Here is a 51,780-nt window from a genome sequence, read left to right as displayed (position 1 = left end):
AGCCCGCGCCGGGCACTCGCCTCCGCCACCGCCGCCTTCGGCACCGGCCAGATCATCGGCCCGCTGGTCGCCGGCTGGATCGCTCAAGGGAGCGGCAGTTTCGTCGCCCCGACGCTTCTTGCGGCGGCGGCCCTTGTCGTGTGCGTTCTCCTCGCACTCCCGGTTGCGCGCAGCGCTTCCTAATAATCCCGTGGTTACAATTGCGTAACAAAATGACGGGGCCATTGCCGCTCCCTTGGAACTGCCTTAGTTTCCGGCTCAACAGTCGTTTCCGACATCCCGCCGACTCGAACTCAGGAAAGCCAAAGCTCCGTGTTCCACTCCTTCTTTCCCCGGCCGAAACTGTTCGCACTTTCGGGCGTCGTTTGGGCCATTGTTACCATCCTGGCCTGGTATTTCGTCTTCGACGGTCTTGGCGCATCCTTCGGATATGTGATGCCGGAGCGGGAACCTTACGATCTTTCCTATTTCCTGGTGCCTGCTAATCTCTGGTTTTATGCGTATTTCGCGGTCTGCCTGGTGCTGTTCGGGGGCGTCTGGACCGTCGTCGCCAGGGATCATTCCTGGAAGCGCTGGTCGATCTGGGGTTCGCTGCTGATCATCGCGGTGACCTATTTCAGCGTTCAGGTTTCGGTCGTCATTAATAATTTCCGCCGCCCCTTCGGCGATCTGCTGCAGAATGCTTTAGCGGGTAAGGAAGGTATTACGGTCTGGGATTTCTACGATCTTCAGATCGTATTCGCTAAGATCGCTTTCCTGAGCATGGGTGTTGCAATTCTGACGGACTTCTTCACCAGCCACTACATCTTCCGCTGGCGTACGGCGCTGAACGACTTCTACATGTCGAAATGGGAAAAGCTGCGCCATATAGAAGGCGCCTCCCAGCGTGTCCAGGAAGACACGATGCGGTTTTCCTCCACCCTGGAGGGACTGGGCATCAACCTAATTAATTCGGTGATGACGCTGATCGTCTTCCTGCCGATTCTGTTCGGTCTGTCGAGTTATGTCTCCGAGTTGCCAGTTATCGGTGAGATACCGCATGCGCTGTTCTGGCTGGCGATTTTCTGGTCGGCCTTTGGTACCGTCCTTCTGGCAACGGTCGGCATTAAGCTTCCGGGCTTGAACTTCCGCAATCAGCGCGTCGAAGCCGCCTATCGAAAGGAACTGGTTTACGGCGAAGATCACGCCGACCGTGCTCAGCCCCTCACTGTAAGGGAGCTTTATTCCAATGTGCGGAAGAATTATTTCCGGATGTATTGGCATTATCTCTATTTCAATATTGCGCGATACTTTTATATACAGGCAGATGCGAATTTCCTTATAATTATGCTTATCCCCACCATTGTCGCTCACAAGATTACCTATGGTATATTTCAGCAGATATTGACTGCCTTCGGACAGGTAAGCAACTCTTTCCAGTATCTCGTCAGTTCCTGGACGACGATCATCGAGTTGCTGTCCATCCACAAACGTCTGAAGGCCTTCGAAGCCGCCATCGAAGACAAGCCGCTGCCGGAAATCGACCAGCACTATCTGGAGCGGGAAGCCGAAGCCGGCGAGATCGCGGCCGACCGGCCGTATTGATTTCGTCCGCAGGTTTTTAGAACAGCATTTTGGGCCGCGCCGGACGTCACTCCGGCGCGGTTTTGGTCTGGGATTGGGGCAGGCGGTATCGAGTATGTGGGAGGTAGGTGGTTTTGCCTGCCCCGGCCGGTTGCTGCAGCTTTTTGGGAGTTGTCAGTTCCCGTTCCACCACATTCGACGGCCATCACCGGAAACCGGGGTCCGAAAACCCTTGAGGAGAATGCCGGTTCGCGAACCCGGTTTCCCATCCGATGACGGGGTGATTATGGCGCGGGTTCGGGAGGCGGGGATGGACGGGGAAGTGGATCTGGGTAAGGCGTTGACGGGGTTGGGCTGATTTTTGTGGACAGGGAAAATCGTCCCCGGCAAAGACCCCTCCCGGCCTGCCGGCCACCCTCCCCACAAGGGGGAGGGACATATGCCGTGCGCTCACCGCTCCAAACGAAGCGCCTATCATTCACAGACGTGTTCATAGCAATGACTGGCGGGGAGACGGTACGCCCTGACATCCGTCATTTGGCGCCGACATCGCGGCAGATCTCCCTCCCCCTTGTGGGGAGGGTGCCCGGCAGGGCGGGAGGGGTTTTTTATGCGTGCAGGCCGGGAGGGTCCTGTATCGCCCCAGCCTCACGAACCCAGCCTGAACCCTACAGCCCCGATGCCACCCGTGGCTTCTCCCGCTCGTGGATCAGCCTGATCGCCTCCGAATAACTGACGCAGGCCACGTCTTGCTTTCCACAGACTTCCGTCACCAGCCGTTCCATCGCCCGCCAATAGGCGCCGCCGTTCATTTCGACGAAATGCAGGCCAATCTGGAGGGGGATGCGGTCGCCGTCATATTCCTTGTCGAAGGCGGCCTTGAAGGCGGAATAGGCGCGTTCCTCGAATTCGACGGTACTGCTCGGATTGTCGATGCCGCCGGAATGGCGGATGAAGAGGTTGTAGTCCATGGCGATGATCGGCCGATTGGACGGGCCTTCTGGAATGAGCGGCAGGCCGAAACGGATGAGCCCGCCCTTTTCCTCCGGCATGACCGGTCCCTTGGTGACGAGGCTGGCATCATAGCGGATGCCGGCCCGTCTTTCGGCTTCGACCAGGCCGGGGCTGGTGGAAAAATAGGGCGCGCGGAAACCATTGATCCCGGTCGCGACGAAATCCTTCCAGCCGGCCGGCTCCTCCGATCCGGCGCCGGCCGCCTTCCAGGCATTGGTCAGCACGTCGTGAAAGGTGTTGAACTCGGCGGTCCAATCTGCCGCCGTCCAGTCCTTGCCGTCGAAATGGCCGCAGGTATGGCTGGAAATGTCGTGGCCTTCGAGATGCGCCTGCCAGATGTGGCCGAGCCGTTCGTGAGCTTCTGCGGCCGTTTGGGCAAAGCCGATATTCGACTTGCCCGGCTTCTCGTTCGGCCCCTGATAGCTTTTGGCATTGGCGCGCTCGATCACCAGTGTGCAGGAGAGAAAGTAAGTGAAATGGGCATTGGCGCGCCTGGCGAGATCACGGCTGCGCTGCCAGAGGTTGTTGGCGCCGGCGCCGTCGAACGAGACCATCACCAGTTGTTTCGGCTTGCCAGCGGTATTGTCGGCGGCGCTGGCTGCGAAGGGCGCTGCGAGAAGACAGACGGCGAGGGGAAGGGCAAGCGAACGCATAAGGTACCTGAATCATGGCGAAGGGCAGCGGGCTTTGTGGCCGCAGAATAAGGCGAAGCTTTGAGCGGTCAGGTTTAAGTGTGGATTCCGCCCGAAAGGTCGCCCACGAGTGTTCCGAGCGGATGTTTTCGGGGTTGCGCTTGCCGACTTTGCAAAACCGGTGACCACTTTTGCGCGACGGGAGTTAAGGGGGGCCTTACATCTCCGGGAAAATAGGCTAGAAGGCGCTTTTCCGCATGATGGGCCGGTTGGGCCGGAGACTTTGATGGCGCAGGACGACGACAGTTTTATTCGCGAAGTGAACGAGGAGCTTCGTTCCGATCAGTTCAGGGGTGCATGGCAGCGTTACGGCAGGATTGTGATCGCGGTCGCCGTGCTGATCGTCGTCGGTACGGCTGGTTATCGTGGCTATGAATACTGGAACACGCATAATTCTTCGCAATCGGGCGACCGTTTCCTGGCGGCCCTGAAGCTTGCTTCGGAAAACAAGAACGATGAGGCACTGGCCGCCTTCGGCGCGCTCGAAAAGGACGGCAGCGGCGCCTATCCCGTGCTCGCCAAGCTGCGCGCCGGCTCGGTGCAGCAGTCCAAGGGCGACGCCACCGGGGCGATCGCCACCTTCTCGGCGGTCGGCAAGGACGCCAAGGCGCCGCAGTCCATGCGCGACCTCGCCCGGATGCGCGCCGCCTGGCTGCTGATCGACAACGGCACCTATGAACAGGTGGCCGCCGAAGTGCAGGCCATGGCCGTGCCGGCCAATCCGCTTGCCAATTCCGCCCGCGAGGCGCTTGGTCTGGCCGCCTACAAGGGCGGCAAGATCGCGCAGGCCAAGGAATGGTTCCAGCAGATCGCCAATGACGCCTCTGCGCCGCGCAATGTTGCCAACCGCGCGCAGATCATGCTCGACAACATCGCCTCTTCAGGCAAGGCGCCCTGACGGTTTTCGCCCAGGGCTTTAAGGATACAGAATGAGCTTCACCGTCGCCATCGTCGGACGCCCGAACGTCGGCAAGTCCACGCTTTTCAATCGCCTGGTTGGAAAGAAGCTGGCGCTTGTCGACGACACGCCGGGCGTCACCCGCGATCGCCGTCCGGGCGACGCGAAGCTCATCGACCTCAAATTCACGATCATCGATACCGCCGGTCTCGAAGAGGCCGGGCCGGAAACGCTCGAAGGCCGGATGCGCGCCCAGACCGAGGCTGCTGTCGACGACGCCGACCTGACGCTGTTCGTGGTCGATGCCAAGTTCGGCCTGACGCCGCTCGACAAGACCTTCGGCGAGCTGCTGCGCCGCAGTGGCAAGCCGGTGGTGCTGGTCGCCAACAAGTCGGAAGCGCGCGGTTCCGACGCCGGTTTCTACGATGCCTATACGCTGGGTCTCGGCGAGCCGGTGCCGATCTCGGCCGAGCACGGCCAGGGCATGATCGACCTGCGCGACGCGATCGTCGAGGCGCTCGGCGAGGAGCGGGCGTTTCCGGAAGACGATGACGAGGCGGAGACCAATATCGACGTCCGGGATTCCGATTTTGCGGACGAGGGCGAGGACGAGGCCGAGCCGGAATACGACGAGACCAAGCCGCTGCGCGTCGCCATCATCGGCCGCCCGAATGCCGGCAAGTCGACGCTGATCAACCGTTTCCTCGGCGAGGACCGGCTGTTGACCGGCCCGGAAGCGGGCATTACCCGCGACTCGATCTCAGTCGAATGGGAATGGCGCGACCGCACAATCAAGATGTTCGACACCGCCGGCATGCGCAAGAAGGCGCGCGTCCAGGAAAAGCTCGAGAAGCTCTCGGTTGCCGACGCGCTGCGCTCGATCCGGTTTGCCGAAACGGTGGTCATCGTCTTCGACGCGACCATTCCGTTCGAGAAGCAGGACCTGCAGCTCGTCGACCTGGTGCTGCGCGAAGGCCGGGCCGCGGTGCTTGCCTTCAACAAGTGGGACCTGGTCGAGGATACGCAGGCGGTGCTTGCGGATCTCCGCGAAAAGACCGAGCGGCTGCTGCCGCAGGCGCGGGGCTTGCGCGCCGTGCCGATTTCCGGCCAGACGGGCTACGGGCTCGACAAGCTGATGCAGAGCATCATCGACACCGACAAGGTGTGGAACAAGCGCATCTCGACCGCCAGGCTGAACCGCTGGCTCGACGGCGTGCAGACCCAGCATCCGCCACCGGCCGTCTCCGGCCGCCGCCTGAAGCTCAAGTACATGACCCAGGTCAAGGCCCGCCCGCCGGCCTTCATGGTGTCCTGCACCAGGCCGGACGCGCTGCCGGAAAGTTATATCCGCTACCTGATCAACGGCTTGCGCGCCGATTTCGATATTCCCGGCGTGCCGATCCGCATGCATTTCAAGGCGGGTGAGAATCCCTTCGAGGGACGCAGGAAGAAGCGGTGAGGGGGCTTCATTGCCCCTCATCCGGCTGCCCGCCACCTTCTCCCCGTTTTTGACGGGGAGAAGGATGCAAGCCGCAAGCTCTCAGTTCAAACCGCTCCATTGGAGTGCGGCCAACTTTTTTGCAGCGATGAGGCTGGCGAAAGCGGTGCGGCATCGTTTCCTTCTCCCCGTCAAAACGGGGAGAAGGTGCCCGGTAGGGCGGATGAGGGGCAGCCCAAAGGCGAGAGCCGCGTGAGGGCTGCGACTACACCGCCGAAGGCCGAATTCCACCCCGTGGGGCCGGCAGTTTCGGCCGCCCTTGGGCGATCAGCACATTGTTTAAAAACTGTTTCGATGCCGCTTCCCAGGTGAACTTGCGGGCGAGCTGCCTTGCATTTTCGCGCGAGCAGCCGAGTGCCGCAAGGCAGGCCAGGCGGAGATCTTCGTTGAGCGCGCCGGCGCCAGACCCGTCCTCGATGATGTCGATCGGGCCGGTGACCGGGTAGGCGGCGACCGGCACGCCGCTGGCCAGCGCCTCAAGGATCGTGTTGCCGAACGTGTCGGTCTTCGACGGGAAGACGAAGACGTCGGCCTGGGCATAGGCGCGGGCGAGATCCTCGCCGGTCTTCATGCCGGTGAACAGCACGTTCGGATACCGCTTTTGCAGATCGGCGCGCGCCGGGCCGTCGCCGACCACGACCTTGGAGCCGGGCAGATCGAGATCGAGGAAGGCCGGCAGGTTCTTTTCCACCGCGACGCGGCCGACGGTCATGAAGATCGGGCGCGGCAGGTCGAAGGGCCGATCGTCGAGATCCATCGGGTGGAACATCGTCTGGTCGATGCCGCGGCTCCAGTGCAGCAGGTTTTTGAGGCCGAGCTTGGACAACTCGCGTTCGAGGCTGGCGGTCGCCACCATGCAACCATTGCCGGCATTGTGGAACCAGCGCACGAAGCCGTGCAGCCAGCGGACCGGGATGGGGAAGCGCGCAGCCACATATTCCGGAAAACGGGTGTGATAGCTGGTCGAGAAGGGGATGTTGTTCTTGAGGCACCAGCGGCGGGCGAGCAGTCCGAGCGGACCTTCGGTGGCGATGTGAACGGCGGTCGGCATCGAGGCCTGAATGGCGCTGGCGATCTGCCAGTAGGTAGCGACCGAAAGGCGGATTTCCGGATAGGTGGGGCAGGGAACGCTGGTAAAGTCCTGCGGCGTCACCATCGTCACGTCGACGCCCATCTGGGCAAGTTCCCGATTGGTATTCTCGATCGAACGGACGACGCCGTTCACCTGAGGGTACCAGGCATCCGTCACGATGGTTATTCTTGTCATGGAAGGCCGAACCCGGTTGCCGATCCGTCCACGACTCGCGCCAACGGACACGTTTTCAGCCTTCTATCGGGAAAGTTTGTTACAGGCTGATGAAGGGGGCGTGGCGGGCACCTGGTGGCTGAATTGCCGGACAATACTCGAGGTGATATACGGCTCCCGCTAAGGAGATATCTCCATGCCTTTTTCCATTAAGAAAGAAGACTGCGCCGAGGGGCCGCTTACACTCCCATCCCCTCCTGAACGGGTAGGAGAGAAAGCGTCGGTCGAGAACCGGCTGGCGGAAGCATGTGCCATGGCCAATACACTCGGCCCCTCCAATCCGGACTTTGACCAGAAGGCGTTCCTGGACGAGCTCTGGGACGATCTCTAATATTTACCGCGAGCATCGGACAAAGGATCGCCTACAAAAAAAGGGCGGGGATTTCATTCACACCGACATGGCGTGAGAGCGGAGGATTGCTCATGATTTCATCGACCGTCGAGCTTCGCAACGTGGCTGGAACCGAGGCGGCGCTCGGTTGGGCCGGCAGCCATACGATCGTCGTCGACCGGGCGGAGGGCAAGGCTGGCGGGCGCAATCTCGGGTTCAATGGTGGACAGCTTCTGGCGCTGGCGATCGGCGGGTGTTTCTGCAACGATCTGAGATACGCGGCGCACGAGATGAATATCGATATCGAGGATATCGCGGTCAGCGTCACCCTGCAGCTCGACGGCACGCCGCTTGTCGCGGTAGGCGCCGAGCTCGACGTCATCTGCACTTCGGGCGATGGCTCCGACACCGGGGCGCTGATCGAACGCGCCAAAAGCATCTGCACGGTCGCCAATTCGGTGATGCAGGGCTTTCCGGTGTCATTCCGGATCGCCGGCTGACCTCTGGGCGAGGCAGCCGGCGCCGGGGTGGTTAGTTGGCGGCGATGGTGAATTCCTGATCGAAAGTCGAGGTCTGGTCGCCGCTCATGTCGTGGATCGTGTAGGTCAGCGTGTATTTGCCTGCCGGCGCCCCCGTCAGCGTCAGGGTGAAATCCATCGAGAATTCCATGTTGGCGTTGTGGCTCTGGAGGACATTGGTGGAGAACGCCTTCTGGTCGAGCATGACCTCGCCGTTCGCGGCCTTGATCTTCAGGTCCGATACGAAATTGAGTTCGTACATGTCGTGAGGAAGCTCTTTCCACCCAAATCCGATTGGTTCGACATAGGTGATGACCTTTTCACCCGGCTTGAAAATGCTGGACTGCTTTTCCTGGTAGATGCCGTAGCCGGTCGAGGGCGCGGTGACGAAAGTCACCAGCCGTTCCGTCAGGCCGAGCTTTCCCCATGCCTCATAGGTCTTCGTTTCGGCCTTGGTCAGGGCGTCGATCGGGGCGGAGTGTGCCGTCGGGGATAGGGCCAGGACGGTCAGGAAGGCAAGGGCGATGCGCATTTTCATTTCCTCATTGGGAGCGATCGTTTAATCGCCCCAAGCCTTTCACAGAATGACTGAAAATTGATTTATGACGCGGGCGCGGAAAACAACGGAGATCTGGCGCCGATCTCGGTCTCCGTCGTCGGTCGCTGCCGGTCATCTCCGTCGGCGTTTCAGCCCGGCAGCAGCGCCGGGCTGATCAGCGCCCCGTGGTGGCCGATGACGACGGACGCGACCGAGGCGCCGTAGGCGGCGGCCTGTGCCGGCGGGATGCCGCGGATGAGGCGGGAGAGGAAGGCGCCGTTAAAACTGTCGCCGGCGCTGGTGGTGTCGACGAGCTGGTCTGCCCTGACCGAAGGGACGTGGATGGATGCGGTGCCGGCGAAGCTCAGCGTCGCGCCATCCGCGCCGTTCTTGACCACGACGTTTTCGACGCCGAGCGCATGATAACGGGCGATGGTATCTGCGACCGTTGCATCGCCGAAATGGGTGGTCTCGTCGTCGAAGCTCGGCAGGACCAGCGAGGCCGCCCGGGCGCCTGCCTCGATCGTCTGCAGCATATAGTCCCTGTTCGGCCAGAGACGGGGGCGGATGTTGGGGTCGAAGGCGACGGTCTTGCCGGAAGCTTTGGCTCGGCGCAGTTCCGACAATAGCGTCTCGATTGCTTCGGGCGCCAGGATACCCAGTGTGATGCCAGAGAAATAGAGGATGTCGGCGGCTTCGATTGCCGCGCGCAGATGGTCGGCATCGTCGGCGAGCTTTTTGGCGGCGGCGGTGTCGCGCCAATAGCTGAAAGTGCGTTCGCCGTTCTTCAGCGTGATCAGGTAGAGGCCGGGCGTCTTGCCTTCGATGCGGCGGATGAAGCTCGTGCCGATACCGGCGTCCCGCATCATCGACAGCATTTCGGTCGACAGGGGGTCGTCGCCGACTGCGGTGAAATAATCCACCGACCATTCGGCCGGCAGGCAGGCGCGGGCATACCAGGCAGTGTTGAAGGTGTCGCCGGCAAAGCCCTTGCGCAGCAGGCCTTCGCCCGCCTGCGACAGCTCCACCATGCATTCGCCGATCGAAAGAAGCCGTCCGCCCAATTGCATTCCTCCCGTATTTTGAAACTCGCATAGGCCGAAGTTTCAGCCGTGGCAAGAGAGTGGATCCGGAACTTCGCAGAGCCTTGCTTTTGCGTTGTCTTTTAAGCCGGGGGCACTAGGTTGGCCTGGAACATTTACCGGAAGGAGAGTCCAAAGATGGCGACACAAGCGGTGAAGGCGGTCGATGCAAACTGGTGGCGCGGCGCGGTGATCTACCAGATCTATCCGCGCTCCTTTCAGGACACGACCGGCGACGGGATCGGCGACATCAAGGGTATCACCGCCCGCCTACCGCATGTCGCCTCGCTCGGTGTCGACGCGATCTGGCTTTCGCCCTTCTTCACCTCGCCGATGGCCGACATGGGCTACGACGTCTCGGACTACTGCAATGTCGATCCGATGTTCGGCACGCTTGCCGACTTCGACGAGATGATGGCGGAGGCGGAGCGCCTGGGGCTGAAGGTGATCATCGACCAGGTGATTTCCCACACGTCCGACCGGCATCCGTGGTTCGTCGAAAGCCGCTCCAGCCGCACCAATCCCAAGGCCGACTGGTATGTCTGGGCCGATCCGAAGCCGGACGGCACGGCGCCTACCAACTGGCTGTCGATCTTCGGCGGGCCGGGCTGGGAATGGGACGGGGTGCGCAAGCAATATTACATGCACAACTTCCTGATCGCCCAGCCGGACCTCAACTTCCACAATCCCGATGTCCAGAACGCCATGCTGGACACGGTGCGTTTCTGGCTCGACCGCGGGGTGCACGGGTTCCGGCTCGATACGGTCAACTACTATTTCCACGACAAGCAGCTGCGCAACAACCCGCCGATGGTCTACGACACGGACGGTGCGGGCATGGAGACGGATACCAATCCCTATTCCATGCAGAACCACCTCTACGACAAGACGCAGCCAGAAAATATCGACTTCCTGAAACGGCTGAGAGCGCTGCTCGACAGCTACGAGGGGCGCGCGACGGTGGGCGAGGTGGGAGACGGGCCGCGTTCACTTTCGACGCTGGCGCTCTACACGACCGGCAATGACAAGCTGCACATGTGCTACACCTTCGATTTCCTAGGGCCTGCCTTCGATGCGGCCTATATCCGCAAGGTGATGACGACGGTTGCCGATACCGTCAGCAATGGCTGGGTTTGCTGGGCGTTTTCCAACCATGACGTGATCCGCCACGTGACTCGTTTCGCCGAGTCCCCGGCGGAGCAGGACCGCGTCGCAAAACTGTCGATCACGCTGCTTTCGGTCCTTCGCGGTTCGATCTGCCTCTATCAGGGCGAGGAGCTGGGGCTGACCGAGGCGGAGCTTTCCTACGAAGATTTGCGCGACCCCTACGGGATCCGCTTCTGGCCGGCCTTCAAGGGCCGTGACGGATGCCGCACGCCGATGGCGTGGGAGGCAAGCGAACCGCATGCGGGCTTCACCACCGGTTCGAAGACCTGGCTGCCGGTTCCGGGCGAACATGCGCGCCGTGCCGTCGATGCGCAGGAGGCGCTGCCGGATTCGGTGCTGCACCATTACCGGGCGGCACTTACCTTCCGCAAAGCGCATCCGCCGCTTGTCGACGGCGACATGACCTTCCTCGATACCAATCAGGACCTGCTCGCCTTCGTGCGCGAGAAAGGCGGCGAAAAGCTGCTGTTCATCTTTAACCTGACCCGCGGGCCCCAGGATTTCACCCTGCCGAAACGGCTTGGCGAAATCCTGCCCGTGAACCTGCCGGGCTTCATGTCACGGCTTGAAAAGGGCGTGGTGAGGCTCGACGCCCTCGACGTGTTCTGCGCGCGGGTGTGACGGTCCTTCAAGCCGTCGGCATATTCTCGAATTTCGGCAGGGCCGGATCGAGGTGGTCCCATGCGTGGCCGGCGGCGTGCCAGGTCACGAATTGCGGCTTGTACCGGCTCGGATCGTCGAGGCTGCCGGCGCGGACGACGAAGTAATCCGGCATGGCAGGGAACGTCATGTAGACCGGCGAACCGCAGGTGGGGCAGAAGGCTCGCCTTTTGACGGTTCCACCGTCGCCGGTCGCCTCCCAATGGGTTGCATTGCCCTCGACCTTGACGGCAGCGCTTGGGAAGGTGAGGTGGGAAGCGTGGCCGGTGCCGCTTTCGCGCTGGCACTGGCGGCACTGGCAATCGACCATGACCGCCGGTTCGGCGGAGATTTCATAACGAATTGCGCCACAGGCGCATCCGCCCGTAAAAAGGGTGCTCATATCTTATCTCCATGGGTATGGCCTCATCGCGGACCTTTGGCTGAAACCTCCGCCCCGACTCTCCGGGGCGTCCCTGGACCATGGGGCGGAGGCGACAACGGTGCTTCAGGCCGGGATGCGGCGGTCGTATTCTTCCTTGAGGCGGCTCCAGCCTTCCCAGAACGGTTCAGGCTTGGCGCCGGTCGCCCGGGCGACAAGGATGTCGAGGTGCATGTGCCAGCCGGCGCCGACCATGACCATGTTGCGGCGATCGGAGATCCGCCGGTGCGTGACGGTGAGCAGGATTTCGCTGCCGGCCGGCTGAAGTTCAAAGCTGACCTCGCCGCGTGGCGGCCAGGAGAAGACGAGGCGATGCGGAGGCTCGAAGGCGATCACCTCGCTCTGAATGCTGTGTTCGGCGGGAAAACCTTCCGGTCTGCCTTCGGCCGAGCCGGCCAGTTCGTCGTTGCGCCAGGTGAGTTCGAAGGAACTACCCGCCTGTGCCGGTATGACGCCCGATGCGAGCCATTGGCGGCGAAGATCGCTGTCGGTGAGGTAGTCCCAGATCCGTTCGATGGGGCCGGGCAACCGGCGCTGGATGCTGAAGGCGAAAGGTTCGGCCACAGCGCCGTATTTGTTCAACGATGTCATGTCGCTCATTGGTCTTCTCCCGTTTCAGGTTCAGTTTCAGATTTCCGTGGGGCAGGGGATTTCAACGGATTCTTCTGGATTTCGTCCCGGGCGCTCTTTTGAGCGTCCTCCTCCCTGAGAAGGCGTTCCAGGATATCGAGCCTGTTGGTCCAGAAGCGCTCATAGAAGGTGAGCCATTCGTGGGCGGTCGCAAGCGGGCCGGGTTCGAGGCGGCAGAGATGGGTGCGGCCGTGAATCTCGCGGCGGATCAGCCCGGCGCCTTCCAGCACCTTGATGTGTTTCGAGGCCGCCGCGAGCGACATGTCGTGCGGCTCGGCCAATTGGCTGACGGTGCGCTCGCCCTGCGCCAACTCGCGGAGCATGCGGCGGCGCGTGCCGTCGCTCAGGGCGTGAAAGACCGTATCGATCGGATATGTGCTTAACTCAACCATGTGGTTGAATATGCGCGCCTGCGATTTTATTGTCAACCGATCGGTTGAATAATTTTTGAAACGAGGGAATCGAGCGGATCAGGCCTCGGCGTAACGGGCAGGTTCGCTTCTGAGCCTGGTGATATCCTGGATCGGCGGGGCGCCGAACAGGCGGCGGTATTCGCGGCTGAACTGCGAAGGGCTGTCATAGCCGACCTGATGGGCGGCGGTGGCTGCATCCATCGCCTTGCCGAGGATGAGGCGGCGGGCCTCCTGCAGGCGCAGCTGCTTCTGGTATTGCAGCGGGCTCATCGCCGTCACCTCGCGAAAATGCTGGTGCAGCGAAGACGTGCTCATGCGCGCTTCGACTGCGACCTGCTCGATCGAAAAGGGAGCGGAGAAGTTCTGGCGGATCCAGGAAATCGCCCGGTTGACCTGCTGCAGCCGGTTTTCAGGGGCGAGGATCTGGCGGATCATCTCGGCCTGATCGCCACGCAGCAGCCGGAACATCAGTTCCCGCTCGATCAGCGGTGCGAGATAGGCGATCTCATCGGGCTTATCGAGAAGCTGAGCGAGGCGGAGTGCGGCATCCAGGAATTCCGGGGTTGTGTGACTGAGGCCGATGCATTTCTTGCGTATGCTCGGCAGACCTGGCACAGCCGGCATGTCCACTAGCATCTCGCTCAGCAGCTTCAGGTCGAGATTGAGGCGCAGGCAGAGATAGGGCTTGTCCTGATTAGCCTCGATGACCTGGCCGGTGACCGGCATGTCGACCGAGACGACCAGATACTGGCCGGGGCTGTAGCGAAAGATCTCGTCGGCCAGCATGACCTGTTTCGCCCCTTGCGCGATGATACACACCGCCGGCTGATGGATGGCATGCAGCGGCTCGGTCGGCTTCGACATCCGGATCACCGACAGGCGCGGGATCGCCGTTTCGAACACGCCGTCGCCATCGGTGTTTTGTGCAATCAGCCGGGCGAGTTGATCGAGTTTTTCCATCCTGGGCCTCGTGGGGAGGTGTGAATGCTGAGAAATACGGGATGTCTGCGGTTTGGTGTGGGCATCATATGGTGGCGCCGGTGGCCATTTCAATTGAGCTTCGGAGGATCGTGCAATCATGCCGGAGGACTGGTCTACCGCTCGCCCGCTGCTTTCGACCATATTCGGCTCGTCCGATCGACCAGCCCGGATGCAAATGGAGATGGTGATGAGCAATTTTCAGCGCTTACTTGAAAGCCCCTTCCATTGGGCCGCCGATTTTGCCGGCGGTTTCCTCAAACGCTCCCGCGGCACGGAAAGACGCCGCCGCGAACGGATGCTCAGGAGGGAATATCTCAATGGCTGAACGATATTTTCGCGCGCCCCTGGCATTTGCGGCTTTCACCTTCGCCGCGACCCTCACGGCGCTTGCACACGACATCAGGCAAGAGGAGAAAACCATGACCGAACATCACTATGCCGGAATGTGGGTGACCGAGGACAACCACATCCGTCACGAACTGCTGCCGAACGGCCGTTATGTGGAAGCGCGCGGCACCCGCGAAAAGGCCTATGAGGGCCGCTACTGGGTGACCGGCGACCATATCGACTACAAGGACGACACCGGTTTCACCGCCGACGGCGATTTTCGCGACGGAGTGCTCTATCATGGGGGGATGGTGTTGCGGCGGCGGTGAGGGGAGGCGGTGCCTGCTTAAAGCGGCCTTGTCTTGCTAGCCCGGAATTCGGTCAGGACTTCCTCCGCGAGGCGATCGAATTTGCCTTCGGCATCGTCGCTCTCAATCCGCCGTTCCCAGCGTTCGGCTTGAAATTCCTCGAACCAGAGCGAAAACGCCTCGAATTCTTTCTGGCCCAAATGAGCAATTGCTTTTTTGATTTGCTCGAGTTTGCTCACGGGCGATCTCGGTAGGATTTATGCGGCAGGGCGCTTCATCGTCCTGTCGCCACGACCTTCCAGAAGGCCGGCGATGGAGATGTCTTCGTTGAGATCATCCCAGTGGATGCCGCCCGGGCTCAGTTCGAAGTTTCGGCGATCGGCTGGTTTCGCAAGGAGGAGACGGGGAAACCAGGCAAGCGGCACGCCCAGTGTGCGGCCGTCGTTAAGCGAGACCCACATGGTGTCGTCGTCGAATTTCACCTCAGTTGCCGAAATGCTCATGCCATACCCGCTTGATCAGAGAACGATTGTCGATGACGAGCCGGATAATAGCAGACAGGTCACGGCTGTTGAAGCCGTCGCTTTCCGCCACTCCTATGGTCGGCTCCAACCAGATCTTCGCATTCGCTCCGCCGCCTCGGACATGGACGTGCACAGGTTCACGCGGGTCGCCTTCGTTGGAGTAGAAGTAGAACTTAAGATTTCCAGAGCGGAAGACGGCAGGCATTTCAAATCTCCGAACGAAATAGACCTGTCGATTATTGATGATGCTAAGGCGCGTTCAGTGCGAAAGCCAATATTTTCTACGTGGGATGAGCGGGATCGCTAAGTTCCAACACCGTTCAAGCGCAGCTTACCATTTGGGTTTTCTAACAAAGCTCCTCCCATTCGCATGCTAGTGATAATTTGAGGTCGCACTCAAATGGGAACGCGTTCTTCAGAAAAAGGCACGTGCCTTTGAATCGAGAAACGTTTCATCGAAATTACGTCGGTGACCATCGATCCGGAACTACATGGTCGGAGGTGCCTCACCCGATCAGCGCAAACCTATCCACATCGACCATGCCCTTGTCGGAAATCTTCAGGTGGGGAATGACCGGCAACGGCAGGAAGGCGACCTGGAGGAAGGGTTCCTGGAGCGTGGTGCCGAGCGCGTAGGCGGCCTGGCGGAGGTGGTGGAGGGTATCGCGCACCACTTCATAGGGTTCGAGGCTCATCAAGCCCGCGATGGGCAGGGCGATCTCGCCGGTGACCTTGCCGTCCTCGACCACCACGAAGCCGCCGTGGATTTCGCCGAGCCGGTTGGCAGCCATCGCCATGTCGTCCTCGCTGACGCCGACGATGCAGATATTGTGGCTGTCATGCCCGACGGTCGAGGCGATCGCCCCCTTCTTCAATCCGAAACCCTGAACGAAACCATTGGCATGGTTGCCGTTCTTGCCATGCCGCTCGATGACCGCGACCTTGATGATGTCGCGGTCGAGATCGACGCAGGTCTGGTTGCCGTTTGCGGGCAGGCGGTAGCGGCGATGTTCGGTGATGATCTTGCCCGGCATCACGCCGATGACCGGCGTTTCGCCCTCCGTGAAGGGCACGCCGAAATGCATCGCCTGGACGGGACGCGCCTTGACGCTGTCGAGACCGACCGGGGCGACGGGTCTGCGGGTGGCAAAAAGTTCGTCGGTGACCTTGCGGCCGGCGGAGAACACCATCTCTGCCTTGCAGTTTTCGAGGCTGTCGACCACGACGAGATCAGCCCGCCAGCCGGGTGCGACGAGGCCGCGGTCGCGCAGGGCGAAGGCTTTGGCGGCTGAGATGGAGGCGGCGCGATAGACGGCGAGTGGTTCGACGCCGTGGGCGATCGCGGTGCGGATCATATAGTCGAGATGGCCCTGTTCGGCGATGTCGAGCGGGTTTCGGTCGTCGGTGCAGAGCGCCAGATAGGGTGACAGCCGCTCGGTGAGGAGCGGCATCAGCGCGTGGAGGTCTTTCGACACCGAGCCTTCGCGCACCAGGATATGCATGCCCTTGCGGATCTTTTCGAGCGCCTCCTCGGCGGTGGTGCATTCGTGTTCGGTGCGGATGCCGGCGGAGAGATAGCCGTTCAGATCATTGCCGCGCAGCAGCGGCGCGTGACCGTCGATATGGTCGCCGTAGAAGGCGTCGAGTTTGGCGAGGCAGATCGGGTCCTTATAAATGACGCCCGGGAAGTTCATGAACTCGGCAAGGCCGATGACCTTGGGGTGATCGCGGAAGGGCAGCAGCTTTTCGATCGGCAGGTCGGCGCCGGCCGTCTCTAGATGGGTCGCGGGCACGCAGGAGGAGAGCTGGACGCGGATGTCCATGATCGTTTCCAGCGAGGAATCCAGGAAGAACTGAATGCCTTCTGTGCCGAGCACGTTGGCGATCTCGTGCGGATCGCAGATCGCGGTCGTGACGCCGTAGGGCAGGACGCAGCGGTCGAATTCGTGCGGGGTGACCAGAGAGCTTTCGATGTGAAGATGGGTGTCGATGAAACCCGGTACGACGATCCTGCCGGAAACGTCGATTTCAATCTTGCCAGTATAGTTGCCGCAGGTGCCGACGATACGGTCACTGCTGATGGCGATGTCGGAGGCGACGAGTTCGCCGGTGACGAGATCGAAGAACTTTCCGCCTTTCAGCACGATATCGGCGGGTTCGCGGCCGGTGCCCTGGTCGATGAGGGTTTCGAGACGGGTGGTCATGGCAGGCTCCTCGCGCTGAATCGGTCGCCTAACCTAGCCGTTCAACGGGGAAACAGGGAGAGGCGATCGATGCAGGCGAGACGTCATGCGATATCCGTGCGGACATTGCCGCCGCAGAGGATGGTGGCGACTGTTCGGCCTTTGAGGTTCCCGCCGTTTTCCAGAAGACCTGCAATGCCGGCGGCGCCGGCTTCCTCGACGACAAGGCCGTAATGGAGGCGGCAGAATTCCCGCGCCTGGCGGATGGCCGCTTCGCTCGCTTCCCAGACCTCGTCGACGGTCGTTCTCATGCAGTCCAATGCGTAAGGAACGCATTCTCGAACCGCGATGCCATCAGCTGCGGTTGCTGCGGTTTTCGTCGAGATGAGCCGGCCGGTTTCATGAGATTGCTTCATGGCTGGCGCATTGGCGGCGACCACACCGATGACTTGGCAGTTCGGTGCCTTGGCGCGTATCCAGGCGCCGATCCCGGCCAGAAGCGCGCCATTGCCGAGCGGCACGAGGATGGCGTCGAGTTCGATGGCTTGCCGGGAGAGACGCTCGGTGATTTCCAGTGCGATCGTGCCTGCACCTTCGGCTATACTCCGCAATGCGCCGTCTTCGACAAAGGGGCAGCCATTCGCTTGCGCATAGGCACGCGCGGCGGCCTTGGCGGCGTCGAAATCACTGCCTTCCAGCCGCACGTCGGCGCCGAGCCGGCGCATAGCCTCGACCTTGCCGGGATTGGCCGTGGTGGCGGAGAAGATCACCACCCCGCGTCCGCGCGCCCGGCCGGCATAGGCGAGCCCCTGGCCGAAATTGCCCGCGGAGGCGGAGACGACGGGGTGGTCGCCAGCCGGTTCGTTCTGCATCCACCAGTCGGTGCCGCGTCCCTTGAAGGATCGGATCGGATTGAGCGTCTCCACCTTCGCAAGGAGGCGAAGGCCGAGAGCCGCATTGGCCGTCTGCTGCTCGATCAACGGGCTGTTGGTGAAGACGGGATCGATGCTTTTCGAAGCAGCGAGAATACCGTCGACGGAAGGGTGTGGCTGGTTCTGTGTCATGGCGTTAAGATGCCAACGAAAAGCCGGTAGAATTCCTGAAGTCATGCTCATAACCAGGAATATTTCCCGGAATTTGCTTTAAAGCCGGGAAGTCCTCTCATGGCACTGACGAAAGCCGATCACGAAATCCTCAAGCTCATGCAGAAGGATGCAACCATCACCTTGAACGAACTGGCCGAGCATGTGGGTCTGTCGCCGTCCTCGGCACAGCGGCGGCTGCAGAAGCTTCGGGAGGACAAGGTGATCCTGCGGGATGTTTCGATCGTCGATCCGAAAAAGGTCGGGATGGCGGTTTCCATGCTGGTCGAGGTGGAACTGGAGCGCGACCGGCCGGAGCTCATGCCGCCTTTCCTGCGCTGGGTGGCGGATACGCCGGAGGTGCAGGAGGCCTGGGGTACGTCCGGCCGGGGCGATTTCACGCTGGTAATCCTGGTCCAGTCCGTCGAGCATTTCGATGTGCTGGCGGACCGGATGATGGAGATGAACCCGAATATCCGCAAATTCACGACGAGCGTCGTGCTGAAGACGTTGAAGCGGACGCTGGCGGTGCATGTCGAGTGAGCCCAGCCGGCGTCCGAGAACGAGGCTCAAAACAAACGGGCGCCCGAAGGCGCCCGCTGGTCATGCGATTTGAAAGATGTCACTCGGCGGCGACGATCTTGCCGTCTTCCCACTTGAACAGGGAAAAACTCTGCGAGGTGAGGTCGCCTGTCTTGCCATAGGTGAGCTTGCCGATGGCGGTGGCGATCGGTTCGCCGGACTTGATGGCCGCGGCCACCGCTTCCGTATCCTCGGCGCTCTTTGCCTTTTCGATGCCGGCCTTGATCACTTCGACGGCGGCATAGGCGTTCAACGTGAAGGCTTCTGCGGGGATCTTGCGGGCGGCGAGCGCTTCGGCGGCAGCCTTGGAATCCGGGCTCTTGGTGGCGTCGGACGCGTTGGTGAACACCGTGCCGGCCGCGGCCTTGGTGCCGATGTTCCAGAACTCGCTGTTCGACAGGCCGTCACCGCCGACGATCGTCGCCTTGACGCCGAGATCGGCGAGCTGGCGGGCGAGCAGGCCGCCTTCCGGGTGGTAACCGCCGAAATAGATCACGTCGACATTCTGCGATTTCAGGCGGGTTGTCAGCGCGCTGAAATCCTTGTCGCCCGGAGTGACGGCGTCATCGAGCACTTCCTTGACACCGCCGGCATTCAGCGCCGCCTTGAAGGCATCGGCGAGGCCTTTGCCATAGGCGCCCTTGTCGTTGATGATCGCGACCTTTTTATCCTTGAAGGTCTTCAAGACGTAATTGGCGGCGACCACGGCCTGCTGGTCGTCGCGGCCGCAGGTGCGGAACACGTTGGTGAGGCCGCGCGTGGTGAGGGCCGGTGTGGTGGCGGTGGGTGTGACCATCAGCACGCCGTTTTCGGCAAGCGCATCGGAAGCCGGCATGGCGACGCCTGACGTCACCGGACCGACCACGAAACGGATGCCTTCGCCGACCAGCTGGTTGGCGGCGGAAACGCCCTGCTTGGGTTCCGCTGCGTCGTCGGCCGCCTTCAGGACAACCTTTTCGCCGAGAATGCCGCCCTTCTTGTTGATTTCCGCAATGGCGGTTTCGGCGCCGTTCTTGACCTGGTCACCGTAGGCCGCGACAGGGCCGGTGAGCGGGGCGATCAGGCCGATAACGATATCGGCATGAGCAAGCGGTGCGAAGGTCAGCGAGGCGAGTGCTGTCGCTCCCAGAAACGTCTTGAGGTTCATTTTGGTCTCCTTGGATGGGGCTCAAGCCCGCGGTGAACGCCGCATCCCTGCCTTCCGTCTTCGATGTCGCGCCGGGCGCGGTCGTGCCAAGGACGGAAAGCGATGCGGTCGATACCGTGCCGAGCCATGTTTGGCTTTCGGCGACCGGCCACCAATTCTGTATGAATTCCGCCAGATTTCCGCAAGAAGATAACAAAACGGCCGCGAATTTTGTGGTTTTCGTCAAGGATTGCCCGGAAATTGCGGATGTTTGCCGGTTTCCGTGATTCCCGATGAAACTAGTCCTTGCGCTCCAGAGCGCCGAGGAAGGTGCGGACCTGACGGTTGAAGGCCTGGAATTCCTTCGGAGTCATGCCGGAACGTTCGATCAACGTTTCGCCAAGGCATGTGCTCTTCGCGATCAGGGCACGGCCGGCGTCGGTCAACCAGACATGCACCTGGCGCTCGTCGGTCTTGCTGCGGCGGCGCTCCAGCAGTCCGGCCTGTTCGAGCCGCTTGACGGGCGGGGTGATAGTGCTCGATTCCAGGCCCAGCCTTTCCGCGATCGTGCCGATCGTCGAGCCGTCCTGTTCGCCGAGCACGCTCATGACGAGGTATTGCGGATAGGTGATGCCCATATCGTCGAGCATTGGCTTATAGACGCGATTGATGGCGATGTGGGCCGTATAGAGCGAGAAGCAGAGCTGCTCGTCGAGCGGCGGAAGGGGGGAGGCGGGCATGCTTGCTCCGGTGCTGTTCCAGGTTCTTCGCGACGTATAGCATAATTTTGATATCGCGATAAATATTTTTGTAGACAGGATCACAGAATGCCGCTACCCATATGTTTATCGCGATAACAAATATCGAGGTATGGAGATCGCGATAATCCGAAGGGTGCGGTTCAAAGGAACGACACGCAACGGTACTATGAATGTCTGGTCGGCCATTTTTACTGCCGCGCCCGCCATTCATGTCGCAGTCATTGAAAAATCAGTTTCGAAAGGACACGAGAACCATGACCAGCAATTTCATCACCACCAAGGACGGCACGCAGATATTCTACAAGGACTGGGGTTCGAAGGACGCCCAGCCGGTCGTCTTCCATCACGGCTGGCCGCTTTCGGCCGACGACTGGGACGCCCAGATGCTGTTTTTCCTGCATCAGGGTTTTCGCGTCGTCGCCCATGACCGCCGCGGGCACGGCCGTTCGAGCCAGACCGAAACCGGCAATGAAATGGACACCTATGCTGCCGATGTCGCCGAGCTTGCGGCCCATCTCGATTTGAAAAACGCCATCCATGTCGGCCATTCGACCGGAGGCGGCGAAGTTGCCCGCTACGTTGCCCAATATGGCGGCGGTGGCCGGGTGGCTAAGGCGGTTCTGATGGGCGCCGTGCCGCCGATCATGCTGAAGACGGAAAATAACCCGGGCGGCCTGCCTCTCGAAGTCTTCGACGGTTTTCGCGCAGTGCTTGCTGCCAATCGTGCTCAGTTCTTCCGCGACGTACCAGCCGGCCCGTTCTACGGCTTCAATCGTCCGGGCGCGACCGTTTCGGAAGGGGTCATCGCCAATTGGTGGCGGCAGGGCATGATGGGCGGCACCAAGGCCCATTACGATTGCATCAAGGCTTTTTCGGAAACCGACTTCACCGAGGACCTGAAGGCGATCGACGTGCCGGTTCTCGTCATGCATGGCGACGACGACCAGATCGTCCCGATCGCCGACTCGGCCCTGCTTGCGGTCAAGCTTCTCAAGAACGGTACGCTGAAGGTCTATGAAGGTTTTCCGCACGGCATGGCGACCACGCATGCCGACGTGATCAATGCGGATCTCCTGGCTTTCTTCAAGGGCTGAGCAGACCAGGTCTCATGTGAAAATGGAGAGGCGGCCGCAGGGCCGCCTCGGTTGTTTCGTAGGGGTGTCGAATCGAGGCCTGCCCCTCATCCGGCTGTCGCCACCTTCTCCCCGTTCTGACGGGGAGAAGGGATATGCCGCACCGGTCTGCCCCAATCGCAGCGGCCTGGAACGGGCACGTCCCCTCGCCCCGCGCGCGGGGAGAGGGTTAGGGTGAGGGGCAGATTCCGTCCGCTTCGACTTCGCCTCAGATATTGCTCGTCAGGATCTCGCGCAGCTTTCCAAAAATCTCGTCGATATGGTGCTTTTCGACGATCAGCGGCGGAGACATGGCAATCGTGTCGCCGGTGGTGCGGATCAGCAGGCCGTTTTCGTAGGCCTTGAGGAAGGCGGTGAAGGCCCGCTTTGTGGGTTCGCCGGCAATCGGATCGAGTTCGATGGCGCCGATCAGGCCGAGGTTTCTAATATCGATGACATTCGGCAGATCCTTCAGCGAATGCAGGCCCGCTTCCCAATAGGGGGCGATGTCGCGGGCGCGGTCGAACAGGCCTTCTTCCTTGTAGGTTTCGAGCGTCGCCAGGCCGGCAGCCGAGGCGATCGGGTTGCCGGAATAGGTATAGCCGTGCATGAACTCGATCATGTGCTCCGGACCGGTCATGAAGGCGTCGTGGATCTCGGAGGTGACGAACACGGCACCCATCGGGATCACGCCGTTGGTAAGGCCCTTGGCGGTGGTGATGATGTCCGGCTTGACGTCGAAATACTGGGCCGCGAACGGGGCGCCCAGGCGGCCGAAGCCGGTGATGACTTCGTCGAAGATCAACAGGATACCGTGCTTGGTGCAGATCTCGCGCAGCTTCTGCAGGTAACCCTTCGGCGGGATCAGCACGCCGGTGGAGCCGGCGACAGGCTCGACGATGACCGCGGCGACGGTCGAGGCGTCATGCAGGGTGACGATGCGCTCCAGTTCGGTCGCGAGGTCGCCGCCATGTTCCGGCTCACCCTTGGTGAAGGCGTTCTTGCCCGGCAGGTGGGTGTGCGGCATATGGTCGACGCCGGTCAGAAGCGTGCCGAACATCTTTCGGTTGGAGACGATGCCGCCGACCGAGATGCCGCCGAAATTGACGCCGTGATAACCGCGCTCGCGGCCGATCAGGCGGAAGCGCGAGCCGTTGCCCTTCACGCGGTGATAGGCGAGCGCCACCTTCAGCGCCGTCTCGACCGATTCCGAGCCGGAATTGGTGTAGAGAACGTGGTTCATGCCTTCTGGCGCGATATCGACCAGACGATTGGCGAGTTCGAAAGCCTTGGGGTGGCCCAGCTGGAAGGCGGGCGCATAATCCAGCTCGCCGGCCTGTTCGCGGATCGCCTCGGTGATCTTCGGGCGGCAGTGGCCGGCATTGACGCACCAGAGGCCGGCGGTGGCATCGAGCACCTGTCGGCCGTCATGGGTCGTGTAATGCATATCCTTGGCAGCGACGAAAAGGCGGGGTTCCTGCTTGAACTGGCGGTTTGCCGTAAACGGCATCCAGAACGCCCGCAGGTCGTTGGGCGTGGTATTCAGGCGGTTGGACATGACATTCTCCATGGCCATTCGGTTTCTTCGGGTGGCCATTTCCCGGTCGGCGTCATTGCACCAAGTTTTGACTGCATGGTCAAATTATCAGGGGGATCGGAGGCGTCAACCGCCTTCGAACAAAGGGCCGCTGCGAATTCCTGCGTTGGAGCGAAATCGATTCGGGCTGGCGTTGCTGGGTGGGGCGATCGGTACGGATTTCGATAAAGGCTCAAGATTTCAACGCGATTTCCACCGGTCGTGAAATTTGATTGCGTCTCTCTGGTCTTTTGGAGAAAGCTGCCAATATCGCGTGAAACTTCTATTCCGAGACCCTCATTGGCCGATCCCGATCCGAACGAACAAATCCATCTTGAGCGGCTGGAAGCGCTCGATGCCTATAATATCATGGACACCGAGCCGGAGCCGGAGTTCGACGATATCGTGCTTGTCGCTTCCACGCTCTGCGGCACGCCCGTGGCGCTCGTCAGCCTGGTCGAGAAAGACCGACAGTGGTTCAAGGCGCGCATCGGTTTCGAGGCGTGCGAGACGCCGATCGGGCAGTCGGTCTGCGCCCATGCGCTCGGCAGTTCCGACGTGCTCGTCATCCCAGACCTGCAGCTTGATCGGCGCACCCGCGCCAATACGCTGGTTACCGATGAACCGTATATCCGCTTCTATGCCGGCGCGCCGCTAATCACGCCCGACGAGGTGGTGATCGGCACGCTCTGCGTCATCGATATCGAGCCGCGGCCGCAGGGCCTGGAGGAGGGGCAGAAGGCGGCGCTGCAGGCCCTTGCCCGGCAGGTCATCGCGCTCCTCGAAATGCGGCGTATTTCCCAGCGCAAGGATGACCTGTTCCGGCGCCAGAAGTCGATCAGCGCCAATATTCGCTCCAGCGTCAATGCGAGCCTGGCGGCCCAGGAGGCAGGAAGGGTCGGCACATTCGAAATTGATATCGGGACCTCGATGATGCGGGTGTCACGGGAGTTCTGCCGCATTTTCCACCTGCCTATCGCCGATATCTATCCCACCCGAGTGGTCGAGGAGATGGTCCTGCCGCAGGACAAGGACCTGCAGTCCAGCGACGCGACCAGACGGAAGGGGAGTGCCCCGCTCGACGTCGAATACCGCATTCGCGTGCCGGGCTATGGCGTGCGCTGGATCGCCCGTAATGCCAGCTTCCGCCATGACGAGAGAGGCCGCCCGGTCAAGATGATCGGCACCGTCCGGGATGTGACCGCCGCCAAGCGGGAGGCTGCCCGCGTGCAGGCCCTGCTCGATCTTGGCGATCGGCTGCGCGACCTCAGCGACATGGAATCGATGGCGATCGCCGCCGGCGACCTGATGGCCAGGGCACTTGACGCGACGCGCGCCGGTTTCGGCATCGTCAACGCGGCGGACGAGACGGTGTCGGTGCCGCCCGAATGGTGCGCGCCGGGCGTGAAAAGCCTTGCGGGACTGCACCATTTCCGAGACTACGGGTCTTTTGTCGACGACCTGAAGCGCGGGGAGGCCGTTGTCATCGCCGACGTCGCCACCGATCCGCGCACCCGCGACCACGCGCCGGCGCTTCTTGCGCTTGGCATCCGCGTGCTCGTCAACGTGCCGATCTTCGAACTCGGGCGCTTCAGGCTGGTCGCCTTCATCCATCACGACCAGCCTTATCCCTGGATGGAGGAAGAGATTTCCTTCGTCCGCAGCTTCGGCAACCGCATCCAGATCGCGATGTCGCGGGTTCAGGCCGAGCTGGAGCAGCAGATGCTCAGCAGGGAAATGAGCCATCGGCTGAAGAACACCCTGTCGATGGTGCAGGCGATCGCCACCCAGACGCTACGGCCGGTGACCGAGCGCGACCATGTGGAGGCTTTCGAGAAGCGGCTGCATGCGCTGAGCACTGCCCATGACATCCTGTTCGAGCAGAACTGGACGAGCGCCTCGGTCTATGCCGTCGTCGACCGAACGATGAACGGGATCGGCATGCGGGACCGGATCGACGCGCAGGGTCCGAACGTTCGGTTCGGGCCGAAGGGCTCGCTTTCGCTTTCCCTGCTGCTGCACGAGTTGACGACCAACGCGGTGAAATACGGAGCGCTCTCGAACGATACGGGGAGGGTTGCGATCGACTGGCGCATTGAAGGCGCGGGAGACGGCGCGACCTTCTATCTCTCCTGGCGGGAAACCGGCGGGCCGCCCCCACGCCAGCCGGAGCGCACGGGTTTCGGCTCAAAACTTATTCGCATGGGATTGATCGGAACCGGCGGTGTTCTCGTTAGTTATGATCAACCGGGGTTCAGCGCTGAGATGACAGCTGTGCTCCTTCAGCTAGCACAGGCAGACTGACCGGATGGGACGATCCGCACCGCCAAAAAAACAGGCTGTCCTCGTTGTCGAGGACGAGCCCATCCTGCGCATGATGGCAATCGACCTCGTGGAGGATGCAGGATTCGAGGCGGTCGAGGCAGCCGACGCCGATGAGGCGGTGACGATCCTGGAAACGCGCACGGATATCCGGATCGTTTTTACCGATATCGACATGCCGGGCAGCATGAACGGCATGAAGCTGGCGGCTGCCGTGCGCGACCGCTGGCCACCGATCGAGATCATCATCGTTTCGGGACAGGTCCGCTTGAGCGAGGAAGACTTGCCCGACCGCAGCGTGTTCTTTTCCAAACCCTACGATTGGCAGAAGGTGACCGCGACGCTGCGTCGCATGGCCTCGCATTAGGCGTGGTCGCGCGGATCCGGAGCGTCATATCCGGTCGGCAGGCGGGCATGGAAATGCCCCAGCCGCCGGCGTTATGCCGGCCGCTGAGGCGGGTCAGCGTGATGCTATGTCAGCGCTGTCATTCCTACGCGGCTGCGGATTTCTTCTGCACCGGAGCGCAGTAGATTTCTTCCAGCGTTTCAAGGACCTTGAGAACCGACTCGGACGAGCTGGAGTAATAAATGGTCTGCGCATCGCGGCGGGTCTTCACCAGCTTCTGAGCCCGCAGCTTGGAGAGGTGCTGAGACAGCGCAGATTGGCTGAGGCCAACTTGCGACGCGAGCGCACCCACGGCGACTTCGCCCTTTACCAGGCAGCACAGGATCATCAACCGTTTCGGGTTGGCCATGGCCGACAGCAGGCCTGCGGCCGCGTTGGAATGCTCAGATAGTGCCATCGTATCCATACGTTTTAAATTCCCCTCGTATTCCAAAGCGGCCCCCGGCTTCAAAATCCGGCCCATCGTCCTATGGGTGAAAATTAGCAAGGAGCAAAAGGGATTGTATATCCCTAAATTTCAGGTAACCAGTTATCGTATTTTAGTGATCTCAAAAACATAATCAAGAACGGCTTCGGGAGTCTTTGCAAGAACCTCGAATTCGTGCCTGAGTTGAAAATCCCCCGCAATAAGGTCGATTCCCGCTCGATCGACGCCTCCGAAGCGCCAGAGTTTCCCGTTTTCCGTGCCGATATGGGCAGCAAATTTCTGAGCCTGCTCGGTCATATTTTTTACATTTTCCTGGAGGTCCAGCCACTCCGCCGTGATTCCCGGCTCGGGAATCACGAGGTCAGATCCAGTCAGCATGTATGCACGGCCGAATCCTCCGTTCAGGGATGCTGCCTGTGGAGTGATTCGGAAAAAGCGGAAATCACCGAAATCTGCATACAATGCCGCCTTGGGATGACGATCCAGAAAACGCTGGCGTATGCGTGCATGTTCGGGCGTATCGCGGGCGACGCCCTCGGCGAGAGATTGAACGGTGATCCGGGGATGGGCGAGCGGATCGCCCTTGCCCGGTTCGCCGGCCAGAAGCGAGCAGCGCGGGTCGGCGATGAGGCCTTTCGTATGGCCGGAGAGGCCGGAGACGAGAATGACCGGCACACCGTCGACATCGGTGCCGGTGAGGGCTCGGCTGGCGGAGGGGAAACCGGTTTCCGGATCGAGGACCGCCAGCGCCATGTGACGCGCTCCACGGACCAGCGTGCGGGCAAGCCGGCGGGCCTCGTCGTCGGTGTCACGCAGCACCTGCGGCCTGTCGGTCTTCCCGGTCTGCTGTTCGTCCGCCAACGCTTCCCTCTCCTTGTTCAGTTGCCGGGAAAGCGACCCGGCTCAGCCGTCGGCATACCATCCGGCGACACTAAACGAAAGGTGATTTTGCGGCTCAGCTTATCAGCCGTCGCGTCGGCGATGACGGGTCAGGCCGGCAATCACGTCATCGGACGAAATGGTGCCGATGATCGTGCCGTTGTCGACCACCCCGATGGCGCCCGGCTGACGCGACAGTGCATCGAGGATATCGACGAGCGGCGTTGTCGACAGCGCGGTGCCAGCGACAGTCGTGGTACCTGCCGTGGTGCTTACGCCGGCCCGCATCACGTCGCCGGCGGTCAGCATGCTGATCGGGTTGAGGTGCTGCACGAAATCGGCGACATACTGGTCGGCCGGCGCCCGGACGATCTCCTGTGGCGTGCCGCATTGGATGATGTGCCCGCCCTCCATGATGGCGATGCGATTGCCGATCCGAAAGGCTTCGTCGAGATCGTGGCTGACGAAGAGGATGGTCTTCTTCAGCCGCCGCTGGAATTCGAGAAGCTCGTCCTGCAGGCGGGTGCGGATCAGCGGATCGAGCGCCGAGAAGGGCTCGTCCATGAGCAGGATCGGCGCACCGGTCGCAAAGGCGCGGGCAAGGCCGACGCGCTGCTGCATACCGCCGGACAGTTCGCCGACCTTGCGGCCTGCCCATTTCGTCAGATTGACCAGTTCGAGCTGTTCGTTGACCTGCTTGGCACGCTCGGCATCCGCAACGCCGGCAAGCTCCAGCCCGAAGCCGACATTTTCAGCGACCGTGCGCCAGGGGAGAAGGCCGAACTGCTGGAAGACCATCGAGACCGTGTGCATGCGCAGATCCCGCAGCACTTTGGGGCTCGACTTGTAGGGATCGACCGGGCCCGAGGACGTGGCGACGCTGACATTGCCGCGCACGACCGGGGCCAGCCCGTTGACGGCGCGCAGCAGCGTTGATTTGCCCGAGCCGGACAGGCCCATCAGGACGAGGATTTCGCCCTCGTGGATGGTGAGCGACGCATTGGCGACGCCAAGGACGATGCCGGTCGCGGCACTGATCTCATCGCGGGTCTTGCCCTGGTCGACCATCGCCAGCGCCCGTTCCGGCTTGTCGCCGAAGACGATGTCGACATTGTCGAAAACGACGCAATCGGTTTTCTGGGCGGTCATTGGCCGTCTCCCGTCGATGTGCGGAACATGCGGTCGAGGATGATCGCCAGGATGACGATGCACAGGCCTGAATCGAAGCCGCGCGCGACGTTGACGGTATTCAGTGCCCGCAGCACCGGTACGCCGAGGCCGTTGGCGCCGACCAGGGCGGCGATGACGACCATGGAGAGCGAAAGCATGATCGTCTGGGTGAGGCCGGCCATGATCTGCGGCATCGCGTAGGGCAGTTCCACCTTGCGCAGGATCTGCGACGGAGTGGCGCCGAAGGCGACCGCCGCTTCCCGAAGCGAGCTTGGGGTCGAGACGATGCCGAGGCGGGTGAGGCGGATGGGCGCCGGGATCGCGAAGATGACGGTGGCGATCAGGCCCGGAACCATGCCGAGGCCGAAGAGGATCAGCGCCGGGATCAGGTAAACGAAGCTCGGCAGTGTCTGCATCAGGTCAAGGACCGGCCGCATGGCTTCGTAGAACCATTGGCGTCGGGCAGCGGCAATGCCGAGCGGCACGCCGACCACCATGCTGACGGCGGTCGATGCGAGCACCAGGGCCAGCGTTTCGGTCGTCTCTTTCCAGTAGCCCTGGTTAAAGATCAGGAGCAGGCCGAAGAAGGTGAAGGCTGCGAGCACGAGGGAACGGCGCAGCCACCAGGAAAGCCCGGTCATGGCGGCCATGACGAACAGCGGATGCGGTGTCGCAAGACACCACAAAAGCCCGTCGATCACGGCCAAGAGAACGGAGGAAAGCCAGTCGAAAAACCAGTCGGCATTCGCCGTCAACCAGTCAACGACCGCCTTCGCCCAGGAACCTATAGGTATTCGATGGTCTGCGATCCAATCCACGAGAAAACTGCCGTCCATAGGGAGAGAAAGGGCGGGCTCCGGGGCAGGCGGTGCGCCGCCCCGGAAACATTTTCGGGACTGTTAGAGGCCGAGCGCCTTCTTGACAGCGGCAAGGCCGTCCTTGCCGTCATAGGTGGTGACGCCGGCAACCCACGGCTCGATGACCTTCGGATTGGCTTTCAGCCAAGTCTTGGCCGCGGCGTTGGCATCCTCGCTGTCGTTGAGGATCTTGCCCATGATGGTGTTTTCCATGTCGAGCGAGAACTTCACGTTCTTGAGGAGCTTGCCGAGATTCGGGCATTGGGCGACAAAACCGCCGCGCGCCACGGTATAGACCGTCGCGCCGCCGTAGTTCGGACCGAAGACGGTGGCGTCGCCGCCGGCGAGATAGGTGATCTCATGGGCGACGTTCATCGGATGCGGCGCCCAGGCGAGGAAGACGACCGGCTTGCTGTCCTTGTCGGCGCGGGTGACCTGGGTCAGCATGCCCTGCTCGGAGGATTCGACGACCTGGAAACCCTTGAGGCCGAATGTGTTGGCATCGATCAGCGAAACGATCATGCCGTTGCCTTCGTTGCCCGGCTCGATGCCGTAGATCTTGCCGTCCAGTTCTTTCTTGTGGGTGGCGATATCCTTGAAGTCCTTGATGCCGAGCTTGGCGCCGGCGGCATTGGTGCCGAGCGTGTACTTGGCGCCTTCAAGATTGACGGCGATGCTCTCGATCGACTTGTCGTCGAGATAAGGCTGCAGCGCGTCCTTCTGCGCCGGCATCCAGTTGCCGAGGAAGAGGTCGATATCCTTGTTCTTCATCGAAGAATAGGTGACCGGGACGCCGAGGGTCTTGACGTCGGCCTTGTAGCCGAGGGCCTCGAGGACCTGGATGAAGGATGCGTTGGTCGAGGCAAGGTCGGTCCAGCCCACGTCCGAGATTCGGACGGTCTTGCAGGCTTCCGGTTCGGCGGCGGATGCCGTGCCGACGATCGCGAGGATCGATGCGGCAGCGACGAGCGTGGTCTTCAGTGAGGTAGTCATGCGCATGGGCTGCTCCCGTTTTTTTGGTTCCCGCCATTATCAATATATGCTGCGACGAGGCAAGCGCGCGCATTCGCGGCGGACAATGGGGTGCATTTGCGACATTTGTGACTTTCTCGCCCAGCGTTGCGCAGTCTACAGTTTCCTGTGGTTTTCGGCAAAACCCGCTTTTTTCGAATCCCGATCGCGATCAGAAGGCAGATATGGCCAAGCTTTATTTCCACTACGCGACGATGAACGCCGGCAAGTCGACCATGCTGCTGCAGGCTTCCTATAACTACCGGGAGCGCGGCATGCGCACGGCGATCTTCACGGCGTCGCTGGACGACCGCGCCGGCCGGGGCCGAGTGGCCTCGCGGATCGGGCTTTCCTCCGACGCCATTCCGTTCGAGCCGTCCGACGATCTCTTTATGGGCATCGAGGCGATGCACCGGGAGGAGCCGATCGCCTGCGTGTTCGTCGACGAAGCGCAGTTCCTGTCGCCCGAGCAGGTCTGGCAGCTCGCCCGGATTTCCGACCGGGTCGGCATCCCGGTGATGACCTATGGCTTGAGGACCGATTTCCAGGGCAAGCTGTTTCCCGGCTCGCTGGAACTGCTGGCGATCGCCGACGAGCTGCGCGAGGTGCGCACCATCTGCCATTGCGGGCGCAAGGCGACCATGGTGGTGAGGCTCGACGAGGACGGCAAGCTGGTGCGCGAAGGTGCCCAGGTCGATGTCGGCGGCAGCGAAAAATATGTTTCGCTCTGCCGGCGGCATTGGGAAGATCAGATGCATTGCGATTGATGCTCGGAATTTAAACCTCCGTTCACCGTACGCAACGGAAGACGGCGGCGGCGCGGCAAAATTGATGCTGGTCAAAGTCTGCGGCCGGAAACATATTTATGTATCACATCCGAAACGTCCCGGCCTGACGGGGCGGTGGTTCCCAGCTGGAGTTCCCCGCATGCGCAAGACCACCAAAACCTTTACCCTTGCCACCAGCCTCGCCCTGTTCGCCCTGCCGGCCTTCAGCGCCGAAATCGAGGTGAAGATGCTCAACAAGGGCAGCGACGGCGAGGCCATGGTGTTCGAGCCGGCGGCCGTGAAGGCGCAGCCGGGCGATACGATCAAGTTCGTGCCGGTTGACAAGGGGCATGACGTGGTTTCGATGCCCGGCCTAGTGCCGGAAGGGGTGGCCGAAATCAAAGGCAAGATCAGCCAGGAAGTTTCCTTTACCGCCGACAAGCCGGGCGTCTACGTCTTCAAATGCACGCCGCATTTCGGCATGGGCATGGTCGCGGTGATCGTCGTCGGCGACGCCCCGGCCAATCTCGACGCGGTGAAGGCTGCCAAGATGCCGAAAAAGGCAAAAGACCGGCTTGATGCGGAGATCGCCAAGCTGAAGCTCTGATCTTTCCAGGACTTTTTGCCGCCTTCCGATTTTTCCGGCAATCGAGCCGGGACGGCGTGGCATAATTCTGCAGCGGCGTTATCTTGGTCCTCAGACGGCGGGAGAATGGGCGTGGCGGCACCTGGGAATTTCGACAGCGAGATCGAACGGATCGGCAGCGTGCTGGCCGCAATGCGCGATGCGCTCGCCCCGGTCTCAACGCTGCTTGCCGAAACCGCGCGGGATCTCGCCCTGCCGGACGAGGAGAAGCTGGCGGCGGAAGCCGAGCGGCTGACGGCGGAGCGGCCCGAGCGGCAGGCGATCGAGTCGGCAACAGCCCGGCTGGTCGCAGATCTGGCAGCAGAGATCGGCATCTGCGCCCAGGAATTCGACGATCGGGAGGTGCCGACGCGCTTCGAAACGCTGATCGGCTACGTTTCCGGGGCTGCCAGACACCGCCGGCAACGAGCGCGCTGGCGCAGCCCCGCACCGCTCAACCGGCTGGGCGAGCTCCTGCGGCGTGCCGACCTACTGGCCGGTCTGGTGCGGCAGGAGCGGGACTTCCTGATTGGACAACGCAGGGAGAGCGAAGGCGACCTGGTGACGTTCATCGACCACCGCCCGGAGATCACCGAAAAGCTGCGCGGCGTGGACGGTGTTGCGACGACAGGCACGGACCTGGTCGGCCGCACGGAGCCGGCGATCCAGGTCTTTCAGGACTTTGTCGCAGGATTGAACGCGCGGATAGGCACCTGCAACATCCTCCTGCACAAGCTGATCGGCGATACGGAAAACCTGCTCATCCTCTACCGGGTGGTTGCCGATGCCGGGGGGCATGGCGATGCCGGCCTGAAGCCCGAACTTTTTCCGCATCTGGTGCCCGAGGTCGGGCGTTTCGCAAACGGCATGCTGACATTGCACGGGCTCGACCGGCGGCGGCATCGCGCCGACCAGGCCTTTGCCGAGCGATTTCCCGCCGAGGTCCCCGGGGAGGCGGCAAAAGCCGGTGGCGGGCAAGGCGGCTTTCGACTGCCGGCGATTGCCGGGTTCAAGTTCGTCCGGTCCCGATAGGGCCCTTGAGAAGCCGGCTAGGCATTCGTTTCTTGCGGTTGCGACGAAACGCTGCGCCCCGTTGTGCTTGTGACGCCGAGCACATATGTGTGAGCCAAGCCCAATCGGATGCACCCCGCCTCACGAGGAGACAGCGATGCTCGACCGGATTACCGCCTTTTTTCAAGGAATCGGCCAGGCCGTCGGGCGAGGCATAGGGCTGTTGATCGCCTGGATCGTCTGGCCATTCATGGCAGCGCACGGCTGGTACCGCCAGCGCCACTGGATGGTGAAAGGGCCGATCCTCGCCTTCCTGGTGCTGATGATCGGGCTCTACGGCTACTTCTTCTGGCAGACGCAGGTCTGGACCAATTTCAACCCGAATTTCGTCGACAGCTACCGCTGGTCGGAGCGCAACGTGCCGGCCGGCCAGGAATTGCCCGCAACGGCCCCTGCAAGCGCCAACGCGACCGCTCCGGCGACCGGCGCGAAACAATGCCAGTCGTCGGCGATCGTCGACGCGGCCGCCGATCTCACCGACATGAACGTCAACCAGAATGCCTGGATCTCCTCGATGCTGCTCTACCGGCTCGGGTTCTTCGGCATCGACTGGGATCACACGCCTTTCCTCGACAACAAGGCCTCCTTCCAGCGCGGCGTCAACCAGGCGGTGCGCCGCACCTCGACGGAACTCGTCGATTCGCTTGGGCGCGTGCGGGGCACGTCGAGCATCAACAACAACCTCCAGGACGCCCGCGGCAACCTGCAGTTCGACGAATTTTCCTGGTATTTCGGGCTTAGCCCCTTTGGGCCGAAGACCCCGACCCCAAGCTATTATCGCGCGGCGATCAGCAAGCTGAGGGCGTTCAATACCGATCTGACCTCCTGCAACGCGACCTTCGACGGCCGCGCCGACAACCTGATCCAGTTCATCGACCGGATCGCCAACGATCTCGGCGGCACGTCGGCGATCCTGCGGGAGCGCTCGGAGAACTACAATGCCGGCTGGTTCGATACGCGTGCCGACGACCGCTTCTGGTTCGCCTACGGCCAGCTCTACGGCTATTATGCGGTGCTTGCAGCGGCAGGGGCGGATTTTTCCCAGGTGATCCGCGAGCGCAATATCGGGCCGCTGTGGACCGACACGCTGTCGCAGTTCAAGTCGGCGCTGCGCATCCAGCCGGCGATCATCTCCAACGGCCGCGAAGACGGCTGGATCATGCCGAGCCATCTGGCGGTGATGGGTTTCTACACGCTCAGGGTTCGCTCGAACCTGGTGGAATTGCGCTCGGTGCTCGACCGGTAAGCCGGCTGGCGCCGGTTGGGTTTTTAGGGGTTCAGGTTTTCGGGAGACTTGGTTCGTCGAGAAAGAACGTCACGCCTGGACGTTCGGCAAAGAACTCGTAGGTCATGCCGACGACCTCGCCGCTCGTGCCGGGCTTGTCGCGGAACTTGCCGACGCTGCGAACATATTTGTAGTGCTCGGCATCGGCCTTGACGCGGTAGATGTTGTGATAGGTCAGGCGTTCGCCGCTGGCGCGCTCGAAGGTCTCCATCAGCTGCGGCATGTCGTCAGGGTGGATTCGCGCGGTGATGGCGACCATGTTCATGGGACCGTCCTTGGGCTCCAGGCCCAGGATGCGACAGACATCCTCCGTCGCGAAAAAGTGGCCGGTGTCCAGGTCGATCCGCCAATAACCGTAAAAACGGAAGGCCGAGGCGAGTTCCACCACCTCGTCAGCCGAGAGCCCCACTTCCTTGTATTGAGTATTGACGCGTTTTTCGGTGTGTTCGACCCAAAACGTCAATCTTTTTCTCCCATAGGCCGGGAGATAACGCCCCAACCTCACACTATGAGTCTCAATCTCAGAGCCTTAGCTACCAACTGGGTGCGGTTGACGCAATCCAGTTTCTTTATGGCATTGGTCATATATGCGTTAACGGTGTGGTCCGAGAGCGAGAGAATCCGTCCGATTTCGGAGGATGTCTTGCCCTGTGCCGTCCAGCGGACGACCTCCAGTTCGCGGGTGGTGAGGGGGCCGGCGGTGCCGGTCTTGGCACTGCGGCGGATCTTGTCGAAGACATCGAAGGCATGCAGCACGATCATGCCGATCTCGTTGAGCTCCACCTGGCTCAGCCGATGCCGGACGCCGTCGAAGCGCAGCATGAAGCGGCCGCCATCGATCGAATGCACCGCCATCGCGACGCTGGTGATGATGTCGTAGCGGCGCTGCAACTCGTCCATCTCGACCGGCACCGGAAAACCGCGCACGCTTTCGGGATCGTCGATCGACCAACAATAGGGAAGGGCCGATTTCGAGATGATCGGCGCGACCGGACAAAGCTTCAAAAGGCGGCGGCGGTCAAATTCCTGGACATAGCTTGCGGGCAGCGTCGTCTCGACGATCATCCGCGACAAAAGCGTCTCATCCGCCCTGGTGGCGGTGAAAAGCGTAATATGCCGAAACCCGAACTCGTGGGCAACGCGCTTCATGGCAGCAAATATTTCCAGCCGCGAATCCGCGGCGGAAATCTCGCTGTTCAGAATCGATTGCCGTTCCAAAGTGATCATGCGGGCGAAGCTGACAGATGGTTTATGTAATCGTTAACAAATATACAAATCGGTTTGAATAGCCAGCGAAATTTCCTGCGTTGCAACAGAAACCGCTATGTTTTCCGATATAGGCTCACTTTATTTCCATGAATTCATGGAGTTACGGGGTCAAGATTTATACGGGGATATATCCGGTTCCCTTAATTTCCTCCATGACAGCATAAGTGTGGGTTTCCCTGACCCCCGGAAGCGGGAGAATCACCTCCGAGAGGAACTGCCGGTAGGCTTCCATTCCGGCGACGCGTGCCTTCACCAGATAATCGAAACCGCCTGCCACCATGTGGCATTCCATCACGTCGTCGCTGCGCTTCACCGCGGCGGCGAATGCGTCGAAAACGTCGGGCGTGGTGCGGTCGAGCTTGACCTGTACGAAGACGAGCAGATTGCGCCCGAGCTTTTCCGGCGACAGCAAAGCGCTATAACCGGTGATGTATCCTTCGCGGGTCAGCCGCTTGACCCGTTCGGCGGTCGCCGTGGGTGAAAGCGAGACGCGATCGGCGAGTTCGAGGTTGCTCAGGCGCCCCTCTTTCTGGAGCGCCCGGAGGATTTTTCGGTCGAGACGGTCGATGTCCTTCATGTTTCGCTACATTTTGTCAGAGTTGCCGTGAGATATTCCGTTAATGTCATAAAAATCCGCCGAAATCACCAGGAAATTCCCGCTATGGAGAGAATGAAACGGAGATGCCTATGAGCCAGATTCTGACCGAGCCCTTCATTCCCTTCAATGCGCCCTATGCCGGTGACGACGACCGGCTGATCCGGCAGTTCGCCGCCCGCACCAGCTTCACGTCGGCGCAGGACGCGGCGATCGACCAGCGGGCGCGGCGGATGGTCAATGCCATCCGCGACGGGGCCGGCAAGGTCGGCGGCGTCGAGGACTTCTTGCGCGAATATGGGCTTTCGACCCGGGAAGGGCTGGCGCTGATGGTGCTTGCCGAGGCGCTGCTCCGCGTGCCCGATGCCTTGACCCAGGACCGGCTGATCGAGGACAAGCTGCGCGAAGGTGGCTGGAGCACTCATGAGGCCTCCGGCGAAAGCTGGTTCGTGTCGGCCTCCGCCTGGGCGCTTGCGGTTTCGGCGCGCGTCATCGGCCCGGGCGAGACGCCCGAGGGAATCCTGCGCGGCCTCGTCAAGCGCGTCGGCCTGCCGACCGTGCGCACCGCCACCAAGCAGGCGATGCGTTTCCTCGGCCACCATTTCGTGCTCGGCGAGACGATGAAGGATGCACTAGTGCGCGCGGCCAAGAGCGAGGAGAAAGGCTACCGCCATTCCTTCGACATGCTGGGCGAGGGCGCCCGCACGGCAGAAGACGCCAAGCGTTATTTCCGCTCCTATGCCGATGCGATCCAGTCGATCGGTGCGCATATGAAAAAACACGGTAAGGGCAGGCAGCTTCCCGACCGGATGGGCATTTCCGTCAAACTTTCGGCGCTGCATCCGCGCTACCTCGCCACCCACCATGACCGGGTGATGGCTGAACTGGTACCCGACCTTCTGGATCTCGCCCGGATGGCCAAGGAACACCAGCTCAACTTCACTGTCGACGCGGAAGAGGCCGACCGGCTGGAACTGTCGCTCGATGTGATCGCCGCTACCTTCTCCGATCCGTCGCTAGCCGGCTGGGACGGGTTCGGCCTGGCGATCCAGGCCTATCAGAAGCGGGCTCCGGCGGTGATCGACTATATTGACCAACTCTGCACCACGCATGGCCGGCGGATGATGGTGCGGCTCGTCAAGGGCGCCTATTGGGACACCGAGGTGAAGCGGGCGCAGGAGCGGGGGATCGAGGACTATCCGGTCTGGACCCGCAAGCCGGCGACAGATCTTGCCTATCTCGCCTGCGCTCAGCAGCTTCTCGCCAAGCGGGCGCGGATCTTTCCGCAATTTGCGACCCATAACGCGTTGACCGTCTCGACCATCCTGGAGCTTGCCGGCCCGGACCGCACCGGCTTCGAATTCCAGCGGCTGCACGGAATGGGAGAGGCGCTCTACGACGATCTGCTGGAAAGCAATGACCGCATCGCCTGCCGCATCTATGCGCCGGTCGGCGGTTATCGCGACCTGCTCGCCTATCTCGTCCGCCGGCTTCTCGAAAACGGCGCCAACTCCTCCTTCGTGGCGGTTGCCGGCGACAAGCAGGTTCCGGTCGAAAAGCTGCTCGAACGGCCGGCCGCGCGGCTTGGCCTCGATGACGGCATCAGCGCCCGGCACAAGCAGATCCCGCTTCCCTCCGACATCTACGGCCGGCGCAAGAACAGCGCCGGTTTCGAATTCGGCCACCGGGTCGAGCTCGAGCGGTTGATGGCGAGCGTCTCCAAATCGTGGGGCGAGGTAAAGGCGGGGCCGTTGGCGGCGGGCGTCACCTCCAAGGCGGAGGAAAAGCCGGTTCGCTCGCCGGCAGATCGTTCGAAGATCGTCGGCACCGTGCGCGATGCGACGCCGGCAGATGTGGATGCAGCCTTCACGGCTGCGGCCAAGGCTTTCCGGGCCTGGTCGCGCCAGCCGGTGGAAATCCGCGCTGCCTGCCTGGAGCGGGCCGCCGGGCTGATGGAGGAAAACCGCGACCGGCTGCTGGCGCTGCTTGCTGCCGAGGCCGGCAAGACGCTGGATGACGGGATCGCCGAAATCCGCGAGGCGGTGGATTTCTGCCGCTACTACGCCGACAAGGGCCGCGAGCTGTTCGCCATGCCGAGCCTGATGCCGGGACCGACCGGCGAGGACAACCGCCATTTTTGGCGCGGCCGCGGCGTGTTCGGCTGTATTTCGCCGTGGAACTTCCCGCTGGCGATTTTCCTCGGGCAGATTTCGGCGGCGCTGGTGGCCGGCAATACGGTCGTCGCAAAGCCGGCGCCACAAACGCCGCTGATCGCCCATGAGGCGATCAAGCTGTTCCACCAGGCAGGGGTTCCGGCCGAGGTGCTGGCGCTGGTGCCGGGCGGCCCGGATGTCGGCTCGGCGATCACCGCGCATCGCAAGCTCGCCGGCATCGCCTTCACGGGCTCTACGAAGACGGCGCATGCGATCAACCGGGCGCTGGCCGCCAAGGACGGGCCGATCGTGCCCTTTATCGCCGAGACCGGCGGCATCAACGCGATGATCGTCGATGCGACGGCGCTTTCGGAACAGGTGGCGGACGACGTGGTTGTTTCTGCCTTCCGCTCCGCCGGTCAGCGCTGCTCGGCGCTGCGCATCCTTTTTCTGCAGGAGGATATCGCCGACGGCATGCTGAAGATGATTGAGGGGGCGGCGGCCGAGCTCAATCTCGCCGACCCGGCGAAACAGAATACCGATGTCGGGCCGATCATCGACGAGAACCAGAGACAAATGCTGGCCGATCACGTCGCGGACATGCTGGCGAGAAAGCAGAAGATACGTTACGCCGGGGGGGCGCCGCAGACCGGCAATTTCTTCGCCCCCCACATCATCGAACTCGACAGCGCCTCAGTGCTGACCAAGGAAGTGTTCGGTCCGGTCCTGCATGTGGTGCGCTGGAAGGCGAAGGAGTTCGACAAGGTGCTTTCGGCGATCGACGCGACAGGCTACGGCCTGACGCTCGGCATCCACAGCCGCATCGAGGCGACGATCCGCAAGGTGACGGAGGCGCTCGATACCGGCAATGTCTATGTCAACCGCAACATGATCGGCGCCGTGGTCGGCACCCAGCCCTTCGGCGGCTCCGGCCTTTCCGGCACCGGCTTCAAGGCGGGCGGCCCCGCCTACCTGATGCGGTTTGCCGAAGAGCAGGTGATCTCGGTCAACACCGCTGCCGCCGGCGGCAACGCCAGCCTGATCGCCATCGGGGAGGGGTGAGACGCGACGGCGCAGCCGGCAAAACACTCCAGTGGAGCGTTTTGAGCGTCGAACGCGCCGAGCGAAAGCGAAGCGCCGGGGGCGTTTTGGAGCCAGATGCGGCAGACCATCTCTTGCCCCCCGCGGACGGCGCGACTACCCAGAACCAAAAGGCTCGGAGCGATCCGGGCCTTTTTTGCATTCAGTCCTGTTGTATTTTTGCCATCGGACCAGCCTCGCATAAATATGATCATTAGAGTCATGTTTTAATAATTGACAATAACACTCATGTTTTCTAATGGCATGAATAAGGCATTTCCTGCCTCCCGCCACATTCTTGCCAGAATTGAAAAAGGGCCGCCGCCTTTCCGGTGCGTTCGCGCGTGCCGACGGTTTCGTGTGCCCTGTTGAAAGGACAGTCATGGTCACGCGACGTCTGCGATCCACCCTTGCCACCTGCACCGCGCTCGCGGTGTTTTCCCTCGCCTGCGGCGCGGCCGCCCAGCAGGCCGCACAGCCCCAGACGGACACGACGCTGAAGCCGATCGTGCTCAAGGGGAAACGGGTGAAGGCGGGCAGCCTAGCCGCAGACACGCCGCTTGCGAGCCAGACCACGGCGGAAGATATCCGCAAGCGGGATATCGTAAACCTGCAGGACCTGGGGAGAACCACCGAAGCGGGCGTTGACTATGTCGATACCAAGCCCGGAAAGCCCGGCGGTCTCTTCCTTCGCGGTCTTGGCGGCGCTCGCGTCGTGACCCTCGTCGATGGCATCCCGATCCAGTATTTCGAGAACTTCGCCCGTGAAGGCCAGGCGACGACCAGCCTGAGCAGCACGAATTCCACCTTCGACTTCTCCTCCCTCGCGACAGTGAACGTGGTACGCGGCGCCGATTCGAGCCGCATCGGCTCTGGCGCCCTCGGCGGCGCTCTGGTTCTGCGCACGCTGGAGCCGGAAGACCTGATTGGTCCGGACAAAGATTGGGGTGGCGTCGTAAAGGCAGATACCTCCAGCGAAGATCGCAGCGTCGGTGGTTCGCTCGCCGTCGCCAAGAAGATAGAAAACACCTCCATCCTTTTCCAGGGCGCCTACAAGCGCGGACTTGAGCGTGACAATCGTGGCGTCCGCGATATCGACGGATCCGCCCGGACGGTTCCCAACCCCTCCGAGACGGATCAGAGCAACCTGATGTTCAAGATTCGCCATGACATCGAGGGCGGGCATCGCATCGGGATCACAGCGGAACGGTTCCTGTCGAAAAGCGACACCGACCTGAGGACGCTGTGGGGCGGCACCGCTGCCACATCTTACCTTACCGGTGAATATAGCGGCGACGAAAGAAGAGAGCGCGACCGCGTGTCCCTCGACTACGAATACGAGGCGCCGGAAGCCGGCTCCCCGATCAGCCGCGCCAACCTCTCTCTCTACTGGCAGCGCCTTGCGCAGGAGTCCGGCTCAGGCAGCCTGCGGAACAACGGCACTACCTATATCCGCCATGACAGCATGCAGAACAACGCCTACGGCATCATTGGCGGACTGGAATCGGATTTCTCGACCGGAGGCATCGACCATACCGTTCGCTTCGGTGGCGCCGCATCGCTGCAGTACTTCAACGAATATCTTTATGCCAATACGGCGGGTTCTACCGCGGCTTCCGAATCCGATATGCCGGACGTCACGGGCAAGTCACTGGGTCTTTATCTCGAAGACCAGATGTCTTTCGGCAACAGCAGTTTCACGCTGACGCCAGGCATCCGCTTCGACGCTTACGATTTTGATCCGGATCCGTTGCTGTCGGGCAATGCCGGCTACAGCAGCCCGATTGGATATCCGAGCGGCACCAATGGTTCGCAGTTCTCCCCGAAGCTGTTGGCGACATACGACCTGACGCCGGAAGTTCAGCTTTTCGCGCAGTGGTCCATGGCCTATCGCGCCCCGACGATGAACGAACTCTACCTGATGTTCTCGAACATAGCCACGGCGGGTTATATCGTCGTGGGCAACCCCACCCTCAAGGCTGAAACCAGCAACGGCTTCGAAATCGGCGCGACCTACCAGGATGCCGACCTGACCGGCAAGCTCACCCTGTTCCATAACAGGTACAAGAACTTCATCGATCAGGTTGTCGAGAGCACGACATTGTGGGCATCTCCCGCCCCGCCATTCGGGCCAGGTACCATCAACACCTATCGCAACCGCGGCAATGTGGAGATTTCCGGCGTCGAGGCAAAGGTGCGCAAGGAATTCGCAAACGGCTTCTACACGCATGGTTCGCTCGCCTATGCCTTCGGCAGGGATACCAGGACGAACGAGTACATCCGCACGATCGCACCGTTCAAAGCCATCGTCGGCGTCGGTTACAATCAGGAAACATGGGGCACAGAGCTGACCGGAATCTTCTCCACCGGCATGCGTCCAGACGGCCAGACCAATACCTTCGAGGCGCCCGGTTACGGTATTGCCAACCTCACGGGCTGGTGGGAGCCGGAACAGACCAAGGGGCTTCGCATTCAGGCCGGCGTCTATAACATCTTCGACACGCGCTACTACAACGCGGTCGGTGTTCGCGGCGTGAACCCGACTACCGCAAGCAGCACCAACCAGCCGGTTGCCTTTTATTCGGAACCGGGCCGGTCGTTCAAACTCTCTCTAACCCAGCGGTTCTGAACCAATACATCGGCGGGGCCGCCTGAGAGGTGGTGCGAGCGATCGTGCCGCCCTTTTCCTTGTGCACGCTCCGGGCGGCTATCCGGTTGCGGCTATTCACATAGCCTTTCCTTCGCTAACCATAACCGCAAGGACATGTTTGATCCGAAAGCACTTGGGGGAGCGAAGCTATGGCAGAGGTCAGATCCGACATCGAAATCGCACGCGCCGCGAAAAAGAAGCCGATCACGGAGATCGGCGCGAAGCTCGGCATCCCGGTCGAGGCGCTCGCTCCCTATGGCCACGACAAGGCGAAGGTCGGGGCGGAGTTCATCGCGTCGCTTTCGGGAAAGAAGGATGGCAAGCTGATCCTCGTCACCGCCATCAACCCGACGCCAGCGGGCGAGGGGAAGACGACCACCACCGTCGGCCTCGGTGACGGGCTGAACCGGATCGGAAAGAGGGCCGTCATCTGCGTGCGCGAGCCTTCGCTCGGCCCCTGTTTCGGGGTCAAGGGTGGAGCGGCCGGCGGCGGGTATGCGCAGGTCATTCCGATGGAAGACATCAACCTGCATTTCACCGGCGATTTCCACGCCATCACGTCTGCCCATAACCTGCTGTCGACGATGATCGACAACCATATCTACTGGGGCAATGCCGAGAACATGGATACAAGGCGAATCAGCTGGCGGCGGGTGATGGACATGAACGACCGGGCGCTGCGCCAGACGGTCGTATCGCTCGGCGGCGTCGCCAACGGTTTTCCACGCGAGAGCGGCTTCGATATCACCGTCGCCTCGGAAGTGATGGCGATCCTGTGCCTGGCCGCCGACCTCAAGGACCTCGAAAGGCGGCTCGGCGACATCGTCATCGGTTACCGGTTCGACCGCTCGCCGGTGTTTGCCCGCGACCTCAAGGCCGACAAGGCGATGACGGTACTGTTGAAGGACGCGATGCAGCCGAACCTGGTGCAGACGCTCGAAAACAATCCGGCCTTTGTGCATGGCGGGCCGTTCGCCAATATCGCCCATGGCTGCAATTCGGTGATCGCCACGCGCACGGCGCTGAAGCTCGGCGACTATGTGGTGACGGAAGCGGGTTTCGGGGCCGATCTCGGCGCCGAAAAATTCTTCGACATCAAGTGCCGCAAGGCGGGGCTGAAGCCGAATGCGGCCGTCATCGTCGCCACCGTGCGGGCATTGAAGATGAACGGCGGGGTGAAAAAAGAGGATCTGGGCCAGGAGAATGTCGAGGCGCTGAAGCGGGGTGCTGCCAATCTCGGCCGCCATATCGCCAATGTGCGGAAATTCGGCGTGCCGGTGGTCGTCGCCATCAACCATTTCACCTCGGATACGGAGGATGAGATCGCCGCCGTCAAGGACTACGCAGCGCGGCACGGCGCCGATGGCATTGTCTGCCGGCATTGGGCGGAAGGGTCCGCCGGCATCGAGGAGCTTGCCCTCAAGGTGGTCGAGCTTGCCGAGGGCGGCCAGGCGAAATTCCAGCCGCTCTATCCCGATCACCTGCCGCTCCTCGAAAAGATCGAGATCATCGCCTCGAAGATCTATCATGCCGGCGAAGTCACCACCGACCGGGGCGTGCGCGACCAGCTGAAGGCCTGGGAGGAGCAGGGTTACGGCGACCTGCCGATCTGCATCGCCAAGACGCAATATTCCTTCTCGACCGACCCCGCCTTGCGCGGTGCGCCGGAGGGTCACATCGTGCATGTGCGCGAAGTGCGGCTTTCGGCCGGCGCCGGTTTTGTCGTCGCTATCACCGGCGAGATCATGACCATGCCCGGTCTGCCGCGCGTGCCGTCCGCGGAACGCATCTTTCTGAACGAGGATGGTTTCGTGGAGGGGTTGTTCTGAGGGCTTGAGCGCTCGAGCCGCCTTGTGTTAAAGCTCGTCCGTCGAAAAAGGCAGGGCCGGATATGGTAAGCACGGCCCCTTCCGCAAGGAAGCTCTGATCCTTCGGTCCACCGTTGAGAACCCGCGACGAGAAACGGCACATCCCGTGCCGCTCTCGGCGGATTCTCGTGGCCTTTTCCGCGTCGCGTTCCGCCGGGGTAACCTTGCGAGAAAACGATGCGTATGAACCATATCGATATCCACGTGCCCGACGTTGCGGTAACCACTGCCTTCCTCGTCCGGCATTTCGGCCTGACTCTGCGTGAGACGCGCGGTGGGAACGGCCTTGCCATCCTCAACGACGATGCCGGCCTCGAAATCGTCGTCAGCCACCCGGTCGAAAAATTCGGCGGGGCCGAGCAGCAGGCGCTCGGGGTCGTCACCTACCATCTCGGTTTCATCCAGCCGGAGAAAGCCGAGGTCGACAGGCTCTACCGGGAATTGAAGGACGGTGATGCCGAGCTGGTGGGGGAGCCGCGGGAGATGCGCGGCGGGTACCTCTTCTACTGCCTGGCGCCCGGCCGGGTGATGATCGAGGTGGGGTGGCGGGGTTAGAGGTTTGGCTTGTTCCTCGGCCGCGTCCAGGGCGGTATTGGGAGGAGCGGAGACAGCGCGGCATATGTCCTTCTCCCCGCTTGCGGGGAGAAGGTGCCGGCAGGCGGATGAGGGGCCGCTATCCCTCGGCTGCCGGCATGAATTTCAGATCCGGCGCATCCTCAGGTTCATTCAACCTGCCCTCCAGAATCGCGACAATGGTCTCCAGCACAGACTCCATTTCAGTCAGCACCGCCACATTCCAGAACCGGGCGACCGACCATCCCTCGGCATTCATGAAACGATCCCGCTGCCTGTCGTAGTCGCTATTGGCGTGTTGGCTTCCGTCTATCTCGATGACCAGCTTTCGGTCCCGGCAAGCAAAATCCGCAAAGTAGCGACCGATCGGAAGCTGCCGGACGAACTTGAATCCGTTCAGTCGCCGGGCGCGCAACTCTTCCCAAAGCTTTGCCTCCGAAACGTTGTCGGAACGGCGCAACGAGCGGGCACGAGTAGTCGTGTTTGTTTTTGGTCCCCGCATCGCAAGTTGCCCCTCATCCGCCTGCCAGCACCTTCTCCCCGTTGAAACGGGGAGAAGGAAATATGCCGCGCCGCCGTCTCAATCTCAACATCTGCGTGGCCGGAATGCGCGCTATGCGTGCGTTATGGCGGGCGGCAGACGGCCTACCGGCAATACCGATATCCGTTCTTCCGCTCTAGCACGTCGAGATGCAGATGGTTCTGGTGGGCGGCGTCGCTGCCTGGTGACAGGACGGTGGTGAAGTGGAGGCAGGCGCCGGCAGTGGCGGTGCGCTGGAAGGCGCCTTCCATGGTCGAGTCCTCGGTCCTCGGCTTCATCTCCAACTTCTCGCCGTTATCGAGCTTGAACGCGGCGACGTCGAAGGCGTTGCCGCGGGCATGTTCGGAAATCTTGCCCGTCGAGGCGCTGTTGCGCAGGCGGCAGGCATAGGTGGAGCCGGGCACGAGGCCGGTGATCCTGCGGCCAGGCATGGCGATATTGAGCGCCGGCTGGACGGTGTCCTTCAGCCAGTGCGCCAGACTGACCGCCGTCTTGCAGCGCATCGTCGCACCGCCGACCTCGACCCCCGGCAGCACTGTGGCAACGTCGATAGGGCTCTCTATGCCGCAGCCATTGCCCTCGTCGATCGGATCGGTGGCTTCGAATTTCGCGCCGAGCGAGGTGAGTTCGGCAAGGCAGGCCTTCAGCTCTTCGGGGTCTTCCTTGACAAGCGGCGGTGGCGGAGGTGGCGGAGGGGCTTCGGCCTTCTGCTCGTCCGGTTGCTTGCCGTCTTCCTTGCCGTCCGGCTTGGTTTCGCTCGGCTTGGTCTCCTCCGGCTTTGCCGCATCCGTTTTGGGCGTCGCCGCCTGGCCAGGTTTGTCAGTCGGCTGCGCCTCGGCGGCCGTGGCGCCCGGCTTTGGCAGGGGCTTCGGAACTTCGGCCTCGTGTGCCGGCTCGGAAGCGGTACCGGGCTGCTCGACAACGGGCGGCTTTTCAGGATTTTCGGCCGGATTTTCGCTCAACCGGTTCTGCGCCACGGGTGCCGGTGCCTCGGGAACGGCGGGCTTTTCGGCGGGGCGTTCCGCTTGTTGAAGCGCCTCGGTCGGCTTCTGCACCTCTTCGACGGGCTTCGGGATCGGTAGGGGAACGTTTTTCAGCGCCGGCGGTTCGGGAATTGCAGCGCGTCCCTGTGATCGCGGGGACGCGCGGCGGCGAGGCGCGCGATCGCGCGATCCGTCCTGCAGGAGGCGGGTCAGGAAGTTCACCTCCACGACGCCGGGCGGGACGTTGGAGTGTTGCGGTATCGGTCTTTCGGGCGGCAACCCGGCTCCGATGATCAGGGGCAGGCCTGCCAGAATTGCGATCCACGGATGCTGCATGCCGTATCCTTCTCGGCTGCGTTTCTTCGATCCTTGCGGGACGCTAAACGCCTCGCTCCGGTTTTGGTCGCATCGCAGCGCCAGAATTCTGTTTCCGGCTCGTGGAAATTTGCTTGCGCGGCTCGAAAACCCCAGCTAACAATTCGGCCCATGATGAACTTGATGAACATCGCTAACTGGTGGCCGGCACGCTCAACGCGGCCTTGACCAGTCATGTCCATCGACAAGACCACAAGCCGCCCGGAACCCGAGGCGGCTTTTTTGTTATCCGCCGCAGGCACCCGGGCAAAGACATTGGAGAGGCAGGACAATGGTAACGATCATTCGGGATGACGGTTCGGAGGTCTACGAGACGAGGGGCGGGATTGCGGTCAGCCGCCAGCGGCGCGCAGCACCTTATGCGGATGCGATCTCCTCCTATGTCGACAGGCTCGACGAGCGGCGCGGCGCGGTGTTTTCCTCCAATTACGAATATCCGGGCCGTTATACCCGCTGGGATACGGCGATCGCCGATCCGCCACTCGGGATCTCCTCGAATGGCCGCAGGGTGTGGATCGAAGCCTTCAACGGTCGCGGCGAGGTGCTGCTCGGTTTCGTCGCGGATAAGCTGAAGACGGTGGCCGAGCTGACGCTTGGGGAGCGCACGGATCGGCGCCTCGACCTCACCGTCAACGAGCCGACACGCGTGTTCACCGAGGAAGAGCGCTCGAAGATGCCGACGGTGTTTTCCGTGCTGCGGGCAATCGTCGACTTGTTCCATTCGGAAGCGGATTCGGCGATCGGCCTGTTCGGCGCCTTTGGTTACGACATCGCCTTCCAGTTCGACGCGATCAAGCTTTCGATGCAGCGGCCGGAAGACCAGCGCGACATGGTTCTGTTCCTGCCCGATGAAATTCTCGTCGTCGACCATCATGCCGCCAAGGCCTGGATCGACCGCTACGACTTTTCCAAGGATGGCGTGACCACCGAGGGCAAGGACCAGGAGATCGCACCCGATCCCTTCCAGCGCAATGATACGATACCGCCGAAGGGCGACCACCGGCCCGGCGAATATGCGGCCCTCGTCACCAAGGCGAAAGAAAGTTTCCGCCGCGGCGACCTGTTCGAAGTGGTGCCGGGGCAGAAGTTCATGGAGCGCTGCGACTCGAAGCCTTCGGAAATCTCCAACCGGCTGAAGGCGATCAACCCGTCGCCCTATTCCTTCTTCATCAATCTCGGCCACCAGGAATATCTGGTCGGCGCCTCGCCGGAAATGTTCGTGCGGGTGTCGGGCCGGCGTATCGAGACCTGCCCGATTTCGGGCACGATCAAGCGCGGCGAAGATCCGATCGCCGACTCGGAACAGATCCTCAAGCTCCTGAATTCCAAGAAGGACGAGTCCGAACTCACCATGTGCTCGGATGTCGACCGCAACGACAAATCCCGCGTGTGCGAGCCGGGTTCGGTGAAGGTGATCGGCCGCCGGCAGATCGAGATGTATTCGCGGCTCATCCACACCGTCGACCATATCGAAGGGCGTCTGCGGCCCGACATGGACGCGTTCGACGGTTTTCTCAGCCACGCCTGGGCCGTCACCGTCACCGGCGCCCCGAAACTGTGGGCTATGCGCTTCATCGAGAACCACGAAAAGAGCCCGCGCGCCTGGTATGGCGGGGCGATCGGCATGGTCGGCTTCAACGGCGACATGAATACGGGGCTGACGCTGCGCACCATCCGCATCAAGGACGGCATTGCCGAAGTGCGCGCCGGAGCGACGCTGCTCAACGACAGCGATCCGAACGAGGAAGAGGCTGAAACCGAACTGAAGGCGTCCGCCATGCTGACAGCGATCCGTGATGCAAAGGCCGGCAATGCGGCGAAGGCCGGCCGCGATGTGGCGCGGGTGGGGCAGGGGGTAAAAATCCTGCTCGTCGACCACGAGGACAGTTTTGTCCATACGCTCGCCAATTACTTCCGCCAGACGGGGGCTACGGTGTCGACCGTGCGTACGCCGGTGCCGGAAGAGGTGTTCGACCGCTTCGATCCGGACCTCGTCGTGCTTTCGCCCGGGCCCGGCAATCCGAAGGATTTCGACTGCAAGGCGACGATCAAACTGGCTCGCTCGAAAGGCCTGCCGATCTTCGGCGTCTGCCTCGGCCTGCAGGCGCTGGCCGAAGCCTATGGCGGCGAATTGAGGCACCTGGCGGTGCCGATGCACGGCAAGCCGTCGCGCATCCGCGTCCTGGAGCCGGGTATCGTCTTTTCGGGGCTCGCGAAGGAAGTGACCGTCGGGCGTTACCACTCGATCTTTGCCGATCCGAAGACGCTGCATCCGGATTTCATGATCACCGCCGAAAGCGAAGACGGCACGATCATGGGCATCGAACACGTCAAGGAGCCGGTGGCGGCCGTGCAGTTCCACCCGGAATCGATCATGACGCTCGGCGGCGATGCCGGCATGCGGATGATCGAAAACGTCGTGGCACATCTGTCGCGGCGGGCAAAGACCAAGGCGGCGTAAGGTGTCGGCCGAAACCATCGCGATCGACTCTATCCGCGAGGACCATATCGAAAGCTTCCACAAGGCGCTCGACACGGTCTCGCGTGAGCGGAAATATCTGACCTTCCTGGAGGCGCCGCCGCTCGAAAGCGTGCGGACATTCGTGCTCGACATGATCGAGAACGGCCATCCGCAGGTCGTCGCCGTTGCCGGCAGCGACGTGGTCGGCTGGTGCGACATCCGCCGGTATCCCCAGCCGACACATGCCCATTGCGGCACGCTCGGCATGGGCATCATCCCCGGCTATCGCGAAAAGGGGCTCGGCACGCGGCTGATCCGCGCCGCGGTCGGGCAGGCCCGAGACCGCGGCTTCCACCGCGTCGAGTTGCATGTGCACGCCGACAACCTGCGGGCCATCGCGCTCTATGAAAAGGTAGGCTTCGTGCGCGAGGGCGTGGCGCGCGACGCGGTGAGGATCGACGGGCGGTATATCGACAGCATCGGGATGGCGGTGGTGTTCGGGTGAGCCGAACTTCAGAGGACCGGCAGGCATAAGCTGGCAGGGTCAAGAGGCTGAAACTCTCCCGATTTCCGTTGGTATCTCTCCGTGATACCTTTGAGAAGTTCAGCCCCGGCACAGGAGACCGTTATGAGCGTCAGCAACCTTCCGCCGATCCATCCTGGCGAGATCCTGCGTGATCTCTATCTCGAGCCGCTGGAGATGACGCCCTATGCGCTGGCCAAGAAGCTCAATGTCCCACGCACCCGCATCGAGCGGATCGTGGCGCAGAAGACCGGGATCACCTCCGATACTGCCTTGCGGCTGGCCAAATTTTTCAGGACCTCTCCGGAGTTCTGGCTGAACCTGCAGAACAGTTTCGATCTCAAGATTGAGGCGGAAAACCTCAAGGGCGAGCTTGATCATATTCCGGAATACGAAGCAGCTGCGTAATAGCCTTTCCCATGCGCAGATCGTGTCGATCTGACTAACTCGGGATCATTCAGCGGCACCCGCGAGCAACGAAGTTTCCGGTGTCGCCGGCAGCTTCTCGCACCTCTCTGCAAACAGCTTCTCGCTCAAAAAATCGACCAGCACCCGCACTTTCGGCGACAGGTGCCGACTGGAGGGCCAGAGGAGGTGGAACTGGCCGGGGGCGTTGAGGTGTTCGTCGAGGATCGTCCGCAGTCGGCCGTCGGCGACGGGTGCCCTTGCCAGGAAATCCGGCATGCAGCCGATGCCGAGGCCGGCGATGACCGTGTGGCGCAGCGCCTCCATGTTGTTGCAGGTGAGCGCCGTGCGCAGGTGCGGCTCGGCGCCTTCGGGCGGCAGGGTGATCGGCAAATCCTGGATCTTGCGGCTGTTCGGATAGCGGAAACGGATCGCCAGATGGCCGTCGAGCTCGCGCGGGCATTCGGGAGTGCCGTGGCGTTCCAGGTAGGAAGGCGCGGCGCAGAGAAGCATCTGGAAAGGCCTGAGTGTCCGTGACATCAGCCGCGAGTCCGGCAGGTTGCCGCTGCGGATCGCCACGTCGACCTCTTCGTCGATCAGGTCGACGACCCGGTCGTTGAAATCGAGATCGAGTTCGATCTCGGGGTAACGCTCGACGAATTCCGGCAGCACCGGCAGCAGAAGATGATAGGTGACGATCGGCACGCTGACCCTGAGTTTTCCGCGCGGCACGGCGATGGCGCTTGCAAGCGAGGCTTCGGCATCGTTCAGGTCGTCCAGCACGCGACGGCAGCGTTCGTGGAACAGCCGGCCTTCTTCGGTCAGGCGCAAGCTGCGCGTCGAGCGCTGGAAAAGCCGGACGCCGACATCCTTTTCGAGATTGGTGACGGCCTTGCCGACCGCCGAAGCCGAAAGGCCGAGCACTCGGCCGGCTGCGACGAAACTGCCGAGATCAGCGGTGCGCACGAAGGCCGTCAGTCCACCCAGGCGATCCATAACCATCTCCCATTCGAGCGTTTTCTTCCGTCATATAAGGAACAGACGGAGGATTTTCTAATCATTGTGTCAAAACTATCTTGTGTTGGTCAATCGATACCCTTCCGGCCGGATCGGTTTGGGTGACGGCTTCTCCCAGGCCGCCAGCCTTTCTTTTTGCTCCAACACAGCGGAATCTCGGATATGAGAGACAACACACATGCTGCAACGGCGGCCGGACGGCTGTTCGTTCTGTTCGCAGTCTGCTGCGCGGCGGCCGCTATGCCGCTCACCTTCACCGGCACGGCCGTCGGCCTGCCCGCCATCAGCCGTGCGCTCGGCGGCAGCCCGATTGCCCTCAACTGGGCCACCAATGCCTTCATGCTTTCCTTCGGCAGCACCCTGATGGCCGCCGGCGCGCTCGCCGACAGTTATGGGCGCAAGCGAATTTTCCTGAGCGGCCTCGGTATCTTCGCGCTGTTTTCGATCGGTCTCGCCTTCGCGGGCGATATCGTCTGGTTCGATGTGCTGCGGGCGCTGCAGGGCATCGGCGCGGCAGCCGCCTTTTCCGGCGGCATGGCGTCGCTCGCGCAGGAATTCGACGGCACGGCACGGCTCAGGGCTTTCAGCATCGTCGGCGCCAGTTTTGGCATCGGGCTCGCCTTCGGGCCGATCGCATCGGGATGGATGATCGCCATGTTCGGCTGGCCGGCAATCTTCTTGCTGGTCGTCGCGCTGGCGGCGGTGGCACTGATACTCGGCGCAATCTTCATGCGGGAATCGCGCGATCCCGATGCTTCCGGTCTCGACTGGAAGGGAGCGCTCAGTTTCACCGCGGCGCTGACCGCTCTGACTTTCGGCGTGCTCCAGGCGCCGGAAAGCGGCTGGGGCGACCCGCTTGTCATCGTCATGCTTCTGGTAGCCGTCCTGGTTTTCCTCGCCTTCGTGCTGATCGAACGGACCGTGGCGCGGCCGATGCTCGACCTCACGCTGTTCCGTTATCCGCGTTTCGTCGGCGTGCAATTGCTGGCAGCGGCGCCGGCCTATGCATTCGTGGTGCTGCTCATCCTCCTGCCGGTGCGGTTCATCGGCATCGAGGGCATGGACGAGATCGCCGGCGGGCGGATGATGATCGCGCTGTCCGGGCCGCTCCTCGTCCTGCCGATCGCCGCCGGACTGCTGACGCGCTGGTTCGCGCCGGCGACGATTTGTGGCG

At 61.9% G+C, this 51,780-nt stretch carries 53 protein-coding genes; 25 read left to right on the top strand and 28 right to left on the bottom strand.

Annotated features, from left to right (window positions below; translation table 11 throughout):
• Both MOV63_RS18985 and sbmA read left to right on the top strand, forming a co-directional pair.
• Nucleotides 1-183 (top strand): YbfB/YjiJ family MFS transporter (locus MOV63_RS18985; protein ID WP_247035747.1); only part of this gene is annotated, 183 nt, incomplete at its 5' end.
• Between the two features lie 129 nt (nucleotides 184-312).
• Nucleotides 313-1,584 (top strand): peptide antibiotic transporter SbmA, encoded by a 1,272-nt coding sequence (gene sbmA, locus MOV63_RS18980; RefSeq protein ID WP_247035743.1) that lies wholly within the window; start codon nucleotides 313-315, stop codon nucleotides 1,582-1,584.
• Nucleotides 1,585-2,231: 647 nt separating this feature from the next.
• Here the strand turns inward: sbmA and MOV63_RS18975 are convergent.
• Nucleotides 2,232-3,230 (bottom strand): polysaccharide deacetylase, encoded by a 999-nt coding sequence (locus MOV63_RS18975; protein WP_247035735.1) that lies wholly within the window; start codon nucleotides 3,228-3,230, stop codon nucleotides 2,232-2,234.
• 265 nt (nucleotides 3,231-3,495) lie between these two features.
• On the opposite strand from MOV63_RS18975, the gene MOV63_RS18970 reads away from it, so the two are divergent.
• Nucleotides 3,496-4,167 carry a tetratricopeptide repeat protein gene (locus tag MOV63_RS18970; protein ID WP_247035733.1) on the top strand — a complete coding sequence of 224 codons (672 nt, stop codon included), beginning with the start codon at nucleotides 3,496-3,498 and terminating at the stop codon, nucleotides 4,165-4,167.
• A 31-nt stretch (nucleotides 4,168-4,198) separates the two neighbouring features.
• Complete coding sequence (gene der, locus MOV63_RS18965) at nucleotides 4,199-5,626, top strand: ribosome biogenesis GTPase Der (RefSeq protein ID WP_247035731.1); 1,428 nt, start codon at nucleotides 4,199-4,201, stop codon at nucleotides 5,624-5,626.
• Between the two features lie 244 nt (nucleotides 5,627-5,870).
• Here the strand turns inward: der and MOV63_RS18960 are convergent, their stop codons facing one another.
• Nucleotides 5,871-6,932 (bottom strand): glycosyltransferase family 1 protein, encoded by a 1,062-nt coding sequence (locus tag MOV63_RS18960; protein ID WP_247035723.1) that lies wholly within the window; start codon nucleotides 6,930-6,932, stop codon nucleotides 5,871-5,873.
• A 175-nt stretch (nucleotides 6,933-7,107) separates the two neighbouring features.
• On the opposite strand from MOV63_RS18960, the gene MOV63_RS18955 reads away from it, so the two are divergent.
• Both MOV63_RS18955 and MOV63_RS18950 read left to right on the top strand, forming a co-directional pair.
• The gene (locus MOV63_RS18955) at nucleotides 7,108-7,302 is read left to right on the top strand and encodes a hypothetical protein (RefSeq protein ID WP_247035721.1); all 195 of its coding nucleotides are present in this window, start codon (nucleotides 7,108-7,110) and stop codon (nucleotides 7,300-7,302) included.
• A gap of 92 nt (nucleotides 7,303-7,394) precedes the next feature.
• The gene (locus MOV63_RS18950; protein ID WP_247035719.1) at nucleotides 7,395-7,802 is read left to right on the top strand and encodes an OsmC family protein; all 408 of its coding nucleotides are present in this window, start codon (nucleotides 7,395-7,397) and stop codon (nucleotides 7,800-7,802) included.
• Nucleotides 7,803-7,833: 31 nt separating this feature from the next.
• Here the strand turns inward: MOV63_RS18950 and MOV63_RS18945 are convergent, their stop codons facing one another.
• Complete coding sequence (locus MOV63_RS18945; protein ID WP_247035716.1) at nucleotides 7,834-8,352, bottom strand: DUF3324 domain-containing protein; 519 nt, start codon at nucleotides 8,350-8,352, stop codon at nucleotides 7,834-7,836.
• A gap of 155 nt (nucleotides 8,353-8,507) precedes the next feature.
• On the bottom strand, nucleotides 8,508-9,422 hold the full coding sequence (locus MOV63_RS18940; RefSeq protein WP_247035714.1) for a sugar kinase: 915 nt from the start codon (nucleotides 9,420-9,422) through the stop codon (nucleotides 8,508-8,510).
• Nucleotides 9,423-9,578: 156 nt separating this feature from the next.
• Here MOV63_RS18940 and MOV63_RS18935 point away from each other — a divergent pair, with 156 nt between their 5' ends.
• A complete protein-coding gene (locus tag MOV63_RS18935) occupies nucleotides 9,579-11,228 on the top strand; it encodes an alpha-glucosidase family protein (protein ID WP_247035712.1) in 1,650 nt (549 codons plus the stop codon).
• A 7-nt stretch (nucleotides 11,229-11,235) separates the two neighbouring features.
• Here the strand turns inward: MOV63_RS18935 and MOV63_RS18930 are convergent, their stop codons facing one another.
• The 4 genes from MOV63_RS18930 to MOV63_RS18915 form a co-directional block, all read right to left on the bottom strand.
• Entirely contained in the window at nucleotides 11,236-11,649 is a 414-nt protein-coding gene (locus MOV63_RS18930; protein ID WP_247035710.1) for a GFA family protein, read from the bottom strand.
• Between the two features lie 105 nt (nucleotides 11,650-11,754).
• Complete coding sequence (locus MOV63_RS18925) at nucleotides 11,755-12,288, bottom strand: SRPBCC family protein (RefSeq protein ID WP_247035708.1); 534 nt, start codon at nucleotides 12,286-12,288, stop codon at nucleotides 11,755-11,757.
• The gene (locus tag MOV63_RS18920) at nucleotides 12,285-12,710 is read right to left on the bottom strand and encodes a helix-turn-helix transcriptional regulator (RefSeq protein ID WP_247035706.1); all 426 of its coding nucleotides are present in this window, start codon (nucleotides 12,708-12,710) and stop codon (nucleotides 12,285-12,287) included. The genes MOV63_RS18925 and MOV63_RS18920 overlap by 4 nt, the downstream gene beginning before the upstream one ends.
• 78 nt (nucleotides 12,711-12,788) lie before the next feature.
• Entirely contained in the window at nucleotides 12,789-13,691 is a 903-nt protein-coding gene (locus MOV63_RS18915) for an AraC family transcriptional regulator (protein WP_247035703.1), read from the bottom strand.
• Between the two features lie 208 nt (nucleotides 13,692-13,899).
• Here MOV63_RS18915 and MOV63_RS18910 point away from each other — a divergent pair, with 208 nt between their 5' ends.
• Both MOV63_RS18910 and MOV63_RS18905 read left to right on the top strand, forming a co-directional pair.
• Entirely contained in the window at nucleotides 13,900-14,037 is a 138-nt protein-coding gene (locus MOV63_RS18910; protein WP_172723807.1) for a hypothetical protein, read from the top strand.
• Nucleotides 14,030-14,368, top strand: a complete 339-nt coding sequence (locus MOV63_RS18905; RefSeq protein WP_247035701.1) for an Atu4866 domain-containing protein — start codon at nucleotides 14,030-14,032, stop codon at nucleotides 14,366-14,368. Before MOV63_RS18910 ends, MOV63_RS18905 begins: the two co-directional genes overlap by 8 nt.
• 17 nt (nucleotides 14,369-14,385) lie before the next feature.
• Here the strand turns inward: MOV63_RS18905 and MOV63_RS18900 are convergent, their stop codons facing one another.
• The 5 genes from MOV63_RS18900 to MOV63_RS18880 form a co-directional block, all read right to left on the bottom strand.
• On the bottom strand, nucleotides 14,386-14,586 hold the full coding sequence (locus MOV63_RS18900) for a hypothetical protein (RefSeq protein WP_247035698.1): 201 nt from the start codon (nucleotides 14,584-14,586) through the stop codon (nucleotides 14,386-14,388).
• 18 nt (nucleotides 14,587-14,604) lie between these two features.
• Nucleotides 14,605-14,850 (bottom strand): DUF2442 domain-containing protein, encoded by a 246-nt coding sequence (locus MOV63_RS18895; RefSeq protein WP_247035696.1) that lies wholly within the window; start codon nucleotides 14,848-14,850, stop codon nucleotides 14,605-14,607.
• Nucleotides 14,831-15,076, bottom strand: coding sequence for a DUF4160 domain-containing protein (locus MOV63_RS18890; RefSeq protein WP_247035686.1), 246 nt, complete (start codon nucleotides 15,074-15,076; stop codon nucleotides 14,831-14,833). Before MOV63_RS18890 ends, MOV63_RS18895 begins: the two co-directional genes overlap by 20 nt.
• 301 nt (nucleotides 15,077-15,377) lie before the next feature.
• A complete protein-coding gene (gene ade / locus MOV63_RS18885) occupies nucleotides 15,378-17,075 on the bottom strand; it encodes an adenine deaminase (protein ID WP_247035684.1) in 1,698 nt (565 codons plus the stop codon).
• Nucleotides 17,076-17,158: 83 nt separating this feature from the next.
• The gene (locus MOV63_RS18880) at nucleotides 17,159-18,118 is read right to left on the bottom strand and encodes a threonine/serine dehydratase (protein ID WP_247035682.1); all 960 of its coding nucleotides are present in this window, start codon (nucleotides 18,116-18,118) and stop codon (nucleotides 17,159-17,161) included.
• Between the two features lie 99 nt (nucleotides 18,119-18,217).
• Between MOV63_RS18880 and MOV63_RS18875 the strand changes: the two genes are divergently transcribed.
• Nucleotides 18,218-18,679 carry an Lrp/AsnC family transcriptional regulator gene (locus MOV63_RS18875; protein WP_247035680.1) on the top strand — a complete coding sequence of 154 codons (462 nt, stop codon included), beginning with the start codon at nucleotides 18,218-18,220 and terminating at the stop codon, nucleotides 18,677-18,679.
• 79 nt (nucleotides 18,680-18,758) lie between these two features.
• Here MOV63_RS18875 and MOV63_RS18870 read toward each other — a convergent pair whose 3' ends face one another.
• Together MOV63_RS18870 and MOV63_RS18865 are read right to left on the bottom strand one after the other, a co-directional pair.
• The gene (locus tag MOV63_RS18870; protein WP_038544344.1) at nucleotides 18,759-19,865 is read right to left on the bottom strand and encodes a branched-chain amino acid ABC transporter substrate-binding protein; all 1,107 of its coding nucleotides are present in this window, start codon (nucleotides 19,863-19,865) and stop codon (nucleotides 18,759-18,761) included.
• Nucleotides 19,866-20,143: 278 nt separating this feature from the next.
• The gene (locus tag MOV63_RS18865; protein ID WP_247035678.1) at nucleotides 20,144-20,584 is read right to left on the bottom strand and encodes a MarR family winged helix-turn-helix transcriptional regulator; all 441 of its coding nucleotides are present in this window, start codon (nucleotides 20,582-20,584) and stop codon (nucleotides 20,144-20,146) included.
• A gap of 275 nt (nucleotides 20,585-20,859) precedes the next feature.
• On the opposite strand from MOV63_RS18865, the gene MOV63_RS18860 reads away from it, so the two are divergent.
• Complete coding sequence (locus tag MOV63_RS18860) at nucleotides 20,860-21,699, top strand: alpha/beta fold hydrolase (protein WP_247035676.1); 840 nt, start codon at nucleotides 20,860-20,862, stop codon at nucleotides 21,697-21,699.
• 247 nt (nucleotides 21,700-21,946) lie between these two features.
• On the opposite strand, the gene MOV63_RS18855 is transcribed toward MOV63_RS18860, so the two are convergent.
• Nucleotides 21,947-23,275, bottom strand: coding sequence for an aspartate aminotransferase family protein (locus MOV63_RS18855; protein WP_038549485.1), 1,329 nt, complete (start codon nucleotides 23,273-23,275; stop codon nucleotides 21,947-21,949).
• Between the two features lie 318 nt (nucleotides 23,276-23,593).
• Between MOV63_RS18855 and MOV63_RS18850 the strand changes: the two genes are divergently transcribed.
• Together MOV63_RS18850 and MOV63_RS18845 are read left to right on the top strand one after the other, a co-directional pair.
• The gene (locus MOV63_RS18850) at nucleotides 23,594-25,597 is read left to right on the top strand and encodes a GAF domain-containing protein (protein ID WP_247035673.1); all 2,004 of its coding nucleotides are present in this window, start codon (nucleotides 23,594-23,596) and stop codon (nucleotides 25,595-25,597) included.
• A gap of 4 nt (nucleotides 25,598-25,601) precedes the next feature.
• A complete protein-coding gene (locus MOV63_RS18845; RefSeq protein WP_038588450.1) occupies nucleotides 25,602-25,982 on the top strand; it encodes a response regulator in 381 nt (126 codons plus the stop codon).
• A 124-nt stretch (nucleotides 25,983-26,106) separates the two neighbouring features.
• Here MOV63_RS18845 and MOV63_RS18840 read toward each other — a convergent pair whose 3' ends face one another.
• The 5 genes from MOV63_RS18840 to choX form a co-directional block, all read right to left on the bottom strand.
• Nucleotides 26,107-26,427, bottom strand: coding sequence for a helix-turn-helix transcriptional regulator (locus MOV63_RS18840; protein ID WP_038544336.1), 321 nt, complete (start codon nucleotides 26,425-26,427; stop codon nucleotides 26,107-26,109).
• 123 nt (nucleotides 26,428-26,550) lie between these two features.
• Nucleotides 26,551-27,309 (bottom strand): HugZ family protein, encoded by a 759-nt coding sequence (locus MOV63_RS18835; protein WP_247035666.1) that lies wholly within the window; start codon nucleotides 27,307-27,309, stop codon nucleotides 26,551-26,553.
• A gap of 102 nt (nucleotides 27,310-27,411) precedes the next feature.
• Nucleotides 27,412-28,476 (bottom strand): choline ABC transporter ATP-binding protein, encoded by a 1,065-nt coding sequence (gene choV / locus MOV63_RS18830; RefSeq protein WP_247035663.1) that lies wholly within the window; start codon nucleotides 28,474-28,476, stop codon nucleotides 27,412-27,414.
• Nucleotides 28,473-29,315 (bottom strand): choline ABC transporter permease subunit, encoded by an 843-nt coding sequence (choW, locus tag MOV63_RS18825; protein WP_038549479.1) that lies wholly within the window; start codon nucleotides 29,313-29,315, stop codon nucleotides 28,473-28,475. The genes choV and choW overlap by 4 nt, the downstream gene beginning before the upstream one ends.
• 81 nt (nucleotides 29,316-29,396) lie before the next feature.
• Entirely contained in the window at nucleotides 29,397-30,353 is a 957-nt protein-coding gene (gene choX / locus MOV63_RS18820) for a choline ABC transporter substrate-binding protein (RefSeq protein WP_405029353.1), read from the bottom strand.
• A gap of 197 nt (nucleotides 30,354-30,550) precedes the next feature.
• Between choX and MOV63_RS18815 the strand changes: the two genes are divergently transcribed.
• The 4 genes from MOV63_RS18815 to MOV63_RS18800 all read left to right on the top strand — a co-directional run bounded on the left by MOV63_RS18815 (nucleotide 30,551) and on the right by MOV63_RS18800 (nucleotide 34,074).
• The gene (locus tag MOV63_RS18815) at nucleotides 30,551-31,132 is read left to right on the top strand and encodes a thymidine kinase (protein WP_038544328.1); all 582 of its coding nucleotides are present in this window, start codon (nucleotides 30,551-30,553) and stop codon (nucleotides 31,130-31,132) included.
• A 160-nt stretch (nucleotides 31,133-31,292) separates the two neighbouring features.
• The gene (locus MOV63_RS18810; protein ID WP_038544326.1) at nucleotides 31,293-31,739 is read left to right on the top strand and encodes a pseudoazurin; all 447 of its coding nucleotides are present in this window, start codon (nucleotides 31,293-31,295) and stop codon (nucleotides 31,737-31,739) included.
• Between the two features lie 111 nt (nucleotides 31,740-31,850).
• A complete protein-coding gene (locus tag MOV63_RS18805; protein WP_247035655.1) occupies nucleotides 31,851-32,789 on the top strand; it encodes a hypothetical protein in 939 nt (312 codons plus the stop codon).
• Nucleotides 32,790-32,925: 136 nt separating this feature from the next.
• Nucleotides 32,926-34,074, top strand: coding sequence for a DUF2333 family protein (locus MOV63_RS18800; protein ID WP_247035653.1), 1,149 nt, complete (start codon nucleotides 32,926-32,928; stop codon nucleotides 34,072-34,074).
• A 31-nt stretch (nucleotides 34,075-34,105) separates the two neighbouring features.
• On the opposite strand, the gene MOV63_RS18795 is transcribed toward MOV63_RS18800, so the two are convergent.
• From MOV63_RS18795 to MOV63_RS18785, 3 genes are all read right to left on the bottom strand, one after another.
• Nucleotides 34,106-34,576, bottom strand: coding sequence for a PAS domain-containing protein (locus MOV63_RS18795; protein ID WP_038544321.1), 471 nt, complete (start codon nucleotides 34,574-34,576; stop codon nucleotides 34,106-34,108).
• 38 nt (nucleotides 34,577-34,614) lie between these two features.
• Nucleotides 34,615-35,340, bottom strand: a complete 726-nt coding sequence (locus MOV63_RS18790; protein WP_038544319.1) for a LuxR family transcriptional regulator — start codon at nucleotides 35,338-35,340, stop codon at nucleotides 34,615-34,617.
• Between the two features lie 157 nt (nucleotides 35,341-35,497).
• Nucleotides 35,498-35,959, bottom strand: coding sequence for an Lrp/AsnC ligand binding domain-containing protein (locus MOV63_RS18785; RefSeq protein WP_038544317.1), 462 nt, complete (start codon nucleotides 35,957-35,959; stop codon nucleotides 35,498-35,500).
• Nucleotides 35,960-36,069: 110 nt separating this feature from the next.
• On the opposite strand from MOV63_RS18785, the gene putA reads away from it, so the two are divergent.
• The 4 genes from putA to MOV63_RS18765 all read left to right on the top strand — a co-directional run bounded on the left by putA (nucleotide 36,070) and on the right by MOV63_RS18765 (nucleotide 44,283).
• Nucleotides 36,070-39,192 carry a bifunctional proline dehydrogenase/L-glutamate gamma-semialdehyde dehydrogenase PutA gene (putA, locus tag MOV63_RS18780; RefSeq protein WP_405029352.1) on the top strand — a complete coding sequence of 1,041 codons (3,123 nt, stop codon included), beginning with the start codon at nucleotides 36,070-36,072 and terminating at the stop codon, nucleotides 39,190-39,192.
• Between the two features lie 400 nt (nucleotides 39,193-39,592).
• On the top strand, nucleotides 39,593-41,839 hold the full coding sequence (locus tag MOV63_RS18775; RefSeq protein ID WP_247035643.1) for a TonB-dependent hemoglobin/transferrin/lactoferrin family receptor: 2,247 nt from the start codon (nucleotides 39,593-39,595) through the stop codon (nucleotides 41,837-41,839).
• Between the two features lie 170 nt (nucleotides 41,840-42,009).
• Nucleotides 42,010-43,689, top strand: a complete 1,680-nt coding sequence (locus MOV63_RS18770) for a formate--tetrahydrofolate ligase (protein ID WP_247035641.1) — start codon at nucleotides 42,010-42,012, stop codon at nucleotides 43,687-43,689.
• 216 nt (nucleotides 43,690-43,905) lie between these two features.
• A complete protein-coding gene (locus MOV63_RS18765) occupies nucleotides 43,906-44,283 on the top strand; it encodes a VOC family protein (RefSeq protein WP_247035631.1) in 378 nt (125 codons plus the stop codon).
• A gap of 118 nt (nucleotides 44,284-44,401) precedes the next feature.
• Here the strand turns inward: MOV63_RS18765 and MOV63_RS18760 are convergent, their stop codons facing one another.
• The 3 genes from MOV63_RS18760 to MOV63_RS18750 form a co-directional block, all read right to left on the bottom strand.
• Entirely contained in the window at nucleotides 44,402-44,803 is a 402-nt protein-coding gene (locus MOV63_RS18760; RefSeq protein ID WP_247035629.1) for an endonuclease domain-containing protein, read from the bottom strand.
• A 143-nt stretch (nucleotides 44,804-44,946) separates the two neighbouring features.
• Nucleotides 44,947-46,161, bottom strand: coding sequence for an extensin family protein (locus tag MOV63_RS18755; RefSeq protein ID WP_247035627.1), 1,215 nt, complete (start codon nucleotides 46,159-46,161; stop codon nucleotides 44,947-44,949).
• The gene (locus MOV63_RS18750; RefSeq protein WP_247035625.1) at nucleotides 46,119-46,472 is read right to left on the bottom strand and encodes a hypothetical protein; all 354 of its coding nucleotides are present in this window, start codon (nucleotides 46,470-46,472) and stop codon (nucleotides 46,119-46,121) included. The genes MOV63_RS18755 and MOV63_RS18750 overlap by 43 nt, the downstream gene beginning before the upstream one ends.
• On the opposite strand from MOV63_RS18750, the gene MOV63_RS18745 reads away from it, so the two are divergent.
• From MOV63_RS18745 to MOV63_RS18735, 3 genes are all read left to right on the top strand, one after another.
• The gene (locus tag MOV63_RS18745; protein ID WP_247035623.1) at nucleotides 46,472-48,661 is read left to right on the top strand and encodes an anthranilate synthase; all 2,190 of its coding nucleotides are present in this window, start codon (nucleotides 46,472-46,474) and stop codon (nucleotides 48,659-48,661) included. The two genes, MOV63_RS18750 and MOV63_RS18745, sit on opposite strands and share 1 nt — an antisense overlap.
• A 1-nt stretch (nucleotide 48,662) precedes the next feature.
• The gene (locus tag MOV63_RS18740) at nucleotides 48,663-49,166 is read left to right on the top strand and encodes a GNAT family N-acetyltransferase (RefSeq protein WP_247035622.1); all 504 of its coding nucleotides are present in this window, start codon (nucleotides 48,663-48,665) and stop codon (nucleotides 49,164-49,166) included.
• 123 nt (nucleotides 49,167-49,289) lie between these two features.
• The gene (locus tag MOV63_RS18735; RefSeq protein WP_247035621.1) at nucleotides 49,290-49,592 is read left to right on the top strand and encodes a HigA family addiction module antitoxin; all 303 of its coding nucleotides are present in this window, start codon (nucleotides 49,290-49,292) and stop codon (nucleotides 49,590-49,592) included.
• Nucleotides 49,593-49,637: 45 nt separating this feature from the next.
• Here the strand turns inward: MOV63_RS18735 and MOV63_RS18730 are convergent, their stop codons facing one another.
• Nucleotides 49,638-50,585 carry a LysR substrate-binding domain-containing protein gene (locus MOV63_RS18730; RefSeq protein WP_247035616.1) on the bottom strand — a complete coding sequence of 316 codons (948 nt, stop codon included), beginning with the start codon at nucleotides 50,583-50,585 and terminating at the stop codon, nucleotides 49,638-49,640.
• A 183-nt stretch (nucleotides 50,586-50,768) separates the two neighbouring features.
• Between MOV63_RS18730 and MOV63_RS18725 the strand changes: the two genes are divergently transcribed.
• The coding region (locus MOV63_RS18725) for an MFS transporter (protein WP_247035614.1) at nucleotides 50,769-51,780 on the top strand (1,012 nt) is incomplete at its 3' end.

Origin of the sequence: Neorhizobium sp. SHOUNA12A, assembly GCF_023006505.1 — a bacterium.
Lineage (GTDB): Bacteria > Pseudomonadota > Alphaproteobacteria > Rhizobiales > Rhizobiaceae > Neorhizobium.
Note: the sequence above shows the minus strand (reverse complement) of the source record. Positions and strands in the feature narration are given on the sequence as shown.

Bases quoted from the DNA above. Each gene is read 5' to 3' on its own strand.
- MOV63_RS18975 (WP_247035735.1), bottom strand. From the start codon at position 3,230: ATGCGTTCGCTTGCCCTTCCCCTCGCCGTCTGTCTTCTCGCAGCGCCC.
- MOV63_RS18970 (WP_247035733.1), top strand. From the start codon at position 3,496: ATGGCGCAGGACGACGACAGTTTTATTCGCGAAGTGAACGAGGAGCTT.
- der (WP_247035731.1), top strand. From the start codon at position 4,199: ATGAGCTTCACCGTCGCCATCGTCGGACGCCCGAACGTCGGCAAGTCC.
- MOV63_RS18960 (WP_247035723.1), bottom strand. From the start codon at position 6,932: ATGACAAGAATAACCATCGTGACGGATGCCTGGTACCCTCAGGTGAAC.
- MOV63_RS18955 (WP_247035721.1), top strand. From the start codon at position 7,108: ATGCCTTTTTCCATTAAGAAAGAAGACTGCGCCGAGGGGCCGCTTACA.
- MOV63_RS18950 (WP_247035719.1), top strand. From the start codon at position 7,395: ATGATTTCATCGACCGTCGAGCTTCGCAACGTGGCTGGAACCGAGGCG.
- MOV63_RS18945 (WP_247035716.1), bottom strand. From the start codon at position 8,352: ATGCGCATCGCCCTTGCCTTCCTGACCGTCCTGGCCCTATCCCCGACG.
- MOV63_RS18935 (WP_247035712.1), top strand. From the start codon at position 9,579: ATGGCGACACAAGCGGTGAAGGCGGTCGATGCAAACTGGTGGCGCGGC.
- MOV63_RS18930 (WP_247035710.1), bottom strand. From the start codon at position 11,649: ATGAGCACCCTTTTTACGGGCGGATGCGCCTGTGGCGCAATTCGTTAT.
- MOV63_RS18925 (WP_247035708.1), bottom strand. From the start codon at position 12,288: ATGAGCGACATGACATCGTTGAACAAATACGGCGCTGTGGCCGAACCT.
- MOV63_RS18920 (WP_247035706.1), bottom strand. From the start codon at position 12,710: ATGGTTGAGTTAAGCACATATCCGATCGATACGGTCTTTCACGCCCTG.
- MOV63_RS18915 (WP_247035703.1), bottom strand. From the start codon at position 13,691: ATGGAAAAACTCGATCAACTCGCCCGGCTGATTGCACAAAACACCGAT.
- MOV63_RS18910 (WP_172723807.1), top strand. From the start codon at position 13,900: ATGAGCAATTTTCAGCGCTTACTTGAAAGCCCCTTCCATTGGGCCGCC.
- MOV63_RS18905 (WP_247035701.1), top strand. From the start codon at position 14,030: ATGGCTGAACGATATTTTCGCGCGCCCCTGGCATTTGCGGCTTTCACC.
- MOV63_RS18895 (WP_247035696.1), bottom strand. From the start codon at position 14,850: ATGAGCATTTCGGCAACTGAGGTGAAATTCGACGACGACACCATGTGG.
- MOV63_RS18890 (WP_247035686.1), bottom strand. From the start codon at position 15,076: ATGCCTGCCGTCTTCCGCTCTGGAAATCTTAAGTTCTACTTCTACTCC.
- ade (WP_247035684.1), bottom strand. From the start codon at position 17,075: ATGACCACCCGTCTCGAAACCCTCATCGACCAGGGCACCGGCCGCGAA.
- MOV63_RS18880 (WP_247035682.1), bottom strand. From the start codon at position 18,118: ATGACACAGAACCAGCCACACCCTTCCGTCGACGGTATTCTCGCTGCT.
- MOV63_RS18875 (WP_247035680.1), top strand. From the start codon at position 18,218: ATGGCACTGACGAAAGCCGATCACGAAATCCTCAAGCTCATGCAGAAG.
- MOV63_RS18870 (WP_038544344.1), bottom strand. From the start codon at position 19,865: ATGAACCTCAAGACGTTTCTGGGAGCGACAGCACTCGCCTCGCTGACC.
- MOV63_RS18865 (WP_247035678.1), bottom strand. From the start codon at position 20,584: ATGCCCGCCTCCCCCCTTCCGCCGCTCGACGAGCAGCTCTGCTTCTCG.
- MOV63_RS18860 (WP_247035676.1), top strand. From the start codon at position 20,860: ATGACCAGCAATTTCATCACCACCAAGGACGGCACGCAGATATTCTAC.
- MOV63_RS18855 (WP_038549485.1), bottom strand. From the start codon at position 23,275: ATGTCCAACCGCCTGAATACCACGCCCAACGACCTGCGGGCGTTCTGG.
- MOV63_RS18845 (WP_038588450.1), top strand. From the start codon at position 25,602: ATGGGACGATCCGCACCGCCAAAAAAACAGGCTGTCCTCGTTGTCGAG.
- MOV63_RS18840 (WP_038544336.1), bottom strand. From the start codon at position 26,427: ATGGATACGATGGCACTATCTGAGCATTCCAACGCGGCCGCAGGCCTG.
- choV (WP_247035663.1), bottom strand. From the start codon at position 28,476: ATGACCGCCCAGAAAACCGATTGCGTCGTTTTCGACAATGTCGACATC.
- choX (WP_405029353.1), bottom strand. From the start codon at position 30,353: ATGCGCATGACTACCTCACTGAAGACCACGCTCGTCGCTGCCGCATCG.
- MOV63_RS18815 (WP_038544328.1), top strand. From the start codon at position 30,551: ATGGCCAAGCTTTATTTCCACTACGCGACGATGAACGCCGGCAAGTCG.
- MOV63_RS18810 (WP_038544326.1), top strand. From the start codon at position 31,293: ATGCGCAAGACCACCAAAACCTTTACCCTTGCCACCAGCCTCGCCCTG.
- MOV63_RS18800 (WP_247035653.1), top strand. From the start codon at position 32,926: ATGCTCGACCGGATTACCGCCTTTTTTCAAGGAATCGGCCAGGCCGTC.
- MOV63_RS18790 (WP_038544319.1), bottom strand. From the start codon at position 35,340: ATGATCACTTTGGAACGGCAATCGATTCTGAACAGCGAGATTTCCGCC.
- MOV63_RS18785 (WP_038544317.1), bottom strand. From the start codon at position 35,959: ATGAAGGACATCGACCGTCTCGACCGAAAAATCCTCCGGGCGCTCCAG.
- putA (WP_405029352.1), top strand. From the start codon at position 36,070: ATGAGCCAGATTCTGACCGAGCCCTTCATTCCCTTCAATGCGCCCTAT.
- MOV63_RS18775 (WP_247035643.1), top strand. From the start codon at position 39,593: ATGGTCACGCGACGTCTGCGATCCACCCTTGCCACCTGCACCGCGCTC.
- MOV63_RS18770 (WP_247035641.1), top strand. From the start codon at position 42,010: ATGGCAGAGGTCAGATCCGACATCGAAATCGCACGCGCCGCGAAAAAG.
- MOV63_RS18765 (WP_247035631.1), top strand. From the start codon at position 43,906: ATGCGTATGAACCATATCGATATCCACGTGCCCGACGTTGCGGTAACC.
- MOV63_RS18760 (WP_247035629.1), bottom strand. From the start codon at position 44,803: ATGCGGGGACCAAAAACAAACACGACTACTCGTGCCCGCTCGTTGCGC.
- MOV63_RS18755 (WP_247035627.1), bottom strand. From the start codon at position 46,161: ATGCAGCATCCGTGGATCGCAATTCTGGCAGGCCTGCCCCTGATCATC.
- MOV63_RS18745 (WP_247035623.1), top strand. From the start codon at position 46,472: ATGGTAACGATCATTCGGGATGACGGTTCGGAGGTCTACGAGACGAGG.
- MOV63_RS18735 (WP_247035621.1), top strand. From the start codon at position 49,290: ATGAGCGTCAGCAACCTTCCGCCGATCCATCCTGGCGAGATCCTGCGT.
- MOV63_RS18730 (WP_247035616.1), bottom strand. From the start codon at position 50,585: ATGGATCGCCTGGGTGGACTGACGGCCTTCGTGCGCACCGCTGATCTC.